Annotated in this window: 60 protein-coding genes (2 of these 60 cut by a window edge); 42 read left to right on the forward strand and 18 right to left on the reverse strand. The window is 32.5% G+C overall.

Translation table 11 applies throughout. From position 1 onward, the window contains the following. The 8 genes from rlmB to Q4Q40_RS03805 all read right to left on the reverse strand — a co-directional run. A protein-coding gene (gene rlmB, locus Q4Q40_RS03770; RefSeq protein WP_303300371.1) for a 23S rRNA (guanosine(2251)-2'-O)-methyltransferase RlmB crosses the window boundary here: on the reverse strand, positions 1 to 56 show its start. It extends 679 nt beyond the left edge of the window; 56 of the gene's 735 nt are visible here — the first part of the coding sequence; it begins with the start codon at positions 54 to 56; the stop codon falls past the left edge of the window. A gap of 66 nt (positions 57 to 122) precedes the next feature. Beyond that, positions 123 to 623: a lipid-binding protein gene (locus Q4Q40_RS03775; RefSeq protein ID WP_303300372.1), complete on the reverse strand. Its 501-nt coding sequence runs from the start codon at positions 621 to 623 to the stop codon at positions 123 to 125. Between the two features lie 11 nt (positions 624 to 634). Continuing rightward, positions 635 to 1,294: a BT_2262 family domain-containing protein gene (locus Q4Q40_RS03780; protein ID WP_303300373.1), complete on the reverse strand. Its 660-nt coding sequence runs from the start codon at positions 1,292 to 1,294 to the stop codon at positions 635 to 637. A 14-nt stretch (positions 1,295 to 1,308) separates the two neighbouring features. Next, positions 1,309 to 2,814 carry a SusD/RagB family nutrient-binding outer membrane lipoprotein gene (locus Q4Q40_RS03785; RefSeq protein ID WP_303300374.1) on the reverse strand — a complete coding sequence of 502 codons (1,506 nt, stop codon included), beginning with the start codon at positions 2,812 to 2,814 and terminating at the stop codon, positions 1,309 to 1,311. Positions 2,815 to 2,825: 11 nt separating this feature from the next. Further along, positions 2,826 to 6,023, reverse strand: coding sequence for a SusC/RagA family TonB-linked outer membrane protein (locus Q4Q40_RS03790; RefSeq protein ID WP_303300375.1), 3,198 nt, complete (start codon positions 6,021 to 6,023; stop codon positions 2,826 to 2,828). 449 nt (positions 6,024 to 6,472) lie between these two features. Then, complete coding sequence (locus Q4Q40_RS03795) at positions 6,473 to 7,903, reverse strand: SusD/RagB family nutrient-binding outer membrane lipoprotein (RefSeq protein WP_303300376.1); 1,431 nt, start codon at positions 7,901 to 7,903, stop codon at positions 6,473 to 6,475. An 11-nt stretch (positions 7,904 to 7,914) separates the two neighbouring features. Next, a complete protein-coding gene (locus Q4Q40_RS03800) occupies positions 7,915 to 11,175 on the reverse strand; it encodes a SusC/RagA family TonB-linked outer membrane protein (RefSeq protein WP_303300377.1) in 3,261 nt (1,086 codons plus the stop codon). 307 nt (positions 11,176 to 11,482) lie between these two features. Continuing rightward, positions 11,483 to 13,177 (reverse strand): BamA/TamA family outer membrane protein, encoded by a 1,695-nt coding sequence (locus Q4Q40_RS03805; protein WP_303300378.1) that lies wholly within the window; start codon positions 13,175 to 13,177, stop codon positions 11,483 to 11,485. Between the two features lie 331 nt (positions 13,178 to 13,508). Between Q4Q40_RS03805 and rpsL the strand changes: the two genes are divergently transcribed. The 37 genes from rpsL to ctlX all read left to right on the forward strand — a co-directional run bounded on the left by rpsL (position 13,509) and on the right by ctlX (position 36,968). After that, positions 13,509 to 13,883, forward strand: coding sequence for a 30S ribosomal protein S12 (rpsL, locus tag Q4Q40_RS03810; protein WP_102756994.1), 375 nt, complete (start codon positions 13,509 to 13,511; stop codon positions 13,881 to 13,883). Positions 13,884 to 13,905: 22 nt separating this feature from the next. Then, positions 13,906 to 14,382 carry a 30S ribosomal protein S7 gene (gene rpsG / locus Q4Q40_RS03815; RefSeq protein ID WP_303300379.1) on the forward strand — a complete coding sequence of 159 codons (477 nt, stop codon included), beginning with the start codon at positions 13,906 to 13,908 and terminating at the stop codon, positions 14,380 to 14,382. Positions 14,383 to 14,388: 6 nt separating this feature from the next. Next, on the forward strand, positions 14,389 to 16,515 hold the full coding sequence (fusA, locus tag Q4Q40_RS03820) for an elongation factor G (protein ID WP_303300380.1): 2,127 nt from the start codon (positions 14,389 to 14,391) through the stop codon (positions 16,513 to 16,515). 11 nt (positions 16,516 to 16,526) lie between these two features. After that, a complete protein-coding gene (gene rpsJ / locus Q4Q40_RS03825) occupies positions 16,527 to 16,832 on the forward strand; it encodes a 30S ribosomal protein S10 (RefSeq protein ID WP_007650482.1) in 306 nt (101 codons plus the stop codon). A 122-nt stretch (positions 16,833 to 16,954) separates the two neighbouring features. Then, positions 16,955 to 17,572 carry a 50S ribosomal protein L3 gene (gene rplC / locus Q4Q40_RS03830; protein WP_303300381.1) on the forward strand — a complete coding sequence of 206 codons (618 nt, stop codon included), beginning with the start codon at positions 16,955 to 16,957 and terminating at the stop codon, positions 17,570 to 17,572. Then, on the forward strand, positions 17,572 to 18,201 hold the full coding sequence (gene rplD / locus Q4Q40_RS03835; RefSeq protein WP_303300382.1) for a 50S ribosomal protein L4: 630 nt from the start codon (positions 17,572 to 17,574) through the stop codon (positions 18,199 to 18,201). The genes rplC and rplD overlap by 1 nt, the downstream gene beginning before the upstream one ends. 5 nt (positions 18,202 to 18,206) lie before the next feature. Beyond that, entirely contained in the window at positions 18,207 to 18,497 is a 291-nt protein-coding gene (rplW, locus tag Q4Q40_RS03840) for a 50S ribosomal protein L23 (RefSeq protein ID WP_303300383.1), read from the forward strand. 11 nt (positions 18,498 to 18,508) lie between these two features. Next, a complete protein-coding gene (rplB, locus tag Q4Q40_RS03845) occupies positions 18,509 to 19,336 on the forward strand; it encodes a 50S ribosomal protein L2 (protein ID WP_303300384.1) in 828 nt (275 codons plus the stop codon). Between the two features lie 3 nt (positions 19,337 to 19,339). After that, complete coding sequence (rpsS, locus tag Q4Q40_RS03850; protein WP_303300385.1) at positions 19,340 to 19,618, forward strand: 30S ribosomal protein S19; 279 nt, start codon at positions 19,340 to 19,342, stop codon at positions 19,616 to 19,618. 6 nt (positions 19,619 to 19,624) lie between these two features. Then, a complete protein-coding gene (gene rplV, locus Q4Q40_RS03855) occupies positions 19,625 to 20,032 on the forward strand; it encodes a 50S ribosomal protein L22 (RefSeq protein ID WP_303300386.1) in 408 nt (135 codons plus the stop codon). An 8-nt stretch (positions 20,033 to 20,040) separates the two neighbouring features. After that, on the forward strand, positions 20,041 to 20,769 hold the full coding sequence (rpsC, locus tag Q4Q40_RS03860; protein WP_067147346.1) for a 30S ribosomal protein S3: 729 nt from the start codon (positions 20,041 to 20,043) through the stop codon (positions 20,767 to 20,769). Positions 20,770 to 20,791: 22 nt separating this feature from the next. Beyond that, complete coding sequence (gene rplP, locus Q4Q40_RS03865; protein ID WP_303300387.1) at positions 20,792 to 21,211, forward strand: 50S ribosomal protein L16; 420 nt, start codon at positions 20,792 to 20,794, stop codon at positions 21,209 to 21,211. 13 nt (positions 21,212 to 21,224) lie between these two features. Beyond that, the gene (rpmC, locus tag Q4Q40_RS03870; RefSeq protein WP_135877598.1) at positions 21,225 to 21,416 is read left to right on the forward strand and encodes a 50S ribosomal protein L29; all 192 of its coding nucleotides are present in this window, start codon (positions 21,225 to 21,227) and stop codon (positions 21,414 to 21,416) included. A gap of 12 nt (positions 21,417 to 21,428) precedes the next feature. Beyond that, positions 21,429 to 21,686, forward strand: a complete 258-nt coding sequence (gene rpsQ / locus Q4Q40_RS03875; RefSeq protein ID WP_019386276.1) for a 30S ribosomal protein S17 — start codon at positions 21,429 to 21,431, stop codon at positions 21,684 to 21,686. 2 nt (positions 21,687 to 21,688) lie between these two features. Further along, positions 21,689 to 22,057 (forward strand): 50S ribosomal protein L14, encoded by a 369-nt coding sequence (gene rplN / locus Q4Q40_RS03880; RefSeq protein WP_069831953.1) that lies wholly within the window; start codon positions 21,689 to 21,691, stop codon positions 22,055 to 22,057. A gap of 14 nt (positions 22,058 to 22,071) precedes the next feature. Next, the gene (gene rplX / locus Q4Q40_RS03885) at positions 22,072 to 22,383 is read left to right on the forward strand and encodes a 50S ribosomal protein L24 (protein WP_303300389.1); all 312 of its coding nucleotides are present in this window, start codon (positions 22,072 to 22,074) and stop codon (positions 22,381 to 22,383) included. A 2-nt stretch (positions 22,384 to 22,385) separates the two neighbouring features. Further along, positions 22,386 to 22,937, forward strand: a complete 552-nt coding sequence (rplE, locus tag Q4Q40_RS03890) for a 50S ribosomal protein L5 (protein ID WP_303300390.1) — start codon at positions 22,386 to 22,388, stop codon at positions 22,935 to 22,937. Positions 22,938 to 22,940: 3 nt separating this feature from the next. Beyond that, on the forward strand, positions 22,941 to 23,210 hold the full coding sequence (gene rpsN, locus Q4Q40_RS03895; protein ID WP_298239217.1) for a 30S ribosomal protein S14: 270 nt from the start codon (positions 22,941 to 22,943) through the stop codon (positions 23,208 to 23,210). A 68-nt stretch (positions 23,211 to 23,278) separates the two neighbouring features. Then, on the forward strand, positions 23,279 to 23,677 hold the full coding sequence (gene rpsH, locus Q4Q40_RS03900; RefSeq protein WP_303300393.1) for a 30S ribosomal protein S8: 399 nt from the start codon (positions 23,279 to 23,281) through the stop codon (positions 23,675 to 23,677). An 18-nt stretch (positions 23,678 to 23,695) separates the two neighbouring features. Further along, positions 23,696 to 24,238: a 50S ribosomal protein L6 gene (gene rplF, locus Q4Q40_RS03905; RefSeq protein WP_303300394.1), complete on the forward strand. Its 543-nt coding sequence runs from the start codon at positions 23,696 to 23,698 to the stop codon at positions 24,236 to 24,238. A gap of 10 nt (positions 24,239 to 24,248) precedes the next feature. Then, on the forward strand, positions 24,249 to 24,605 hold the full coding sequence (rplR, locus tag Q4Q40_RS03910; protein ID WP_303300395.1) for a 50S ribosomal protein L18: 357 nt from the start codon (positions 24,249 to 24,251) through the stop codon (positions 24,603 to 24,605). Positions 24,606 to 24,611: 6 nt separating this feature from the next. Beyond that, the gene (gene rpsE / locus Q4Q40_RS03915; protein WP_303300397.1) at positions 24,612 to 25,136 is read left to right on the forward strand and encodes a 30S ribosomal protein S5; all 525 of its coding nucleotides are present in this window, start codon (positions 24,612 to 24,614) and stop codon (positions 25,134 to 25,136) included. A gap of 11 nt (positions 25,137 to 25,147) precedes the next feature. Next, positions 25,148 to 25,330, forward strand: a complete 183-nt coding sequence (gene rpmD, locus Q4Q40_RS03920; RefSeq protein WP_303300398.1) for a 50S ribosomal protein L30 — start codon at positions 25,148 to 25,150, stop codon at positions 25,328 to 25,330. Positions 25,331 to 25,343: 13 nt separating this feature from the next. After that, positions 25,344 to 25,796 (forward strand): 50S ribosomal protein L15, encoded by a 453-nt coding sequence (gene rplO, locus Q4Q40_RS03925; RefSeq protein WP_303300399.1) that lies wholly within the window; start codon positions 25,344 to 25,346, stop codon positions 25,794 to 25,796. 15 nt (positions 25,797 to 25,811) lie between these two features. Continuing rightward, the gene (gene secY / locus Q4Q40_RS03930) at positions 25,812 to 27,164 is read left to right on the forward strand and encodes a preprotein translocase subunit SecY (RefSeq protein WP_303300400.1); all 1,353 of its coding nucleotides are present in this window, start codon (positions 25,812 to 25,814) and stop codon (positions 27,162 to 27,164) included. 13 nt (positions 27,165 to 27,177) lie between these two features. Further along, entirely contained in the window at positions 27,178 to 27,393 is a 216-nt protein-coding gene (gene infA / locus Q4Q40_RS03935; RefSeq protein ID WP_007094967.1) for a translation initiation factor IF-1, read from the forward strand. A gap of 4 nt (positions 27,394 to 27,397) precedes the next feature. Further along, entirely contained in the window at positions 27,398 to 27,514 is a 117-nt protein-coding gene (ykgO, locus tag Q4Q40_RS03940; protein ID WP_010181906.1) for a type B 50S ribosomal protein L36, read from the forward strand. A gap of 2 nt (positions 27,515 to 27,516) precedes the next feature. Next, the gene (gene rpsM, locus Q4Q40_RS03945) at positions 27,517 to 27,891 is read left to right on the forward strand and encodes a 30S ribosomal protein S13 (protein ID WP_303300401.1); all 375 of its coding nucleotides are present in this window, start codon (positions 27,517 to 27,519) and stop codon (positions 27,889 to 27,891) included. A gap of 99 nt (positions 27,892 to 27,990) precedes the next feature. After that, the gene (gene rpsK, locus Q4Q40_RS03950) at positions 27,991 to 28,374 is read left to right on the forward strand and encodes a 30S ribosomal protein S11 (RefSeq protein ID WP_238675662.1); all 384 of its coding nucleotides are present in this window, start codon (positions 27,991 to 27,993) and stop codon (positions 28,372 to 28,374) included. 176 nt (positions 28,375 to 28,550) lie between these two features. Next, positions 28,551 to 29,156, forward strand: a complete 606-nt coding sequence (gene rpsD / locus Q4Q40_RS03955) for a 30S ribosomal protein S4 (protein WP_303300402.1) — start codon at positions 28,551 to 28,553, stop codon at positions 29,154 to 29,156. 95 nt (positions 29,157 to 29,251) lie between these two features. Then, positions 29,252 to 30,244: a DNA-directed RNA polymerase subunit alpha gene (locus Q4Q40_RS03960; RefSeq protein WP_135877611.1), complete on the forward strand. Its 993-nt coding sequence runs from the start codon at positions 29,252 to 29,254 to the stop codon at positions 30,242 to 30,244. Positions 30,245 to 30,303: 59 nt separating this feature from the next. After that, positions 30,304 to 30,780, forward strand: a complete 477-nt coding sequence (rplQ, locus tag Q4Q40_RS03965; protein WP_303300403.1) for a 50S ribosomal protein L17 — start codon at positions 30,304 to 30,306, stop codon at positions 30,778 to 30,780. An 84-nt stretch (positions 30,781 to 30,864) separates the two neighbouring features. Further along, a complete protein-coding gene (gene carA / locus Q4Q40_RS03970; protein ID WP_303300404.1) occupies positions 30,865 to 31,968 on the forward strand; it encodes a glutamine-hydrolyzing carbamoyl-phosphate synthase small subunit in 1,104 nt (367 codons plus the stop codon). 154 nt (positions 31,969 to 32,122) lie between these two features. Further along, entirely contained in the window at positions 32,123 to 33,415 is a 1,293-nt protein-coding gene (gene eno, locus Q4Q40_RS03975; RefSeq protein WP_303300405.1) for a phosphopyruvate hydratase, read from the forward strand. A 173-nt stretch (positions 33,416 to 33,588) separates the two neighbouring features. Beyond that, positions 33,589 to 34,875: a citrate synthase gene (locus Q4Q40_RS03980; protein ID WP_303300406.1), complete on the forward strand. Its 1,287-nt coding sequence runs from the start codon at positions 33,589 to 33,591 to the stop codon at positions 34,873 to 34,875. Positions 34,876 to 35,031: 156 nt separating this feature from the next. Then, complete coding sequence (locus Q4Q40_RS03985) at positions 35,032 to 35,946, forward strand: dimethylarginine dimethylaminohydrolase family protein (protein ID WP_303300407.1); 915 nt, start codon at positions 35,032 to 35,034, stop codon at positions 35,944 to 35,946. Between the two features lie 86 nt (positions 35,947 to 36,032). Beyond that, positions 36,033 to 36,968: a citrulline utilization hydrolase CtlX gene (gene ctlX / locus Q4Q40_RS03990; protein ID WP_303300408.1), complete on the forward strand. Its 936-nt coding sequence runs from the start codon at positions 36,033 to 36,035 to the stop codon at positions 36,966 to 36,968. Positions 36,969 to 37,126: 158 nt separating this feature from the next. On the opposite strand, the gene Q4Q40_RS03995 is transcribed toward ctlX, so the two are convergent. Further along, positions 37,127 to 39,199 carry a tetratricopeptide repeat-containing sensor histidine kinase gene (locus Q4Q40_RS03995; protein ID WP_303300409.1) on the reverse strand — a complete coding sequence of 691 codons (2,073 nt, stop codon included), beginning with the start codon at positions 39,197 to 39,199 and terminating at the stop codon, positions 37,127 to 37,129. A gap of 477 nt (positions 39,200 to 39,676) precedes the next feature. On the opposite strand from Q4Q40_RS03995, the gene argS reads away from it, so the two are divergent. Beyond that, positions 39,677 to 41,479, forward strand: coding sequence for an arginine--tRNA ligase (gene argS / locus Q4Q40_RS04000; RefSeq protein WP_303300410.1), 1,803 nt, complete (start codon positions 39,677 to 39,679; stop codon positions 41,477 to 41,479). Positions 41,480 to 41,702: 223 nt separating this feature from the next. Here argS and Q4Q40_RS04005 read toward each other — a convergent pair whose 3' ends face one another. From Q4Q40_RS04005 to Q4Q40_RS04035, 7 genes are all read right to left on the reverse strand, one after another. Further along, complete coding sequence (locus tag Q4Q40_RS04005) at positions 41,703 to 42,440, reverse strand: ATPase (RefSeq protein ID WP_303300411.1); 738 nt, start codon at positions 42,438 to 42,440, stop codon at positions 41,703 to 41,705. Positions 42,441 to 42,459: 19 nt separating this feature from the next. Continuing rightward, a complete protein-coding gene (locus Q4Q40_RS04010; RefSeq protein WP_303300412.1) occupies positions 42,460 to 42,759 on the reverse strand; it encodes a hypothetical protein in 300 nt (99 codons plus the stop codon). A 144-nt stretch (positions 42,760 to 42,903) separates the two neighbouring features. Beyond that, the gene (locus tag Q4Q40_RS04015; RefSeq protein WP_303300413.1) at positions 42,904 to 43,083 is read right to left on the reverse strand and encodes a hypothetical protein; all 180 of its coding nucleotides are present in this window, start codon (positions 43,081 to 43,083) and stop codon (positions 42,904 to 42,906) included. Positions 43,084 to 43,328: 245 nt separating this feature from the next. Next, positions 43,329 to 43,709, reverse strand: coding sequence for a hypothetical protein (locus Q4Q40_RS04020; protein WP_303300414.1), 381 nt, complete (start codon positions 43,707 to 43,709; stop codon positions 43,329 to 43,331). A gap of 17 nt (positions 43,710 to 43,726) precedes the next feature. Then, positions 43,727 to 46,075, reverse strand: a complete 2,349-nt coding sequence (locus Q4Q40_RS04025) for a TonB-dependent receptor plug domain-containing protein (RefSeq protein ID WP_303300415.1) — start codon at positions 46,073 to 46,075, stop codon at positions 43,727 to 43,729. Next, positions 46,068 to 46,964, reverse strand: coding sequence for a FecR family protein (locus Q4Q40_RS04030; RefSeq protein WP_303300416.1), 897 nt, complete (start codon positions 46,962 to 46,964; stop codon positions 46,068 to 46,070). Before Q4Q40_RS04030 ends, Q4Q40_RS04025 begins: the two co-directional genes overlap by 8 nt. A gap of 228 nt (positions 46,965 to 47,192) precedes the next feature. Continuing rightward, a complete protein-coding gene (locus Q4Q40_RS04035) occupies positions 47,193 to 47,708 on the reverse strand; it encodes an RNA polymerase sigma factor (protein WP_303300417.1) in 516 nt (171 codons plus the stop codon). Between the two features lie 115 nt (positions 47,709 to 47,823). On the opposite strand from Q4Q40_RS04035, the gene Q4Q40_RS04040 reads away from it, so the two are divergent. The 4 genes from Q4Q40_RS04040 (at position 47,824) to Q4Q40_RS04055 (ending at position 54,556) form a co-directional block, all read left to right on the forward strand. Further along, positions 47,824 to 49,602, forward strand: coding sequence for a hypothetical protein (locus Q4Q40_RS04040; protein ID WP_303300418.1), 1,779 nt, complete (start codon positions 47,824 to 47,826; stop codon positions 49,600 to 49,602). Between the two features lie 196 nt (positions 49,603 to 49,798). Next, positions 49,799 to 51,127, forward strand: coding sequence for a signal recognition particle protein (gene ffh, locus Q4Q40_RS04045; protein ID WP_303300419.1), 1,329 nt, complete (start codon positions 49,799 to 49,801; stop codon positions 51,125 to 51,127). A 126-nt stretch (positions 51,128 to 51,253) separates the two neighbouring features. Continuing rightward, positions 51,254 to 52,135, forward strand: a complete 882-nt coding sequence (locus Q4Q40_RS04050) for a bifunctional 5,10-methylenetetrahydrofolate dehydrogenase/5,10-methenyltetrahydrofolate cyclohydrolase (RefSeq protein ID WP_303300420.1) — start codon at positions 51,254 to 51,256, stop codon at positions 52,133 to 52,135. Between the two features lie 561 nt (positions 52,136 to 52,696). Next, positions 52,697 to 54,556 carry a glycoside hydrolase family 130 protein gene (locus Q4Q40_RS04055; RefSeq protein ID WP_303300422.1) on the forward strand — a complete coding sequence of 620 codons (1,860 nt, stop codon included), beginning with the start codon at positions 52,697 to 52,699 and terminating at the stop codon, positions 54,554 to 54,556. Between the two features lie 105 nt (positions 54,557 to 54,661). On the opposite strand, the gene Q4Q40_RS04060 is transcribed toward Q4Q40_RS04055, so the two are convergent. Both Q4Q40_RS04060 and rluF read right to left on the reverse strand, forming a co-directional pair. Continuing rightward, a complete protein-coding gene (locus tag Q4Q40_RS04060) occupies positions 54,662 to 56,908 on the reverse strand; it encodes a glycosyltransferase family 4 protein (RefSeq protein ID WP_303300423.1) in 2,247 nt (748 codons plus the stop codon). A gap of 506 nt (positions 56,909 to 57,414) precedes the next feature. Beyond that, positions 57,415 to 57,671 carry the 3' end of a 23S rRNA pseudouridine(2604) synthase RluF gene (gene rluF, locus Q4Q40_RS04065; RefSeq protein ID WP_303300424.1) on the reverse strand. It continues 523 nt past the right edge of the window, so 257 of the gene's 780 nt are visible here — the last part of the coding sequence; the start codon falls outside the window, past its right edge; it ends in the stop codon at positions 57,415 to 57,417.

The following is a 57,671-nucleotide window of genomic DNA, read 5'->3' on the forward strand; positions in this document are numbered from 1 at the left end:
GCGTTTATTGCTTCAATAATAGCTCTAATTCCAAAAATCTGTGTTTGTTCTTGCATGGGGTAAAGGTATAAAAAAACCACCTCAACAGAGGTGGTTTTTAGTACTAGTTAAAATTATCGTAATTAGTGTTCGTCTTCTAACAAACCAGTTCTTTTATAACCTCCTATTAAATATATGTTACCAGGGTCATTTTGTAAGGTAACTTTAAAAGCAATACTATCTACTACATTACCTCCTGTAGATGTTGTTGCTTTCTCCAATACCTTACCTTCAGTAACAGTAGCGATTCCAGCTGCATCAAAAAGATTTTCGGCATCAGAAATTGAAAAAGTCATAGTACTTAGATCAACGGATACTTTAGACTTTAATGGAAAAATACTTTCGTGATCATCTAGCCATAAGCTATTGTTATTATCACTGGTATTGTATGTGGAAAATAAACTAAAACCTGTTAATGCATTAGTACCACTTTCATCATAAGCTTTAACATACCAGTCACCTGCCATTTCAACAACTAGAGTTGAGCCTGGATCTGGTTCTCCTCCCTCATCGCAGGAATTAATTCCTACTATAAGGAATGTTCCCAATATTAACTTTACTATTATATTTCTTAATGTAATCATTTTAACTAATTTTAAGGTGTTGTTTTAATTAATTCACAGTCGTATCCAAAACTAAAAGCAGGGATTGTGATTGTCCAAGTCATGGTCTTTTCATCACCTGATATAGCACCAGAAGTTAAATTCCATGTTCCAAAAGCATTATCTGCACTTGTATCAGCAATAGAGGAGCCAGTTACAGCCAATTGACCAGGTGATGCATATGCTCTACCAAGTGCTCTGTCAAACTCATAATGCCCAGCAGTTAAGTCAGAACAATTAAACACACTAGGATCTGATGTTGATGACACCAAAATTGGTCCACCACTTCTTCCTATTCTTTTACCATCCCATACACCTGCAAGCGTACCATTATTTTCGTATACAAAAACAGTTCTGAATGCCTGAGCAGCGAAACCATCTTCATTTATTACTTGATAAGTTAAATCATATATCCCAGGTGTATTAGTATCTAAAGTGCCTAATGTTTCAAAAGGAACATCAGCACCAGATATTGTTGCGCTTACTCCAGGTTCTACAAATGTATTACCTACTTCTACGAGTACAATTGCATCACCTAATGCCTCTACAACTGCAAAATTTGTAACGGTAGAAACACCTTCTGTACTTTCTACATCACATGCAGTAAAAGCAAAACCACACATGATTAAAGTATATATTATTATTTTTTTCATATTTCTTTATTTTTTTAATTATTCCACCAAACTGGAACTGTTATTTCTACAATATCTGGAGCATTTGAATTTCTTGATAATTCAGTGTTAGGATATACCAAACGCTGAGGGAAAACTCCTCCGGTTACACCATTAACAGAATAAGCAAACTCTCCTGGCACATAACTTAAACTTGTTTGAGGAACGGCAGAAACAGCAGGGATTCCTGTTCTATGTTGCTCAAAAAATGATTCATAACCTTGATCAGGGTAATTAGATATCCATTTTTGAGTTATAATGGCAGAAAGCTTATCATCTAAAGTCCCGGCTTCCGGATATTCATACACGCCGCCAGCCTCTATAAATGGGGTATGGTCATATGGTGTTTGGAACACCCAATTTTGATTTGCCTCAGATTTTGTGTCATCAAAAAAGTTTGGACTTTTTTCAAATGCAGCAGCAACACCAGCATCGTACAAAGCTTTTGCTCCTGTACCTCCATTGTATCGTTCCATAGCTTCAGCTTGCATAAAGTAACTTTGTGCAGCACTAATAAAGAATACTGGAGATAGGGGGCTAATATCTGCAATCGATACAGAATTAGGAGCCGCATCACTGTTGTAGTCTCCTTGGTCTAAAGGGTTTCCTAACCCATAAAAAGCTTCAAGTCTTGGATCTGAATTAGCGTCTAAATAAGACCACATAGTTCTACTTGCTCTTAGATTAGAGTTCGTGTTCAGTTGTCTTCTATCGTTTTCATATAAAGGACTACTAGCGTTTGCCTCATCTTTAAAAACACTAGAAGGAATAGCTGCGTCTACAGTTAGAAAAGCAGCATTAGCATTGATCATGGCTGTAATACCAGCTTGTGCTACAGAAGATCTCGCCTCTGTTTGCCTTAAATAAATTTTAAGTTTCAAAGTATTAGCAAATTCTACCCATCTTGCCATAACGCCACTAAACATGAAGTCATCTGCACCTGGTGCTGGTAATGACGAATTTGCTAAATCTCTACCTAGCGCATCATCCAAATCTTCGATCATAAAATCATAGATTTCTTGGCCAGTATTAAAGTTTGGTTGAAGATTATCAATACCTAAATTAGCTTCTTTATAAGGAATATCATTATAAAAGTCAGTCATTATTTGAGATGCATATACATCTAAGCAAGATGCTATCAAATAATAGTTCCAATTCTCTTGCTCAAATGCTAATTTTTTAGCGTTTTTAATATCAGATAACGCATCATACATGTTACTCCATCCTCCAGTATAATCATTTGTACCAATACTATAGTCATCTATAGCTCTGTACTGACTGGCTGCTAAACTTTGAGACCATTGCTGTGCCCAAATTCCTCCTATAAAAGCATAGTAAAAATTTTGAGTAGCTCCAATTCCCATCATTCCAGCCGCGATTTCAGATGATAATGCTGCATTATCTTGAGATAACAAATCAGGATCTCTGTTTATGTCTAATTGGTCTTCACATGACGATAATAAGAAACTAATCGCCAATAAACTATATATTATTTTTTTCATTTTCTTTTTTTTTAAAATGATACTTTAAGAGAAACACCGTATGTTCTTTGTGAAGGATTGGTTGAAAACTCACCAAATTCACTCGCTAAATCACTACCAAATGTCGATATTTCAGGATCTACATATGGGTTATCATCAGGTGTCCACAAAAATAAATTTTTACCGTAAGCAGTAATAGAAGCTCTTGAAATTCCTAATTGATCTACGAGAGAAGAAGGTATTCTATATGATAGAGACAAATCTCTTAATCTTATGAAGCTTCTATCAACTACATGATTCACCTCTGTAGAGCCATTATTAGAGCTACTATAGAAACCTGTTACATTTTCAAAAGTAATAGGCGTAGTATTTTCAGAGTATGTATCATCTCCATTATCTACAACAGTATTAGGAACTATAAAGGGATTTCTATCATTGTAAGTTGTTAATATAGAATTACCAGTGAATCCAAGTAATCTACCGGTGTATGTATACATTTTACCACCTTCTTTCCAGTCAAAATTAAAAGATAAGCTTAAGTTTTTATAGGTTAATGTATTCTTTAATCCCATTATGAAATCTCTTTGTGAATTTCCTATATCTACTTCATCAGTAGTTTGGGTTGGAATCCCCGTTGTAGGATTAACTATTACCTGACCTGCATCATTAGTTAAAGGAACACGAGTTTTAAATACCCCAAGAGGTTTACCTTTTTCTGCATAAAAGTTAACAGCAAATGCGCTGTTTATTAAAATTTCATCTAAACCTTCAGCTATACCTGTCACTTCATTTTCGTTTTTTGTAAATGTATAACCTACTTCCCAAGTGAAATTATTTCCTTTTACAGGGTAACCACTAACAGCAAGTTCTACACCTTTATTGTTTAAATCGATAAAGTTTCCAGTTAAACTTGCATAACCTGTAGACCTAGGTAGTGGGCGGCTTATAATAACGCCTTCAGTATCTTTGTTATAGTAAGCAAAGTCAATATTAACTCTACTGTTAAATAAACTTATTTCTGTACCGAATTCATATTCATCAGTAATTTCAGGTTTTAAGTTTGGATTTCCGATAATACCACTTAATTCAAAAGCATTTTGCCCTCCAATAGGGAATAATATCTGCCCAAAACCACCACTATTAACGGCAGGAATAAGTGCATTTTCAGTATTATATGGACCTGTATCTTTAGCAACTCTTGCAACTGCAGCTCTTAGCTTTACACTATGTTGACTATTGTCTATAACAATAGCACTTAAACCAGCAGAAGGGTAAAAGAAAGAATTGTTTTCTACAGGTAATGTAGACGACCAGTCATTTCTACCTGTTAGAGTTAAAAAGAATCTGTTTTTATAGCCTACAGTAGCAGAGCCAAAAACACCATAAGTTCTTCTTAGAGAATTATTTTGAGTTACTATTGGTCTTCCAGCGGTATTAGATAACTCATAAAAATTAGGAACACTTAAATCAGTAATCTGGACTCTTGAAAAATCAGTAGAACGCTCATTGTAGTTTAAACCTAAAGAAGCATCAACAGTTAAGTCCTCAGTTATACTATTATCGTAGTCCAAGGTGAAAAATGTATCGTATTCTTTTCTAAGTGTTTTTGATTCAGTAACACCACCAGCATTTGTTGTTGCTCCTAAAAGAGCATTTGGAGAATCCGGAGAATAATTAATTATAGCTCCAAAACTTTTGTTACTAGTATTGGTTATATCTCCACCAAATTGAACAGTAGCACTTAAGTTTTCTACTATTGAATAATTTAGATTAACATTTCCATAGAAACGATTACTTTTTAAATTATTACCATTTTCATTGATAGTCCAATAAGGGTTTCTTGAATATGGCGTGTAAAAATTATCATTACTATTAAATATGTTATTGTTATAATCAGCTAAATCAACTAAACTAACATCTCTAGGGATTTGAATTATTTCTTGTATCAATACTTCACCTTCACCAGCGTTATCTCCTTGACCTGTATTAACAACATTTTGATCTCTTTCAACATAATTTGCTGAAACATTTAATCTAAACTTTTCAGAAGAAAGACCTCCTGATGCGTTTATAACACGTCTACTGAATGCATCTGCATCAGTTGGAATGATACCGTCACTATCTGTATTGGTAAAACCAAGACTAAACATTGTATTACTTCCTCCTCCTGATAATCTTATAGAATTTGTATAAACAGATCCAATATCATAAAAGTCTTTGATGTTATCTTTTAAAGCGAGATAAGGTTTAATTTGTTGAGAATTATTAATAATATGCCCAAAAGTTCTTACTTGACCATCGAAAGGAGCTCCCCATGAACCATTTTCATTACTTGCCCCTTGGCCACCACTTGGTAATGATGAATAGCTTTGACCGTTCCATCCTTGACCAAAGTCATTTTGAAGATGTGGTACTCTAGCTACTTCTAATAAATCAATTGAACTAACAATATCTACTTTTAACCCCTGATTATTACGTCCTCTTTTAGTAGTAATGATAATAGCTCCATTTGATGCTCTAGAACCATAAAGAGCTGCTGCTGCTGCACCTTTAAGGACACTTATTGTCTCAATGTTATTAGGGTCTAAGTCATTTAAACCGCTACCTCCATCAAATGTACGACTAACAGCTGTGTCTCCAGCTGCAGAAACTAATTGATTTTGCGTATTATTAATAGGAGAACCATCAATTATATAAAGAGGTTGATTACTACCTAGCGAGCTAAAACCTCTAATAATAACTTTAGATGTAGCACCAACTTGTGCTGGAGTAGATAGATCTACCCCTGAAATTTTTCCAGAAAGAGACTCTAAAGGGTTTATGTTAGTTACATTAGTTAATTCTGCATTGTCAATAATGGAAACTGAAGAACTAACTTCTCTTTTGGCTTTAGTCTTACCAAAAGCAGTTACAACAACCTCTTCTAAAGATTCTGCATCTTCTTCTAATGTCACATTAACTGTATTGGAACTGCCAACAGCAGCCTCAATAGTAGTATACCCAACAAAACTAAATGTAAGGATCGCTCCCTCACTAGCCCTAATCGAATATCTACCATCGAAATCTGAAGATGTACCCGAACTGGTACCTTTAACTAAGACAGTAGCTCCAGGGAGAGGTAATCCCGAATCATCCGAAACGGTACCTGAAATTGTCTTTTCTTGTGCAAAAGATAATTGCACTACTAGCGCTAACAATAGCGTTAGTATTCCACTAAACTTTGTTTTCATTTTATAATTATTTGAATTAGTCAATGCCAAAAATCATAATAAAAAGTTAATAAAACAATAAATAATGGTTAAAATTTACCTTTTAACGAAAATTTCGATAAAAAAATGAAATAATACAAGGGATTTAATATGGTTTTTTTAAAAGATTTGTATTTAGCTCTATTCTAGAGTTATATTAATATTTGTCTATGAATGATGTAATATAAAAAGCCTATAAGATAATTGTCTCATAGGCTTTTTTAACATAATAAATATAAGTGTTATGTATTAATTAATTTTAGCTTCACCAAATTCAATAGCTACTTCTTACGTCGAATTCAGGTTATTAGCACCCAAGATAGTATTAGTTATAGCCCTATCATCTTCACTACATGAAGTAAGAATATATAGAGATGAAATAAAGAATATTTTAAGTTTTTTCATAATTTTCATTTTTATGATTTTTTTAATTAAAATGTATCAAAAAATAGCTTTGTTTCTAACTCATCTCCACCAATACTAGTACTAGCGGCGTTTAAGTTATCTTCATTTAAGGTAAGTTCAACAGTTGGGTATGTTAATCTGTAAGGAGGTTGCCCATTAGTTGTCTTGGCGCCTGCTGGTGCAGATAGAGAAGGGAAGTCTAAACGTCTCCATTCAGTCCAGGATTCAAACCCTCTATTGTAAAGAGCTAGCCATTTTTGAGTTCCTATTTTTTGTTTGTAATTACCTGTTGTACTACTGTAAGCTACACTGGTTTGTCCTAGGTAGGTGTTAACTTCAGCATCTGTACCTCCCCAATATTTTATGGAAGCAGCAATGGCATTATTATAATGTGTTTCAGCAGTTCCTGTAATAAATCCTCTTTCAACAGCTTCAGCTAACAAAAATTCAACTTCATAATACGTCATTAAAGGCGCTTCTAGTTCTGGGTCATTACCAATTTTATCAGAAACATGAGAAAACTGCCCAAAAGAATTTAGTTCACCAGAAATCCCTCCTTTATAAGCGCCTTCATATAGTGTGAAATAGTCATCTCTTCGAGGGTCATTTAATGTATTCATCATATCAACAATAGTATTTGTTGGAATAAAGTCGTCACGCCCAGATAATACTAATGCTGCATAAACAGGGTTTGTGTAAGGTGCTGCACTTTCAAAAGCTATTTTCATGTTATCGTCTGCCGAAGTAAAGACACCACTCGTTATTGCTGTATTTACAACTGTTTCTGCTTTTGTAGGGTTTACATCAGCTATAAGCATACCCATTTGAAGTTTTAAAGAATTTGCAAATTTTTTCCATTTTGCAATATCACCACCATAAATAATATCTTCTGATGCAGAAAAACCAACTTCATCTGTTATGAATTTTGAAATAACATTGTTATCAAGTCTATCAAGTAAATCATAAAATATAGTTTCTTCTTGTTTATCAAAAACAGGATTTAAAATATCTATGTCTAGTGCTTCTGTATAAGGAATGTCTCCAAATGAAGTTACCAGAACATAATATGTATAAATCTCATAAAGTTCTATAGTCGCTATTTTATTTGTTTGAACATCTGGTAAACCCGAAACTAAGCTTTTAGATTCTTTAAAATTCTTTAAAACACCTCTGTATAAAACTTCCCAGTGAAACTCGTCTATATTTCTGGTTTTTAGGTCGTAATTAGCTTCATCCGTATAAGTTGTTTCTGTCCAATTTTGTACAATAAGCCTGAATATATTCTCGTTTACGCTTGTTTCAGTTATTTGATTAAATAATTTATACTGTGCACTTGTAAAAAGAGAGGCATCAGTTGTTGTTGCAAAATCTTTTTTATTTACGTTAAGTTCTTCTAAGTCCTTAGTACAGGATAGTGCAATTAATGCTAAAAGAACTATAGTTATATATTTTTTCATTTTTCTATGTATTAAAATTGAAGTTTCACATTAAGTGCATAATTCTTTGTAGTTGGTAAAGAACCAGAAGAAATACCTTGTATATTGCCAGAACCAAAACCTGTTTCTGGATCGGCGTCTGGTATGTTTTTGTGGATAATCCATAGGTTAGAACCTACAAGGCTTAGAGATAAGTTGTCTAGTAATAATTTTGAAGCAATCTCTTTAGGAAAATTGTAAGACAAGCTAGCCTCACGTAATTTAACAAAAGAGGCATCATAAACAAATTCACTTCTAGGTAATGTTTGATATCCTGTGCTTCCAAAACCACTAGCATCAAGTCTTGTTGTATTAGGAGTCCCATCTGCTAGTACCCCTTCATAGATAAAACCACCACCGTTTGCTAATGAGTTTCTTACAGGGTTTCCTAAGTCGTTTATATAAGAAGTACTTGCTAAAACCCCTGTAGCTTGCCCATAACGTTGGTCTAAGGAGTACATGTCACCACCAGATCTAATATCTATAAAGAAACTAAAAGTTATATTTTTATAGGAAAATGTATTTCTAATACCTGCTAACCAATCAGGATTACCATTACCAATAATTTGATCTGCACTACTAGCTACAGGAACGCCATCTTCTCCTATTATTCTTTGACCGTTTTCATTATAAGTGTAATCATCTCCTTTTAAAGACCCATAAGCTTCTGCTTCTCTGGCAACTACCTGAATTCCAAAAGATCCTAATAATAATTCATCCAAACCTTCAGCTAAAGAAATCACCTCGTTTTCGTTTTTAGACCAGTTAACATTCAATCTCCATTTTAAATCGCTAGTTATATTAAATTCAGAAAAAGCAGATAGCTCTATCCCTTTATTTTCTAATTCTCCTGCATTAATAACTTTATTAACATACCCTGTAGTTTCACTTACAGAAACTGGCACTATTTGATCTGTTGTATTTGTTTTATAGTAAGCAATATCAAAACCTAAGTTTGCATTTTCTAAAAACTTCATTTCTAAACCTACTTCATATGATCTTGATATCTCTGGTTTTAAGTCAGGGTTTTTCTTTGAATCAGTAACAGCTGCAGAGGCATTTCCTTGAAAAGACTGTAAACTTGTATAAGTATCATTTATTTGATCAAAACTAGTATCGTTTCCAATTTGTGCCCAGTTAGCTCTTAATTTACCAAATTTGATAAAAGGCACATTTAAGTTTTTGGAAAATATATAAGACCCTGAGACAGCAGGATAATAATATGAATTATTTGCAGTAGGTAAAGTAGAGGTCTTGTCCCGACGTAAAGTGCTTTCTAAAAACAGGTAATCTTTATATCCAAAAGTGGCACCTGCAAAAAAGCTTTGAACTTCTATCGTTTCATCTCTTTCCTTAGGATTAGGCAGGGCATCCGTTGTATTTTGAAGCGAATATACACCAGGAACTTTAAGTCCACCATTTGTAGCGGCTGTTACCATATTTAAAGTGTTTTTTCTAATATTGCTACCTAAAAATGCGCTAAAACTTAAATCATCAGTAAAGTCCTTAGAGTAGTTTAACAATGCATCTAAGTTTGTTTCTCTGGAATTTATATTTCTTCTTAAATATCCAGATCCTTGGTCGCTTCTATTATAACTACCATCAGGACCTTCATTAATACCAAAAGCCGTAGCCACAGAGCCTACTGCTCTTCGTTCTTCTTGTATTTCACTATATTGATCTACGGAGGCTTTTCCACTAATACTAAGGTTGTCTATAATTTTATATTTTAGTTCGGCATACCCCGTAAACCTATTTCTACCATCACTTTGATAGTTTTCATAACGCGTCCAATAAGGGTTGTCCCAATATATAGGAGTTAAATCTGTAGGAGATTTAGGATTCCATGTAATGTTTTCACCTGTTAAAAAGTAGGCGTCTTTTTGTCTTTTAAAATCGAGATTATTTTGCCCCCATTGACGCATGAAACCCACAATATTATCGTTATATCCTGTAGAGTTTCTCCCAACAGTTTCTGTGTTTATATAAGTTGCATAACCAGTAGCTTCAAGTCTGTCTGTTAGTTTAGCAGTTGCAGCTAGAGAAAAAGTGTTTTTGTTTTGTGAGCTGTTAGGTAATATGCCAGTAGCATCATAGTTAGAGTATGAAAGTCTAAAAGAACCACTACCGTCGTCAAAGCTTTTTGCTACTGAAACTGAATTTGTAAAAGACGTTGGGGTTTCAAAAAAAGTTATAGGCCCATTTTTAGAAGCTTCCCAAGGTCTTGCTACACCATAAGTGTCTGGTAATTGTAGATATAATGCATCCCATTGTAATAAATATAAATCAGAATCAAATTTAGGACCAAAAGAGGCATCATCATTTACGTTAGCATAGCTATCAATTGTTCCATCTCCATTAAAATCTGAAGGAAGAAAGTTATAATAGTCTCCACCATAACCAGCTCCATATTCTTGTTGGAATTTAGGAAAGGTACTTTTGTCAATACTTCCAATACTGGCGTTAGAAGATATGGTTATAGAATAATTTTTAGAATCAGACCCTTTACCTTTTTTAGTGGTAATTACTATAACACCATTTGAAGCTCTTGAGCCATATAACGCAGTTGCGGCAGACCCTTTTAGAACATTCATGGATTCAATATCATCTGGGTTAAGATCTGAAACGGGATTTCCGTAATCATACCCAGTAGCACCTTGTGATTGAGTCTCGGTATTGGTGTTTCTGTTTGAAATTGGTACACCATCGATAACAAATAACGCTTGATTGGAGCCTGTTAATGATGTTTGCCCTCTAATTACAACATTGGTAGAGCCTCCAAGATTGTTTGTTCTTTGAACAGCAAGACCAGCAACTTTACCAGAAAGCTGATTAAGAACATTTGATTCTTTTATAGTTGAAATCTCTTTGTTGCTAATTTCTTGTGTTGCGTATCCTAAAGATTTTTTACTTCTTTTAATACCAAGAGCCGTTACAACGACCTCGTCTAAAGACTCGGCATCTTCGCTTAAGGTTATATTAATCAAGTTAGAAGCTTCTATTAAAACCTCTTTTGTAGTATATCCAACAAAGCTAAAAACAAGCGTAGCACCTTGATTAGCATTAATTGAATACTTTCCATCGAAATCTGATGATGTTCCAGAATTTGTGCCTTTAACTAAGACGGTTGCTCCAGGTAAGGGTAGGCCAGAAGCATCTGAGACTACACCTGAAATTATCTTTTCTTGTGCAAATGTTATTTGCACAACCAACGCTAGTAATAGCGTTAGAATTCCACTAAACTTTCTTTTCATTTTATAATTATTTTGAATTAGTCAACTCAAAAATGAGGTTTAAAATTTACCTCAAAAGGATAATAAATTACACAAGAGGGATTAGTTTATGTTTGTTAGATTGTTGTGAATAGAGGGTTTTTGTATTAAAAACACTGATTGATAATGTGTTGTAATGAGTAAGGGAGCTGAAGTTTAAATTTTTAAAATATTAGCCTGTTATGTATCTTGAGAGAAATTTGTCAATTGACACTTAGTTTATCAAAATAAATCAAAGTGAGTAACGTTAATTTAATATAAAAGGAGAAAGGGAAAATTAAAAAGAATATTAAAAGTTAGCTATCAAACTTAAGTGTATTTTAGAATTGGAGAGTTTAAATTTTTGATTTTCACTTTTGCCATTTGCATAGTTAAATTTAAATAACCCAGCTTGTGTAAGAATTCCAAAGCCAAAACCATATCCGAAAAGTTTTTCTTTGGTGTTTAAGATTTTATTTTCAAAATATGCAGCATCTATAATAGAGTGAATATAAATTGAATTATTGAGTTGGTACCTGTACTCAGTATTAATTAGGCTAAATAAAGAAGAAAATAAACTGTTTTCTTCAAATCCTCTAATAGAATTTATACCACCAAATCTTAGTAATTCATTTTCAAAATATGTGTTAGAGTTTAAGTAGGCGCTATTTAATCTTAAAAAAATACTGTTTTTTCTGTTTAAGTTAAATATTTTAAATGCGTCAATAGAGAAAAGAGATTGTTTTTCTTGTGTATTGAGCGCTTTTCTTTCTCCAAAATTTGTCTCTAGATATAGTTTAGAATTTATTAAAAAAAGGGGATTGTATGATTGTGGTTTTATAAACTCGTATGCAAATGAATAATATTGTGTTTTATAATCTGAAATTGTTAGTGAAGTATTTTCTGTTAATAAATTATTTGACTCAGTAGAAAGAAGACCAGCATAAATTTTATGCTTCGAGTTTATTTGGTAATGTAGTTTTAACGATTGATTCACCGTTGTAAAAGATGAGTCCTTCTTGAAAATTCGTAAAAGTAAATCAATACCTATTGGCGATTTAAATACATAAGGTAAAGTTAAATCGGTTTGAAATGTTTTTTGATCGTTTTCATCACTTTTATATAGTAGTTTAAATGACTCTCCAAAGTTTAAATTATTGGTTAAGTTTAAATTTAAATAGCCATCAAATTCTAATTTACTTGTTTCTTCGTTAGTTCCAAAGCCCAAAAAGCCATCAAAAGAATTGCTCTTTGCCTTTTCAAGATATAAATATAAAATTGTTGAGTCTTTAGAAAATAAAACCTCTGGAGGTTTTGCCTCGTTAGCAAATTTTAAATTGTTTAGTTGATTCGTCTTGTTTTTAATCTTGGTTAAATCAAAAACCTGAGAGGATTTAATCTTTAAATAATGTTTTAGATAGGAACGCGGAAATTTTTCATAGCCTTTAATTAGTATATTACTAATAACTCTTTTCTGTTCCTTTGATTCTATTACCAAATTTGCAGATAAATTAGATGTATCCCTAACTTTAATGTTAAACAAGCGTAGTTTAGAGAAAGGTAATCCTTCGTCAGAAATTTTAGAATTAATAAAATTTAAGACAGTTTCAATTTTGCTAAATTCTAATTCAAAATAATCATCGAAAATGTTTTCTGAAATGGTTTCTAAAAAACGACGCTTAATTGTTGTTTTATCATAGTATATAAATATGTTACTAAATTTCTTTTTTAAATGGATTTGAGTTTTAAAAGACGAATCATTTATTTTAATGATTTCGTTTAATCTATTTTCAATATAGCCCATTTTAAAAAGCCTTTTTTGAACAGAGTCTACCTCATGTTTAATAGAACTATAATCTTTATGGTTTTTTAAGTAGTTTAAAGCGTCTATGGTGCTGGTTTCAAATTCAGTATTACCGTCAATTTTAAGGTGTAAATTTTGGCAGAACAGTCCTGAAGAAAGAACTATATATATGGTAAGGAATAAAAAAGAAGCTTTTTGCACTTTATAACCAACTGTTTTAGTGTGTAAATCTAACGGAAAACGTAGACTTATAATATAGGTGTTTAAATAATTTTTAAATTCTATTGAAATCGTTTTTGATATTTTTACGAAAAAAAGACGATTAGTCTTATCGATTTTAAAGATAGAATTAAATGAATGCTTATATAAATAAGGAGGCTAAGACTTGTATAATGGGAAGTTAGAGAGTGCCCAGAAAAATAAATATTCATTACGATGTGAAAATTAATGTTTTAGGGTTTGAATTAATAATTTTAATTTCTACCTTTGCAGCCCTCTTAGAAGAGGATTTTAAAATTTATATATAATATATATGCCAACAATTTCACAATTAGTAAGAACAGGAAGAGCCAAAATAACCAAGAAGAGTAAATCGGCTGCTTTAGATTCTTGTCCGCAAAGACGTGGTGTGTGTACTCGTGTTTACACGACGACTCCTAAAAAACCAAACTCAGCAATGCGTAAGGTAGCAAGGGTTCGTTTAACAAACGGTAACGAGGTTAATGCATACATTGGTGGAGAGGGACACAATCTACAGGAGCACTCGATAGTATTGGTTAGAGGTGGAAGGGTAAAAGATTTGCCAGGAGTTAGATATCACATCGTTCGTGGTGCTTTAGACACAGCAGGTGTTTCAGGTAGAACACAACGTAGATCTAAGTATGGTGCAAAACGCCCTAAGAAGTAATTTAAAACTTTAAGAAGAAGACATGAGAAAAAGAGCAGCAAAAAAGAGACCGCTTTTACCAGATCCGCGTTTTAGCGACCAGTTAGTAACTCGTTTCGTTAACATGATGATGTGGGATGGAAAGAAGTCTGTCGCTTTTAAAGTATTCTACGATGCAATTGATATTGTAGATTCAAAAAAAACTGACGAAGAAAAAACAGCTTTAGAAACTTGGAAAGATGCTTTGTCAAATGTGATGCCTCACGTAGAAGTGCGTAGTCGTCGTGTTGGTGGTGCAACATTCCAAATTCCAATGCAAATTCGTCCAGATCGTAAAGTTTCTACGGCAATGAAATGGCTAATTAGCTATGCTCGTAAAAGAAACGAAAAATCTATGGCACAACGTTTAGCTTCAGAAATCTTAGCTGCGGCTAAAGAAGAAGGAGCGGCTGTTAAGAAAAGAGTTGATACTCATAAAATGGCGGAAGCAAACAAAGCATTCTCTCACTTTAGATTTTAATAGGATATGGCAAGAGATTTAAAATTTACTAGAAATATAGGTATTGCTGCACATATTGATGCAGGGAAAACTACAACTACAGAACGTATTCTTTATTATACAGGTGTATCTCATAAAATTGGAGAAGTACATGATGGTGCTGCTACAATGGACTGGATGGAGCAAGAGCAAGAAAGAGGTATTACAATTACTTCTGCTGCGACAACTTGTGAGTGGGAATTTCCAATTGAGAATGGAAACCCAACGCCAGATACTAAAGGGTATCATTTTAATATAATTGACACACCGGGTCACGTTGATTTTACTGTTGAAGTAAATCGTTCATTACGTGTACTTGATGGGTTGGTATTCTTGTTTAGTGCAGTTGATGGTGTTGAACCACAATCTGAAACTAACTGGAGGCTTGCAGATAATTATAAAGTGCCTAGAATTGGTTTCGTTAATAAAATGGACCGTCAGGGATCTAACTTTTTAGGTGTTTGTCAGCAAGTAAAAGATATGTTGAAATCTAATGCAGTGCCAATCGTTTTAAACATTGGTGACGAAATAGATTTTAAAGGTATTATAGATTTAGTTAAAAATAGAGCCATTGTTTGGCATGATGAAACTCAAGGAGCAACTTTTGATGTTGTTGAGATTCCAGATGAATTGAAAGAAGAAGCTCGTAAATACCGTGCACTACTTATTGAAGAAGTTGCTGGTTATGATGAGAATCTTTTAGAGAAATTCATGGAAGATGAAGATTCTATTACAGAAGAAGAAGTACATGCTGCACTTAGAGCTGCTGTGATGGATATGGCTATCATTCCAATGATTTGTGGTTCTGCATTTAAAAATAAAGGTGTTCAGTTCTTATTAGATGCTGTATGTCGTTATTTACCTTCTCCAACAGATAAAGAAGGAATTATAGGTACAGACCCAGATTCTGGAGAAGAAATTCTACGTAAGCCTGATGTAAAGGAGCCATTTGCTGCTTTAGCATTTAAGATTGCTACTGATCCTTTTGTGGGACGTTTAGCATTTTTTAGAGCATATTCAGGGCGTTTAGATGCTGGTTCTTACGTTTTAAATAATCGTTCAGGTAAAAAAGAACGTATTTCTCGTATTTATCAAATGCACGCTAACAAGCAAAATGCAATTGATTATATAGAAGCTGGAGATATTGGAGCTGCTGTTGGGTTTAAATCTATCAAAACAGGAGATACATTATCTGCAGAAAAGCATCCTATTATTTTAGAATCTATGGACTTCCCTGATCCAGTAATTGGTATTGCGGTAGAACCTAAGACTAAAGCAGATGTTGATAAATTAGGTATTGGTTTAGCTAAGTTAGCTGAAGAAGATCCTACATTTACTGTACGTTCAGATGAATCTTCAGGACAGACTATTATTTCTGGAATGGGTGAGCTTCACTTGGATGTAATTGTTGATCGTTTAAAACGAGAATTCAAAGTTGAAGTTAATCAAGGTCAGCCACAGGTTGAATACAAAGAAGCTATTACACAAGCAGCAGATCATAGAGAAGTTTATAAGAAGCAATCTGGTGGTCGTGGTAAATTTGCCGATATCGTATTTACGGTAGAGCCAGCTGAAGAAGGTAAAAGTGGTCTTGAATTTATTTCAATAATTAAAGGTGGTAATGTTCCTAAAGAATTTATCCCTTCAATTGAAAAAGGATTCAAAATGGCAATGGTTAATGGACCATTAGCAGGATATGAAATTGACGCTATGAAAGTAACGTTGAAAGATGGATCTTACCATGATGTAGATTCGGATCAACTATCTTTCGAATTAGCTGCAAAGATTGGATTTAAAAATGCTGCAAAGGCTGCAAAAGCAGTTGTAATGGAGCCTATTATGAAACTTGAGGTTATTACTCCTGAAGAAAATATGGGTGATATTGTAGGTGATTTAAATAGAAGAAGAGGGCAAGTAAGTGATATGGGTGATAGAGCTGGTGCAAAAACTGTAAAAGCTACTGTGCCATTATCTGAAATGTTTGGTTATGTAACAACATTAAGAACATTGTCATCAGGTCGTGCAACATCAACAATGGAATTTTCACACTATGCTGAAACACCTTCAAATATATCTGAAGAAGTTATTAAGGCAGCAAAAGGAGAACAATCTTAAAAGTTAAGAAAATGAGTCAAAAAATCAGAATAAAATTAAAGTCTTACGATCATAACTTAGTAGATAAGTCTGCTGATAAGATTGTAAAAACAGTAAAAAGTACTGGTGCTGTAGTAACTGGACCAATTCCATTACCAACGCACAAGAAAATTTTCACTGTATTACGTTCTCCGCACGTAAACAAGAAATCAAGAGAACAATTTCAATTAAGCTCTTATAAGAGATTATTAGATATCTACTCTTCGTCATCAAAAACAATTGATGCGTTAATGAAACTTGAGTTGCCAAGTGGTGTTGAAGTAGAGATCAAGGTATAAGTAAGATTAAGACATGTCCTTAACGATGGTTAGGGAAAAACGGTAAAAATACAATTCAAAGGCTGAAACGTATTTTCAGCCTTTAATTTTTAATAAATAGTAATAACAAATAAATAATAATTATGTCTGGGTTAATTGGAAAAAAAATCGGTATGACCAGCATCTTTGATGAAAACGGGAAGAATGTTCCTTGTACAGTAATCGAAGCTGGACCATGTATCGTTACCCAAGTCAGAACCGAAGAAGTAGATGGCTATAAAGCTGTTCAACTTGGTTTCGATGACGCGACAGAAAAAAGTGCTACCAAAGCTGATTTAGGTCATGCAAAGAAAGCAGGAACTTCTGTAAAACGCAAAATCGTTGAATTTAAAGGTTTTGATGAGGAGTACAAATTAGGAGATGCTATCACTGTAGAACATTTTAACGAAGGAGAATTCGTTGATATAGCAGGAACATCTAAAGGAAAAGGTTTTCAAGGTGTTGTAAAACGTCATGGTTTTGGTGGTGTAGGTCAAGCTACTCACGGTCAGCATAACCGTTTAAGAGCACCAGGATCTATTGGAGCTGCTTCATATCCTGCGAGAGTTTTCAAAGGAATGAAAATGGCAGGAAGAATGGGTGGAGACACAGTAAAAGTTCAAAATTTAAGAGTTTTAAAAGTAGTTACTGAAAAGAATCTACTTGTTGTTAAAGGTTGTGTGCCTGGACATAAAAACGCTTATGTAATTATTAGAAAATAATGAAAGTAGCAGTTTTAGATATAAACGGAAAAGACACAGGAAGAAAGGCAGACCTTTCTAAAGATGTGTTCGCTATTGAGCCTAATAATCATGCTGTATATTTAGATGTTAAGCAATATTTAGCAAACCAACGTCAAGGAACTCACAAGTCGAAAGAAAGAGGAGAGATTTCTGGAAGTACACGTAAGATTAAAAAGCAAAAAGGAACTGGTACAGCAAGAGCAGGTAGTATTAAGTCTGGTATATTTAAAGGGGGAGGACGTATGTTCGGACCAAGACCTAGAAATTATAGCTTTAAACTTAATAAAAATGTTAAACGCTTAGCACGTAAATCTGCATTAAGTATCAAAGCGGGAGAGAAATCAATTGTTGTGTTAGAAGACTTTAACTTTGACACTGTAAAAACTAAAAACTTTACAGCAGTTTTAAAGGCTTTAAACCTAGAAAACAAAAAGTCTCTCTTTGTGTTGGGTGGCGCAAATAATAATGTATATTTGTCATCGCGCAATTTAAAAAGCTCTGAAGTTATAATGTCCTCAGAAATAAGTACTTATAAGATTTTAAATGCAAATCAAGTAGTGCTTTTAGAAGGAGCTTTAGCAGGAATTGAAACAAATTTAAGTAAATAGAAACCATGAGTATCTTAATTAAACCTATAATCACAGAAAAAGCGACTGCAGATAGCGAGTTAAGAAATTGCTATACTTTCGCAGTGAAAACTAAGGCGAACAAGGTAGAAATCAAAAAAGCAGTGGAAGCTGCTTATGGTGTTTCTGTTGAAAAAGTTCGTACTATAAATGTCCGTCCAGATAGAAGAACACGTCACACAAAGACTGGGATTCAACATGGTAAAACAAATGCTGTTAAAAAAGCAATTGTACAACTGGCGGAAGGTGAAATGATTGATTTATACAGTAACATGTAATTAGACAAGCAATGTCAGTAAGAAAATTAAAACCAATCACACCAGGACAGCGATTTAGAGTAGTAAATGGATTTGACGCCATAACTACTGATAAGCCGGAAAAGAGTTTACTCGTTCCGAATAAAAGGTCTGGTGGTAGAAACAGTCAAGGAAAAATGACCATGCGCTATATAGGTGGAGGTCATAAAAGAAAGTATCGTATTATCGATTTTAAACGTAACAAAACTGGAGTTCCAGCAGAAGTTAAGTCTATCGAATACGATCCAAACAGAACCGCTTTTATCGCATTATTGAATTATCAAGATGGCGAAAAAAGATATATTATTGCTCAAAATGGTTTACAAGTTGGGCAAAATGTGGTATCTGGTTTAGAAGGTGTTGCTCCAGAAATTGGAAATTCAATGCCATTAAGTGAAATTCCATTAGGAACTATTATTTCTTGTGTAGAATTACGTCCAGGACAAGGAGCTATTATGGCTCGTAGTGCTGGTGCTTTTGCACAGTTAATGGCAAGAGATGGTAAATTTGCTACTATTAAATTACCTTCAGGGGAAACAAGATTAATTCTTGTTAACTGTATGGCTACTATAGGAGTTGTTTCTAACTCAGATCATCAATTATTAGTTGGTGGTAAAGCAGGTAGAACAAGATGGTTAGGTAGAAGACCTCGTACTAGACCAGTAGTTATGAATCCAGTCGATCACCCAATGGGTGGTGGTGAAGGTAAATCTTCAGGAGGACACCCACGTTCAAGAAACGGTATTCCAGCTAAAGGATATAGAACACGTTCTAAGACGAAAGCAAGTAATAAGTATATTGTAGAACGTAGAAAGAAATAAGACATGGCAAGATCATTAAAAAAAGGACCTTACGTTCATTATAAATTAGAGAAAAAAGTCGCTGTTAATGTTGAATCTAACAAGAAAGCAGTAATCAAAACCTGGTCAAGAGCCAGTATGATTACTCCAGATTTTGTAGGGCAAACAATTGCAGTACACAATGGCCGTCAATTTGTACCTGTTTACGTAACAGAAAACATGGTAGGTCATAAGTTAGGAGAATTTTCACCAACACGTTCATTCCGTGGACATGCAGGTGCTAAAAATAAAGGTAAAAAGTAGTAAGCTATGGGAAGTCGTAAAAAACAAATGGCAGACGCTATTAAGGAAGGGAAAAAGCAAGTTGCTTTTGCTAAACTTAATAATTGTCCTACATCACCAAGAAAAATGCGTTTAGTAGCCGATTTAGTAAGAGGTGAAAAAGTAGAACATGCACTTAATATCTTAAAATTCAACCAAAAAGAAGCATCTGGTCGTTTAGAAAAATTGTTATTGTCTGCAATTGCAAACTGGCAATCTAAAAATGAAGAAGCTAATATTGAAGAGGCTGAATTAATTGTAAAAGAGATTAGAGTTGATAGCGGATCTATGTTAAAAAGATTACGTCCAGCACCTCAAGGTCGTGCACACAGAATTAGAAAACGTTCTAACCACGTTACATTAGTGGTTGGAGCTAACAATAACACACAAAGCTAAGATAGACAATGGGACAAAAAACAAATCCAATCGGAAATCGCTTAGGTATTATCAGAGGATGGGAATCTAACTGGTACGGAGGTAATGACTATGGAGATAAGCTTGCCGAAGACGATAAAATTAGAAAATACGTTCATGCGCGTTTATCTAAAGCTAGTGTTAGTAGAGTAATTATTGAAAGAACTTTAAAACTTGTAACCGTTACTATCACTACTGCTAGACCTGGTATCATTATCGGAAAAGGTGGCCAAGAGGTAGACAAGTTAAAAGAAGAGCTTAAGAAAATTACTGGAAAAGAAGTTCAGATTAATATTTTTGAAATTAAAAGACCTGAACTTGATGCATTTTTAGTAGGATCTAGTATTGCTCGTCAAATTGAAAATAGAATTTCATACAGACGTGCAATAAAGATGGCTATTGCTGCTACAATGCGTATGAATGCTGAAGGAATTAAAATCCAAATTAGTGGACGTTTAAATGGTGCTGAAATGGCACGTTCAGAACACTACAAAGAAGGACGTATTCCTTTATCAACCTTTAGAGCCGATATTGATTATGCTTTAGTTGAGGCACACACTACTTATGGTAGATTGGGTGTAAAAGTATGGATCATGAAAGGTGAAGTATATGGTAAAAGAGAGCTTTCTCCGCTAGTTGGTTTATCCAAAAAGCAAGGAAAAGGTGGAGCCGGAGGACGTGGAGGAAACAGAGACAACAAACCTCGTCGTAGAAAGTAATTTTTTATAAAGTAAAGAAAAAATGTTACAGCCTAAAAGAACAAAATTTCGTAAGCAACAGAAAGGACGTATGAAAGGTCTTTCTCAAAGAGGAAATCAACTTTCAAACGGAACTTTTGGAATAAAAGCGCTAGATTCTAAGTTTATAACATCACGTCAAATAGAAGCTGCACGTATTGCTGCTACTCGTTACATGAAAAGAGAAGGGCAACTTTGGATTAAAATATTTCCAGACAAGCCAATTACAAAAAAGCCTCTTGAAGTACGTATGGGTAAAGGTAAAGGTGCTGTAGAATATTGGGTTGCTGTTGTAAAACCAGGACGTGTTTTATTTGAAATTGGTGGAGTGCCGTTAGATATTGCTAAAGAAGCATTACGCTTAGCAGCACAGAAATTACCAATAAAAACTAAGTTTTTAATTGCTCGCGATTACGAAGCATAATTTATTTGATATTATGAAACAATCAGAAATTAAAGAATTATCTACAGCTGAGTTACAAGAGAAACTTGGTGAGACTAAAAAAAGTTATTCAGACCTAAAAATGGCTCATGCAATATCTCCTTTAGAAAATCCAATTCAGTTACGTGGCATAAGACGTACCGTAGCTAGAATTGCGACAGAGTTAACTAAAAGAGAATTACAATAATTCTGCTGAAAGATGGAAACAAGAAATTTAAGAAAAGAACGTATAGGAGTTGTTACTAGTAACAAAATGCAAAAATCAATAGTTGTTGCAGAGGTTAAAAAAGTAAAACACCCTATGTATGGTAAGTTCGTGTTAAAAACAAAGAAATACGTTGCACACGACGAAACAAACGATTGTAACATTGGGGATACTGTAAAGATCATGGAAACAAGACCTTTAAGTAAATCTAAATGTTGGAGATTAGTAGAAATCCTAGAAAGAGCTAAATAATTATGTTACAACAAGAATCAAGAATAAAAGTAGCAGATAATACTGGAGCAAAAGAAGTTTTAGTTATTCGTGTTTTAGGAGGAACTAAAAGAAGATATGCTTCTGTAGGAGACAAAATTGTTGTTTCTGTTAAAGATGCAACTCCTAATGGAAACATTAAGAAAAAAGCAGTTTCTACGGCAGTTGTTGTACGTACTAAAAAAGAAGTAAGAAGACCAGACGGATCTTATATTAGATTCGATGATAATGCTTGTGTCTTATTAAACCCAACGGGTGAAATGAGAGGAACACGTGTATTTGGTCCAGTTGCTAGAGAACTTCGTGATAAACAATTCATGAAAATTGTATCATTAGCACCAGAGGTGCTTTAATACATTAATTTAAGATGACAAAGCTTAAAATAAAAACTGGAGATACTGTAAAAGTAATTGCTGGAGATCATAAAGGATCTGAAGGTAAAGTACAAAAAGTATTGATAGAAAAGAACAAGGCGATCGTTGAGGGTGTAAACATGGTTAAGAAACATACGAAACCTAGTGCTCAAAATCCTCAAGGAGGAATCGTAGAAAAAGAAGCTGCTATTCATATTTCAAACTTATCGTTGTTAACTTCAAAAGGTGAAACAACTAGAGTTGGTTATAGAATGGAAGCTGATAAAAAAGTAAGATTTTCAACAAAATCTAATGAAGTAATATAGTTATGGCATATTCACCTAGACTTAAAGAAGAGTATAAAAGCAGAATAATTGCAGCTCTTACAGACGAATTTGGTTATAAAAATGTAATGCAGGTACCTAAACTTACTAAGATCGTAGTGTCTAAGGGAGTTGGTGCAGCAGTAGCTGATAAAAAACTTATTGACTATGCAGTTGAGGAGTTGGCTACTATAACTGGACAAAAAGCTATAGCGACATTATCTAAAAAAGATGTTGCATCTTTTAAATTACGTAAAGGAATGCCTATTGGCGCTAAAGTTACTTTGCGTGGTGAAAAAATGTATGAGTTTTTAGACCGTTTAGTTACTTCAGCCTTACCACGTGTAAGAGATTTTAACGGAATTAAGGCTACAGGATTCGACGGAAGAGGTAACTACAATTTAGGGGTTACTGAGCAAATTATATTCCCAGAAATCAATATCGATAAGGTAAATAAGATTTCAGGTATGGATATTACATTTGTAACTTCTGCTGATACTGATAAAGAAGCAAAATCATTATTAACCGAATTAGGATTACCTTTTCAAAAGAACTAAGATATGGCTAAAGAATCAATGAAAGCCCGTGAGGTAAAAAGAGCAAAAACAGTAGCTAAGTATGCTGAAAAACGTAAAGCTTTAAAAGAAGCTGGAGATTATGAAGCATTACAAAAGTTACCAAAAAATGCATCTCCTATTCGTATGCATAATAGATGTAAATTAACAGGAAGACCAAAAGGATACATGAGAACTTTTGGAATTTCTCGTGTAACTTTTAGAGAGATGGCCAATCAAGGTCTTATTCCTGGAGTTAGAAAAGCAAGTTGGTAATATTATTTAAATAATCAGATTTAAGGTTCAACATTGGTTGAAAACCAAAATCACAAAATCAATTCATTATGTACTCAGATCCAATAGCGGATTATTTGACAAGAATTAGAAACGCAGTGCGTGCAAACCACAGAGTGGTAGAAATTCCTGCTTCTAATTTAAAAAAAGACATCACCAAAATATTATTCGAACAAGGATATATTTTAAGTTACAAGTTTGATGATTCTTCAGTACAAGGAACAATTAAAATTGCTCTTAAGTACAATAAAGAAACTAAAGAACCTGTAATTAAGAAGTTACAAAGAATTAGTAAACCAGGTTTACGTTTGTATGCTGGCTCTAAAAAACTACCTAGAATTCTTAATGGTCTTGGAATTGCCATAGTATCTACTTCTCACGGAGTAATGACTGGTAAACAAGCCAAAAGAGATAATGTAGGTGGCGAAGTATTATGTTACGTTTACTAATCTAAAAAGAAGAAAGAAATGTCAAGAATAGGTAATAACCCAGTAGTAATTCCAGAAGGAGTTACGGTTGATATAAAGGACGGAATAGTTACAGTAAAAGGAAAATTGGGTGAGTTAACTCAAAATTTCGATTCTGTAGATATTAAAGTTGAAGATGCAAATGTTTTAGTAACACGTTCTTCTGACTCTAAAGATCAAAAAGCAAAGCATGGTTTATATAGATCATTAATGCACAATATGATTGAAGGTGTATCAAAAGGATGGTCTAAAGAATTAGAATTAGTTGGTGTAGGATATAGAGCATCTAACCAAGGACAAAAATTGGATCTAGCTTTAGGTTTTTCTCATAATATTGTTTTAAATATTGCTCCAGAAGTAAAAGTTGAGACAGTTTCAGAAAAAGGAAAGAATCCAATAATAAAGTTAACATCATTCGATAAACAACTTGTTGGTCAAGTAGCTGCGAAAATTCGTGGATTCAGAAGACCAGAGCCTTACAAAGGAAAAGGAATTAAGTTTGTTGGTGAAGTAATAAGAAGAAAAGCAGGTAAATCAGCTTAATAATTAAGTTATGGCATTGACAAAGAACGAAAGAAGACTAAGAATAAAAAGCAGAATCCGTAAGGTTGTTTCTGGTACAGAAACAAGACCTAGATTAGCTGTTTTTAGAAGTAATAAAGAAATTTATGCTCAAATTGTAGACGACGTTACTGGTAATACTATCAGTGCTGCATCTTCAAGAGATAAAGATATTAGCTCTGCTAAGGCAACTAAATCAGAGGTAGCTAAATTAGTAGGTAAAGCACTTGCTGAAAAAGCTTTAAAAGCTGGTGTAGAAACAATCGCTTTTGATAGAGGTGGTTATTTATATCATGGAAGAGTAAAATCATTAGCTGAAGGAGCTAGAGAAGCAGGACTTAAATTCTAAGAAATTATGTTTCAAAAATATAAAAGTGCAGAGTTAGTAAAACCAGGTGGATTAGATCTTAAAGATCGTTTAGTTGGTGTACAAAGAGTTACAAAAGTAACTAAAGGTGGTAGAGCATTTGGTTTTTCAGCAATTGTTGTAGTTGGTGATGAAGCTGGTGTTGTAGGACAAGGTTTAGGGAAATCTAAAGATGTTGCTAGTGCGATAGCAAAAGCAGTTGAAGATGCTAAGAAAAACCTAGTTAGAATTCCTATTATAAAAGGAACTTTACCACACGAACAAAAAGGTAAATATGGTGGAGCAAGAGTAAATATTATTCCTGCTGCTCCTGGTACAGGAGTTATTGCTGGTGGAGCTGTAAGAACTGTTCTTGAGGCTGTAGGAATACATGATGTATTATCAAAATCTCAAGGATCTTCTAACCCTCATAATGTAGTAAAAGCAACTTTTGATGCTTTACTACAGTTAAGAGATGCCAATGCAATTGCTAGAGATAGAGGTATTTCACTTGAACAAGTTTTTAACGCTTAATAAGGACAGAGATGGCAAAAATTAAAGTAAAAAAAGTTAAAAGCGCAATCAATCGTACGCTAAGACAAAAAAGAACTTTAGAAGCTCTTGGTCTTAAAAAGATTGGTCAGGTAAAAGAGCACGAAGCTACACCAAATATTCTTGGTATGGTTGCTAAAGTTTCACATTTAGTTTCTGTTGAAGAAGCAAAATAATATAAAACTGAAAATGGATTTAAGTAATTTAAAACCTGCAGAAGGTTCAGTAAAAAATCAAGGAAAAAGAATAGGTAGAGGGCAAGGTTCTGGGAAAGGTGGTACTGCTACACGTGGTCACAAAGGAGCTAAATCTCGTTCTGGTTATTCTAAGAAACTAGGATTTGAAGGAGGGCAAATGCCACTTCAAAGACGTGTTCCTAAATTTGGTTTTACTAACATTAACCGTGTTGAGTATCAAGGTATCAATATAGATACTTTGCAACAATTGGTTGATGATAAAAAAATAAAGGATACAGTAGATTTTGAAACTTTATTCTCAAACCGTTTAGCTGGAAAAAATGATCTGGTTAAGATTTTGGGTAGAGGAGAATTAAAGGCAAAATTAAAAGTATCTGCACATAAATTTACAGCTTCAGCAAAAGCAGCTATTGAAGCAGCTGGAGGAGAAGCAATAACATTATAAGACCATATTATAAGTATGAAGTTTATAGAATCGTTAAAAAATGTTTGGAAAATTGAGGAACTAAGAAACAGGATCATAGTAACACTAGGTCTGTTATTAGTATACCGTTTTGGTACTCAAGTCACATTGCCAGGTATTGATGCTGCGCAATTAGCAGGCTTAGGAGATAGCACCAGTACAGGTTTATTAGGATTACTTAGCCAGTTTACTGGAGGAGCATTTTCTAGAGCATCTGTGTTTGCCTTAGGTATTATGCCTTACATTTCTGCTTCTATTGTTGTACAATTAATGGGGATAGCCATTCCTTATTTGCAGAAATTGCAAAAAGAAGGTGCTAGTGGACAAAAGAAAGTTAATCAGATTACACGTTGGTTAACAATTGCTATTTGTTTATTACAAGCGCCTGGTTATTTGGCAAGTTTACCTAGTTTAGGTGTGCCGCAAAGTGCCTTTTTATTAGGAACAGGACCTTTATTCTATTTCTCGTCTGTAAGTATTTTAGTTACGGGGTGTATTTTTGCCATGTGGTTAGGTGAAAAAATTACAGATAAAGGTATAGGAAATGGTATTTCATTATTAATAATGGTTGGTATTATTGCAACATTGCCTCAGTCTTTTATTCAAAATGCAGCAACTAGATTAGAAGGTAACAATGTTATGCTTATTCTTTTTGAATTGGTTATTTGGTTTGTTATTATTTTAGTTACTATTATGCTTGTAATGGCAGTTAGAAAAATAGCAGTGCAATATGCAAGAAGAACAGCTTCTGGCGGTTATGAGAAAAGTGCTATGGCTGGTTCAAGACAATATATCCCTTTAAAGCTGAATGCTTCTGGAGTAATGCCTATTATATTTGCTCAAGCTATTATGTTTGTACCTGGTATGATTGGAGGTACAGATTTATTGAAAGATTCAGCGGTAGGAGCATGGTTAGTAACTAACCTTGGTCCTGCAAGTATGTTTGGTTTTTGGTATAATGTAGTTTTCGCTTTATTAATAATCGTATTTACGTATTTCTATACAGCGATTACAGTACCAACAAATAAAATGGCAGATGATTTAAAACGCAGTGGTGGTTTTATCCCTGGTATTCGTCCAGGTTCTGAAACTTCAGAATATCTTGATAAAATTATGTCTCAAATAACCTTACCAGGATCTATATTTTTAGCACTTATAGCTGTGTTCCCAGCATTTATTGTTAAGCTTATGGATGTACAACAAGGATGGGCATTATTTTTCGGAGGAACCTCATTATTAATTATGGTTGGAGTTGCAATTGACACTATGCAACAAGTAAATTCATACTTGTTAAATAGACATTATGATGGCTTGATGAAAACTGGTAAAAATAGAAAAGCTAGCGCTTAACTTAATATATACTATGGCAAAACAAGCAGCAATAGAACAAGACGGAACAATAATAGAAGCATTATCTAATGCTATGTTTCGTGTTGAATTAGAAAATGGTCACATTGTGACGGCACATATTTCTGGTAAAATGCGTATGCATTACATTAAATTATTACCAGGAGATAAAGTAAAATTAGAAATGAGTCCTTACGATTTAACAAAGGCTCGAATAACTTATAGATACTAATACGATGAAAGTAAGAGCATCACTTAAAAAGCGAAGTGCGGATTGTAAAATCGTACGAAGAAAAGGCAGACTTTACGTTATAAACAAAAAGAATCCTAGATTTAAACAAAGACAAGGGTAATTATGGCAAGAATTGCAGGTGTAGACATACCAAAAAACAAAAGAGGAGTAATCTCTTTAACTTATATCTATGGAATAGGTAGAAGTAGAGCAAAAGAAATTTTAGCAGTGGCTAAGGTTGATGAAAGTATTAAAGTTCAAGATTGGAGCGATGACCAGATTAGTGGTATTCGTGAAGCTGTTGGAACTTTCACAATCGAAGGTGAATTACGTTCTGAAACACAATTAAACATTAAGCGATTAATGGATATTGGATGTTACAGAGGTATTCGTCATAGATCTGGTCTTCCTTTAAGAGGACAACGTACTAAAAACAACTCAAGAACTAGAAAAGGTAGAAGAAAAACGGTTGCTAACAAGAAAAAAGCAACTAAATAATTAATAGTCATTAGTATTTAGTAGTTAGATGGAATCTGTCTGAAATGTGAAAGTTTAGGATTCTAACACTAACAACTAACAACTAGAAACTAAAAAAATATGGCAAAGACAAGTACAAAAAAACGTAAAGTTATTGTAGACTCTGTTGGAGAAGCACACGTTACAGCTTCCTTCAATAACATTATTATTTCGCTTACCAACAAAAAAGGAGATGTTATTTCATGGTCTTCTGCTGGTAAAATGGGATTTAGAGGTTCTAAGAAAAACACGCCTTACGCTGCCCAATTAGCTGCTGAAGATGCTGCTGGTGTAGCTCAAGAAGCTGGCTTAAAAAAAGTGAAGGTTTATGTTAAAGGACCAGGAAATGGTAGAGAATCTGCTATTCGTTCTATTCATAATGCAGGTATTGAAGTAACAGAAATTATTGATGTTACACCATTACCACATAATGGATGTCGCCCTCCAAAACGAAGAAGAGTATAATTTATATATTTTATAAGAATTAATATCAACTGTTTTAACAGTTGATATTAATTTTTTATACGTAAATTTGCAAACTGAAAAAAAATAATTAACAAGTATCAACGAGAGATAAAAAAGATTATCGAAGGATAAGATTAAGACCTTAATTCATAATCACTCTCATAAACAAATTTAAAATGGCAAGATATACTGGTCCTAAAACTAAAATAGCTCGTAAATTTGGCGAAGCTATTTTTGGAGACGATAAGTCTTTTGAAAAAAGAAATTACCCTCCAGGTCAACATGGAAACAACAGAAGACGTGGAAAAAAATCTGAATACGCAATCCAGTTAATGGAAAAACAAAAAGCTAAATATACTTACGGTATTTTAGAGCGTCAATTTAGAGGTTTATTTAAAAAAGCTAGAGCTGCACAAGGTATTACTGGTGAAGTTTTATTACAATTATGTGAGTCTAGATTAGACAACGTAGTATATAGAATGGGAATTTCTCCTTCTAGAAGTGGTGCAAGACAATTAGTATCTCACAGACACATTACTGTAAACGGAGAGTTGGTAAATATACCTTCATATTCTTTAAAAGCAGGTGATGTTGTTGCAGTAAGAGAAAAATCAAAATCACTTGAGGCAATTGATAGATCTTTATCAAACTCAAGTCACGTTTACGAATGGATTACTTGGAACGATGATACGAAGCAAGGAACTTATGTTTCTATTCCTGCTAGAATTCAAATTCCAGAAAACATAAACGAACAATTCATCGTTGAATTATATTCTAAATAATAAATTAATCATATTGGTATTTAGCCAAAGGATTTATTAGTCTTCTTCAAACTTTTAGATCGCGCAACTAAATAACAATTAAAACGAAGAAAAATATGGCAGTATTTAATTTTCAAAAGCCCGATAAAGTAATCATGATTGATTCTACTGATTTCGAAGGTAAATTCGAATTCAGACCGTTAGAACCAGGTTACGGATTAACAGTAGGTAATGCATTAAGAAGAGTTTTACTTTCTTCATTAGAAGGATTTGCAATTACATCGGTTAGAATTGAAGGTGTAGATCATGAGTTTTCAGCAATTGCTGGAGTCGTTGAAGATGTTACAGAAATCATTTTAAATTTAAAGCAAGCACGTTTTAAAAGACAAATTGATGATATTGATAATGAATCAATTTCAATCTCAATCTCTGGTCAAGATAGAATCACCGCTGGAGATTTTCAAAAATTCATTTCAGGATTTCAAGTATTAAATACAGAATTAGTTATCTGTAACTTAGATCCTAAAGTTAATTTTAACTTGGAAATTACTATTGAAAAAGGAAGAGGTTATGTTCCTGCAGAAGAAAATAAGAAAGCTGCTGCACCAATAGGAACGATTTTTACAGATTCAATTTATACGCCAATAAAAAATGTTAAGTATAGTATTGAAAACTATCGTGTAGAGCAAAAAACCGATTACGAAAAATTAGTTTTTGAAATTATTACAGATGGTTCAATTACGCCACAAGATGCTTTAACAGAAGCTGCTAAAACGTTAATTCACCACTTCATGTTATTCTCTGATGAGCGTATCACTTTAGAAGCTGATGAAATAGCACAAACTGAAACATATGATGAAGAATCATTACATATGAGACAGTTGCTTAAAACTAAGTTAATCGATATGGATTTATCTGTACGTGCACTTAATTGTTTAAAAGCTGCAGAAGTAGATACTTTAGGTGACTTGGTATCATTCAATAAAAACGATTTAATGAAATTCAGAAACTTCGGTAAGAAGTCTTTAACAGAGCTTGAAGAGCTTGTAAATGTTAAAGGGTTAAATTTCGGAATGGATTTAAGTAAATATAAATTAGACAAAGATTAAGCAATCATATTTTGCTCCTCGATACACGAGTTTAGTAGCAAGATGATAAAACAAAGGTCATGAGACACGGAAAAAAAATAAATCATTTAGGTAGAAAAACTGCTCATAGAAAATCAATGTTAGCTAATATGGCTTGTTCTTTAATAGAACATAAGCGTATTAACACAACAGTTGCTAAAGCCAAAGCGTTAAAGCAATTTGTTGAACCAATGATTACAAAATCTAAAGAAGATACTACGCACAACAGACGTATTGTGATGGCTCGTCTTAGACAAAAAGGAGCAGTAGCCGAATTATTTAGAGATGTTGCGGCTAAAGTTGCTGATCGTCCAGGAGGTTACACAAGAATTATTAAGCTTGGTAATCGTTTAGGTGATAATGCTGATATGGCTATGATAGAGCTTGTAGATTATAATGAGATTTACAATGCTGGAAAGAAAGCTAAGAAAACAACAAGAAGAAGTAGAAGAGGTGGTGCAAAACCAGCTGCTGCTCCTGTTGTAGAAACAAAAGCAACAAACGAAGAAGAAGAATAAATGTTAATAAGCATTTAAATATAAAGGATAAACTATTTTAGTTTATCCTTTTTTTTATGCAATTTTGTAAAACTTTTTTAAAATATGAAATATCAAAAGAGACAAAAAGCCATCATTCTTCTAGCAGATGGCACTATTTTTTACGGTAAGGCAGTAGGTAATAAACAGGGAACGTCTTTTGGCGAGGTTTGTTTTAATACGGGTATGACTGGTTACCAAGAGATTTTTACAGATCCATCTTACTTTGGACAATTGATGGTAACCACAAATGCACATATTGGTAATTATGGAACAAATGCAGATGAAGTAGAATCTGATTCTATTAAAATAGCTGGATTAATTTGTAAAAACTTCAGTTATGTATATTCTCGAGTTGATTCTGAAGGTTCTTTAGAAGCGTTTTTAGATAAAAATAACTTATTGGCTATTTCTGATGTTGATACTCGAGCCTTAGTAAGCTATATTAGAGATCATGGTGCAATGAATGCCGTTATTTCTACAGAGGTTGATAATATTGAAGGTTTAAAGAAGCAATTAGCAGAAGTTCCAAATATGGAAGGTTTAGAATTAGCATCAAAAGTGTCTACTAAAGAACCTTATTATTTTGGAGATGAGAATGCAACTTATAAAGTGGCAGCTTTAGATATTGGAATAAAGAAAAATATTTTACGAAATATAGCAAGTAGAGATGCTTATATAAAAGTATTTCCATACAATTCTAAGTTTGAAGATTTAGAAGCATTTAAACCAGATGGTTACTTTTTATCAAACGGACCAGGAGATCCTGAACCTTTGGTAGAAGCACAGGATTTGGCAAAAGAAGTTATAAAAAGAGATTTACCTTTGTTTGGTATTTGTTTAGGACACCAAGTTATTGCAAGAGCCAACGGTGTATCTACTTATAAAATGCACAATGGACACAGAGGGATCAACCATCCTGTAAAAAACCTGGAAACAGGAAAAGGAGAAATTACGTCTCAAAACCATGGATTTGCCGTAAATAGAGAAGAGTCTGAAGCAAATCCAGAGTTGCAGATAACACATGTTCATTTAAATGATCATACCGTTGCAGGTTTGGCTATGAAAAACAAAAATTGTTTTTCAGTACAATACCATCCTGAAGCAAGTCCAGGACCTCATGATTCGTCATATCTTTTCGATCAATTCATTGAAAATATCAAAAAATAAATTGAAAAATAAGCCTCAAAAAGCACATTTTTTTGAGGCTTATTTTTACTAAAACGTTGTAGATGTGGTTTTGAGTATTTCTTCAAAAACATCTTAAAATAAACAAGATTTAGCCGTAAATTTGAAGTATTATAAAGATTAAAAATAACCAATTATGAGTATTATAATTAATATCCACGCAAGACAAATTCTAGATTCAAGAGGAAATCCTACAGTTGAAGTAGATGTAGTAACTGAGAATGATGTATTAGGAAGAGCTGCTGTACCATCTGGTGCATCAACTGGAGAACATGAAGCTGTTGAATTACGTGATGGAGGTAGTGCCTATATGGGAAAGGGTGTCACTAAAGCTGTAGATAATGTAAATTCTATTATTGCTAAAGAATTATTAGGAGTTTCTGTATTCGAACAAAATTTAATTGATCGAATAATGATCGATTTAGATGGAACACCTAACAAGTCAAAATTAGGAGCTAATGCCATTTTAGGAGTTTCTTTAGCTGTAGCAAAAGCTGCTGCTGGTGAGCTAGGTTTACCGTTATATCGTTACGTAGGTGGTGTTTCTGCTAATACATTACCATTACCAATGATGAATATCATTAATGGAGGATCTCATAGTGATGCGCCTATTGCATTTCAAGAGTTTATGATTATGCCTGTAAAAGCTAAAAACTTTACACATGCTATGCAAATGGGAACAGAAATTTTTCATAACCTTAAAAAAGTTTTACACGATAGAAATTTAAGTACTGCAGTTGGAGATGAAGGTGGATTTGCACCAAATCTAGCAGGAGGAACAGAAGATGCTCTAGAAACTATAGCAAAAGCAGTTGAGAATGCTGGATATAAATTTGGTGATGAAGTTAAAATTGCTTTAGATTGTGCTTCAGCAGAGTTCTATGAAAATGGACAATACGATTACAAAAAATTTGAAGGCGATGCTGGTGTTGTAAGAACAAGTAAAGAACAAGCAGATTATTTAGCAGAATTAGTGGCTAAATATCCTATTATTTCTATTGAGGATGGTATGGATGAGAATGATTGGGAAGGTTGGAAATACTTAACAGAATTAGTTGGAGATAAAGTGCAGTTAGTTGGGGATGATTTATTTGTAACTAATGTAGAACGTTTATCTCGAGGTATTGAAAATGGCATCGCAAATTCAATCCTTATTAAAGTAAACCAAATAGGTACATTAACCGAAACTATTGCCGCTGTAAATATGGCACATAATGCAGGTTATACGTCTGTAATGTCTCACCGCTCTGGAGAAACAGAAGATAACACCATTGCAGATTTAGCAGTGGCCTTAAATACAGGACAAATTAAAACAGGTTCTGCATCTCGTAGTGATCGTATGGCTAAATACAATCAATTACTTCGTATCGAAGAAGAATTAGGAGACGTTGCTTATTTTCCTCAAGAAAAAGCCTTCAAAATAAAATAGAAATTATAGAATTTATAAAAAAGCGGTTATTATTTTTTAATAATCGCTTTTTTTATTGCCATCAAATTTATTTATACGATAATTGACTTAAATCATTAGCTAGAAGCTTTAAAAATCCTGATAGATTTCGTAATTTAGCATTCCGCTAAACAAAATTAATTTACTACATATATATGGCTAATATTGCTACCTTAGAAATAAACGGAGAAAAATATGAATTTCCTTTAATAGAAGGAACAGAAAAGGAAGTTGCAATTGATATAAAAAACCTTAGAAGTACTACAGGAGGTGTTACTACCATAGACCCTGGTTATAAGAATACGGGTTCATGTGAAAGCAGTATTACCTTTTTAGATGGCGAAAAAGGAATTTTAAGTTATAGAGGTTATAGTATTGAAGAACTTGCTGAAAAAGCAGATTTTTTGGAGGTTGCTTATTTACTGATTTTTGGTGAATTACCGACTAAAGAACAAAACGATAAATTCCATGAAGATATCAAAGCAGAATCTTTGGTTGATGATGATATTAGAAAAATTGTAGATGCTTTTCCTAAGTCTGCACATCCAATGGGTGTATTGTCCTCACTAACAAGTGCTTTAACAGCATTTAATCCATCTTCGGTAAATGTAGATTCTGAAGAGGATATGTATAAGTCTGTAGTAAGAATACTAGGGAAATTCCCAGTATTAGTGGCTTGGACGCTTCGTAAAAAACAAGGATTGCCTTTAGATTATGGTGATAAGAATTTAGGTTATGTAGAAAACGTCTTGAAAATGATGTTTAAGAAACCTAATGAGGAATATGTTCAGAATAAAATTGTAGTCGATGCTTTAGATAAACTTTTAATTCTGCATGCAGATCATGAGCAAAACTGTTCAACGTCTACAGTTAGAATAGTAGGTTCTTCTCATGCTGGATTATTTGCATCACTTTCTGCTGGTATTTCTGCTCTTTGGGGACCACTTCATGGAGGAGCGAATCAAGCCGTATTGGAAATGCTTGAAGCTATCAAAGAAGATGGAGGAGATACTAAGAAGTATATGGCTAAAGCTAAAGACAAAGAAGATCCATTCCGTTTAATGGGATTTGGTCACCGTGTTTATAAAAACTTTGATCCACGTGCTAAAATAATAAAAGTAGCAGCAGATGAAGTCCTTGCAGATTTAGGTGTTGAAGACCCTATTTTAGAAATAGCAAAAGGCTTGGAGCAAGAAGCGCTAAATGATGATTATTTTGTGAAACGTAAACTGTATCCAAATGTAGATTTCTATTCTGGAATTATATACAGAGGTATGGGAATCCCAACAGATATGTTTACAGTAATGTTTGCTCTAGGACGATTACCTGGATGGATAGCACAATGGCGTGAAATGCGTTTACGTAAAGAACCAATTGGTAGGCCAAGACAGTTGTATATTGGTGAAACAAAAAGACCCTTTGTACCGATTAATAAAAGATAAATTTTAATACGTTTTTGTATTATTACTAAGCTTCATAATCTTTTTATGAAGCTTTTGTTTTTTTTGAGCAATATATTTTAGAATAATTCAAAAAGTGTTTTATTATTATTAGTTTTGCCCCCTCAATAATAAAATGCCTTTTTTAGGATTATAAGTATGTTAAAATTAAATATTAAAAACGAAACATCAAGATTAAGAGCTGTTGTTTTGGGTACGGCTCAAAGTAATGGTCCTATCCCTAAAGTTGAAGCATGTTATGATCCTAAAAGTATTGAGCATGTACTAGCTGGAACCTACCCGAAAGAGGAAGACATGATTTTAGAAATGGAAGCAGCAGCAGCAGTTTTTAAAAAATATGATGTTAAAGTATACAGACCAGAAATTATTAAAGATTGCAATCAGATATTTTCTAGAGATATCGCTTTTGTAATTGAAGATAAGATTATTCGAGCTAATATTTTACCAAATAGAGAAGAAGAGGTAAAAGCCATAAAATATATTTGGGATCAAGTAGATAAAGAAAACAGGATTATATTACCAGAAGCATGTCATGTTGAAGGAGGCGATGTGATGGTATGGAATGATTATATTTTTATAGGAACCTATTCAGGTGAAGATTATCCAGATATAATTACAGCGCGCACAAATATGGATGCGGTTATAGCCATTCAAGAACTATTCCCTAATAAAATTGTTAAATCGTTCGAACTTAGAAAATCTAACACAATTGCTAAAGACAATGCATTACATTTAGATTGTTGTTTTCAACCTATAGGAAAAGATAAAGCGATTCTTCATAAAAATGGTTTTTTGGTTGAGCGTGAGTATGAATGGTTGGTCGATTTCTTTGGAAAAGAAAACATTTTCGAAATAACTAAAGACGAGATGTATGAAATGAATAGTAACGTATTTTCCATTTCAGAAGAAGTTATTATTTCAGAAAAAAACTTTACGCGTTTAAACTCCTGGTTAGCTGATCAAGGTTTTACAGTTGAAGAAGTTCCTTATGCTGAAATTGCTAAGCAAGAAGGGTTATTACGTTGTTCTACAATGCCTTTAATCAGGGATTAGTCTTTTATAAACTAAGATTGTTTTTATTGTAGATAACAATCATTTCCATTTTTTAAGTTATAAATTTAGAGTTTAAATTGAATAACATGCAACAAATAACAAACACTATTTTAATGATTCGCCCTATAAATTTTAGGATGAATGAGCAAACAGCTGTAAACAATTATTATCAAAAAGTAATTGATAACTTATTGCCAGAAACAGTTAATGCTAAAGCACAGCAAGAATTTGACGGATATGTTGAAAAGCTAAGAGCAATAGGTGTGAATGTTATAGTTGTTAACGACACGGACGTAGCTGATACACCAGATGCAATTTTTCCAAATAATTGGGTGTCATTTCATGAAAATGGAAATGTAGGTATATATCCTATGTTTGCAAATAACAGACGTTTAGAGCGTCGTGAAGATATTTTAGATACTTTAGAGGCGAATGGGTTCCTAATAAATAATATTGTCGATTACACGAGTGCTGAAGAAGAGGAGGTATTTCTTGAAGGAACTGGAAGTTTATTGTTAGATCGTATCAATAGAAAAGCATATTGTGCATTGTCTCCAAGAGCAGATGAAGATTTATTTATTGAATTTTGTGAGGATTTTGAATATACACCAGTAATATTTACCTCCTACCAAACAGTGAACGAAACTCGCAAAGCCATTTATCATACTAATGTTATGATGTGTTTGGGAGAAACCTTTGCCGTTATTTGTTTAAGTAGTATTGATGATAAAAAAGAACGCAAAAATGTTATCGGTCATTTAAAAGAAAATAACAAAGAAATTATTGATATTACCGAAGCTCAGGTTAGTAATTTCGCAGGCAATATGTTACAAGTAAAAGGAGCTGACGATGTGCGTTATTTAATTATGAGTCAAGCCGCTTATGATTCTTTAACAAAATCTCAGATTGAGAAATTAGAAAAACATACCAAAATAGTGTCTAGTTCTTTAAATACTATTGAAGCTTGTGGTGGTGGTAGCGCTCGTTGTATGATGGCAGAAGTATTTTTACCTAAAGCTTAGAAACTGTTTGAATTTTATCCTTTAGTTTATTTTGTCGTCTTAAGCCCCATTCTGTAACAAAATATCTTTAAATAGCGATGTTATTCGCATTTATTTTTACTTGACTAAGAACTTAATCCACCCAACTAATAATTCAAAAACAAAGCTTAAACAGTTTCTTAATCTCCATTAGGTCTAGATTTAGGCAGTTGAAGATAGAATGTACTACCTACTCCTTGGGTGCTTTCAACCCAAATTTTCCCGTTATTCAATTCTATTAGCTCTTTACAAATAGAAAGTCCTAAACCAGTACCTTTTTCATTATTAGTACCAACGGTAGTAAACGAATTGTTTTTGAATAGCTTCTCTAAATTTTGTTTAGAAATGCCAATACCTGTATCTGCAATACTTACAATACAACTTCCGTTGCTAATATGGTTCGAAATAGTAATGGTATCGCCGTTTTTACAGAATTTTAAAGCATTTGCGAGTAAGTTTTGAACAACAATTTCAAACATACTTCTATCTGCGTAAGCAAAGTCACGTAAAGAATGGTCGACTAAAGTAATGCCTTTATTCTCCATACGCTGATCAACAAGTTTAACCTTATCTTCAAAAACTTCTTGAATATCAAATAAGCTAGGCTTTGGCTCTAACGACTGCATTTGAGATTTAGACCAATTTAATAAATTAAATAATAATAATGATGCGTTGTTCGCGTTTTCACTCAATTCTGGAATTAAATTATCGAACTCTTCTCTAGATAAAGAACCGTCTTTAAGTAAGTCTATAAAACCATTAATAGAAGATAGAGAATCTTTTAAATCGTGAGAAACAATAGAGAATAGTTTATCTTTTACATTATTAACATTTTCAAGATGTTTGGTTTGTTCTTGAAACGCTTCGTTTTGTAATTCAATTTTAATATTTTTCTCTTCTAATTCTTGAGTGTACTTTATATTGTTATTACGTTTTAGGTAAATTAAAACTAAAAAGGTAGATACAATAGCGAGTGCTGCTAACAACGCGTAAAAAATTAGCTTAAACCTGTCAAAACGCTCTTTAGTTTGGGTTATCTCAACAGTTGTTGGACTAGTAACTACTTTTGTTTCTTCAACTGGTTTGTCAAAATCTGGATTTAGTTCTAATTCTAGAGGTTCGTTTGTATTCGAATCAATTGCTATTTCATTTTTATCAAGCGTATTTTTTAAATCGTAATATTGACGTTGCCAAATAAAAGCTCTGTCAAATCGTTTTTTTATAGAATCTAACGATTTCATCAAGCTGTAATGCTTGAGTAATTCTTCTTTATTATCTATTTTTTTAGCTATAGCACCTGCTTCAAGTAATTGTCGTTCAGCCAAGATTAAGCGCCCTTGTTGTAAATTTAAATTACCAAGATTATTTAAAGCAGTTAATAAACCTTCATTATATCTACCACGTCTATTAATGCCTAAACCTTTTACTAAGTATTGTGCCGCTTTTTCATAATCATTAAACTGTAAATATTCACCACCTAATTTAGGGAAAATGCGTCCACGTATAGAATCGTTGCTAGTTTCTTTATTGGCTAATACTTTTTCGTAATATTCTATCGCTTTTCTATGTTCCTTTTTGTAAGAGTATAAATCAGCTAATTGACTGTTTGATCGATTGATGCCTTTAACATCGTTTAATTGTTCTTGAATATTTAAAGCTTTTAAATAAAATGCCATTGCTTTATCGAAAGCATTAATGTTAAAATAAGCATCAGCTAAGTTGCTATAAGCCAATCGTAGGTCGTTTGTTAAGTGCCTTTTCTCTAATTCTTTAATAGCAGCAAGCGAGAATTGTAATCCTTTAGTGTAATTTCCTCTCTTAATTTCAATTAAACCAATACTGTTATTTACTTTAGCGACTCCAAGTGTATCGTTTAATTTATTAAATAAATCTTTAGATTTTTCATAACCACTAACGGCATTTATATAGTCGTCTTTTTTAGCATAGATTAATGCTTTATAATAGGTAACTTCTGCAATGCCCTTATCGTATTGTAAATTGTTAGAGAGTTTTTCACTTTCAATAATATATTTTAATGCTCTATCATAATCGTTTAAATTATAAAGCGATTTAATAAGCTTTAAAGACGTTTCTATTTTTAAAGTATCTTGATTTTGAAAGGCTAATTCTATAGCAAGGCTATCTACATCATTGGTTTGAGAGAACCCCATGAACATAGATAAAAATATACTTAAAGTAATTATTTTCCTCATACAATATTTATACAATTATAAACAAAGCAATAATTAAAAGCATCTTAAGTTTGAGGGAAAATAAGATTGCTTTATTAAACAGTAACGTATTTGTTAGTGTTAAAATTTCCAATAAATGGATTTACTAATAGCTTTACTGAACAAAAGTTGGAAAAAGCCTTGTTAAAATCTAATTTCTGGGTTTTAATGCGAATAAATTAGACGAAAGGATGAAGAAAAATTAACAGAAAAATCGACTAATAGATGAACGGTAAAAATCATAGAAAAAGAGCACTTTTGTCGATGAAATGCATAATTTTTTAAGATGTTTTTTTAGGTCATGTCCAACCTCTTGTCGATGAGTAATTTATTTGTTTTTTGTATTTAATGATATGTAGTTTTTTCATTTTAAGAACCTTCTGTTTTATTAAGATCAATTTTGGGGGTGATGCTTTGATAAAAGTTTTATCTTTGCTCTCTTAAAAAAATGACCATATAATGAGCCTTCAAGAGACTTTATCTAATCAAGTAAAGCAAGCTGTAAAATCTAGTTTTAATATAGAATTAGAAACGGTAGAATTTCAAGCAACCAGAAAAGAGTTTGCTGGAGATATTACTGTTGTTATTTTTCCTATGTTACGTTTTGTGAAAGGTAACCCTGTACAAATAGGGGAAACTATTGGTAATTACCTAGTGGAACATGTAGCAGATGTTAAGGCTTTTAATGTGGTGAAAGGATTTTTAAATGTTGAGATAAGTGATTCCTATTATATCAATTTTTTTAATGGCATAAAAAATAATGATACTTATGGTTTTGTTACGCCTGCGGCGGAAGGAAAAGCGGTTATGGTAGAATACTCTTCGCCAAATACTAACAAACCATTGCATTTAGGGCATGTACGAAATAATCTTTTAGGTTATAGTGTTGCCGAAATTTTAAAAGCAGCAGGAACGAAAGTTTACAAAACTCAAATTATTAACGATAGAGGTATTCATATTTGTAAAAGTATGCTGGCCTGGAAACGTTTTGGAAATGAGGAAACTCCAGAAAGCACAGGTTTAAAAGGAGATAAATTGGTTGGGAACTATTATGTAAAGTTCGATCAAGAGTACAAAAAAGAAATTCAAAGTTTAATACATTCGGGTGAAACAGAGGAAGCAGCTAAAAAGAAGGCGCCAATTTTATTAGAAGCCCAAGACATGCTTTTAAAATGGGAAGCTGGAGATGAAGAAGTGGTTGCGCTTTGGAAGAAAATGAACAGCTGGGTATATGATGGTTTTGACATCACCTATAAAAATTTAGGTGTTGATTTTGATACTTTATATTATGAAAGTAATACCTATTTATTAGGAAAAGAATTTGTTACTGAGGGATTAAAATCGGGGGTTTTTATTAAAGAAGAAGATGGTTCGGTTTGGTGTGATTTAGCCGAAGACGGATTAGATAAAAAAATAGTACAACGTGCGGATGGTACTGCGGTTTATATGACTCAGGATATTGGTACTGCTATACAACGTATTAAAGATTTTCCTGATGTTAGTGGTATGGTTTATACTGTTGGTAATGAGCAGGATTATCATTTTCAGGTATTGTTTTTAATTTTAAAGAAACTTGGTTTCGAATGGGCTAAAAATTTATATCATTTAAGTTATGGTATGGTAGATTTGCCTAGCGGAAAGATGAAGAGCAGGGAAGGTACCGTCGTTGATGCCGACGATTTAATTGATGATATGGCTAAAACCGCTGGTGAGATTTCTGAAGAATTAGGGAAACTTGATGGCTATTCTGATGATGAAAAGCAGGCGCTTTATAAAACCATTGGTTTGGGAGCTTTAAAATATTATGTTTTAAAAGTAGATCCTAAAAAACGTATTTTATTCGATCCTAAAGAATCTATCGATTTTCAAGGGAATACAGGCCCTTTTATTCAGTATACCTATGCAAGAATTCAATCTATATTAAGAAAGGCTAATTTAGATGCTTCTGTCACACTGAGTGCTTCGAATTCGCTTAACTTCGACGAAGTGTCTTTACACGCAAAAGAAAAAGAACTTCTTAAACAAGTTCAATTATTCCCAGAAGTTATACAAAATGCAGCAGCGCAACATAGTCCCGCTTTAATTGCTAATTATACTTACGATCTGGTTAAGGAATTCAATTCCTTCTATCAAAATGTATCCATCTTAGGTGCGGATAATGATAATGAGAAATCGTTTAGAGTACAGCTTTCAAATACAGTTGCTAATACTATTAAAAATGGATTTGGACTGTTAGGGATTTATGTTCCTGAACGGATGTGATATTTGTTTATTTAACAATTAGTTTATGAAAACGTCAGTAATGAGAAAATACGAGTGTTTTTTGCTAGCTTAATTAGTTTAGTAAAAGTGAAAATCTTTTATCTAAAATTTTGCTGTTATTCGTTTGTTGCAATTTTCTATTCAACTTCTAAAAATTTTTGATACGAATTTTACGAATTCAGTTTTACCACGTTATTCTTTTGTTTCAGTATTTCACGCAGACTTAGTTATTCTCAAATAAATACTTATCTACCCATTTAGGAATTCTATCGCTTCGATATGTTACTGTTTTAGCTTTATGGATGTCAAGAATTAATCTAGATTTGCTTTCACTATTATCAAATATGAAAGTTCTGTAAGTTGACTTTATTGCATCTTGTAACATTTCTAAACTTCTATAATATCTTTCTTGTATTTTATTTGCTGGAACTGGATGACCACCATTCATAACTCTTTCTATTACACGCGATTTATTGATTTCAACACTTTCGGTAGATATAAAATATAAATAGTTTTTATAGTTATTCCCTTTTGAGAATTTTAAAGTTTCTATTTTAGAAGGATGAGACATTACTGTTTCGAAAGAGAGTTTTTGTCCAGACTTAATTAGCTCCTGCCTCAAAAAATCGGTCAAAATTGATGCTTCATAAGAATGAGTTTGAGAATTAGGGTTTAAAATTAAACCATCTTTAAAAATTAAGTCAATTTTATATCCATCATTTGTAGCTTTTTTAAATAGGGAATGAGAAGAAATGAAATCATTAAATTTTGCTCCAATTTCAATCGAAAGATTATAATCTGAAATTTCAATTGAGTTTTCTTTTTTGAGTTTTTTTTCTATTTCATCTGCGTTTAAATAAATACCTAAATCTAAATCGTAGTCTGTTTTAATTTCATTAAATACAGTGCTTTTACCTGAACCATTTGGTCCAGCAAACATTCTCAATCTTTTATTTGACATTTATTTCTATTCTAAATAGTTAAAGAGAAGTCGTTTTTCCAATTTTAACTCGTCTCTCTTCTAATTTAGAAATAACTTGATTAGGCTTACCAGGTCTTTTTCGGATAAGTTTTCCATTTTGAACAATGATGATTTCGTGAGCAACTTTTTTAGCTCTTTCGAATCCTTTTTTTGTACCCTCAGCAGCAATCCTTCCTAATAAAGATAAGTCTTTTCTGTCCTCAACAATTCTAAGTTCGACTGCAGCTTTTTCAGATTGAGATTTATCTTTTTTAGATAAATACTTTTTATTGATATTTTCTAATCTAACTTTTTCCATTGACTTTAGAAGGATACATTTATGTTAAAAATACAAATAATGTGCCAATCTGCCAAATAGCAGACAATAAGTTAATATAAAATCGTCTCAATGTTTTATATTTAATGTTAATCAAATTTATATGTTTTTTCTGATAAATTAAAATCACAAAATCTCTTTTACATCTTCGTTTTCTGCATCATCATCTTTCTTTTCAATAAGTTCAATAGTATACTTGGGAGCATTGTCTTTTTTGTAATAAGTAATTGGTACAGGTAATGCTGCTGCTAAGGCAACCATGAATATTAAGGCGAATAACCTTAGTGTCTTTTTTAAAGTCTTCATTATGGTAATAGTAAAGAGGCTGTCTAAAAAGTGTGATTCTGAATATTACCGAGAAACAAAACATATTTTGTTTCGAAGAAAGCAGCAAAGCAGTGAAGAATCTCTATAAATTTTAATGTTTTGATTTTTAGATAAAAAAGATTCTTCGCTTTGCTCTGGATGGCAAAGTTTATCACCTTCAGGCAGCCTTGATTAAAAAATAAATTGAAATAGTGCCTGAGTATAGGCAATTAGGTATCGTTAATTTATTCTATGAAGATACTTTTGGAATCGATTGTTTGGGTTTGAGCAATAAGATTTTGCTCTAGAAGATTATTATAGTCTTCGAATTGTAAAATGATTTCCTTTTGAGATTTAAAACTAATATTAAAGTCAAAAGCATGACTATTTAACAGCGATTTAAAACTAAAAACAATATACTGATTGTTTGTTACTTTTTGAGCTTGTTTAGCTAAAGGCTTGTATTGTTTAACTGTTGAGTGTCTGCTTTTGTTTTTATTAACAAAAAGCTCGGTTTGAGGTTTTTCATGATTATAAGAAACATTTGTAAAGCCTGAAAACGATACTAAAGTAATTAGTAAAACAAGGAAGCTAAATATATGTTGTACGCTTCTTAAAAAGATCATGTTACAAAATTAAGGATTTAAAAATGAATTCTTAAACTAACATTAGGAGTGATGCCAAGGGATTCATTTTCAATTTTGTTGACCATATTAGTATCATCCAAAGTGTAATAGGTGTTTATAATATTTTTTTTATTTAAAACATTCCAAACGGATGCTCCAATAGTTGCTCGTGTGGTATTAGAAATATTAAAATCATACGAGGCAGAACAATCTGCACGTAAATAATCTTCTAAATTAGTACTATTAGGAGAAGCGTATGTGATATCTCTATTATCTGGGGCATCCTCTGTGTCTGGGAGCGTTGTGGGTTTCCCAGAATGCCAATTAAGCCCCATTGCTAGTTTAATGCCGTTTTGTGTATAGGTTCCAGCAAAAGAAAATGTATGTCTAATGTCTGAATTATTAGGGAATTTTTCACCGTTATTTAACGACGGAAACAGATAATTGTTCTTGTTATAAGAATAAGATACCCAGCTGCTTATAGTATTACCAAATTGTTTGTTCAATAAGAGGTCTATTCCTTTAATGTCATAGCTACCAATACTGTTTACGAATTGATATTGGTTTTGAAAGCCTTGACTTCTTGTGGTAATACCATCTACTTTTTTTAGATATCCTTCAGCGCTAATTAGCAATTTGTTTTTGTTATAATGAATACCTGCCGATATTTGTTTGCTTTTTATAACAGGAACAGGATAGATGGTTTTGCTATTAATAATTATATTATCACTGTTATTGTTAGCTAATACCCACCTGCGCTTTTCAATACCCAAAAAATCATTTTGTAAATCGATTATTTGAGTCGTAGTTTGATGTTTAAATTCTCCTAATATTTCGAACCTGAAATTATTAAAAAAACGTTGACTAAATCTTAATCTGGGTTCTGCTAAAAGGAGTTTAAACTTGTTTATATAATTTAATCGCGTTCCTACTGTTACATTTGTTTTGATATTATTAGATAAAAGTGATGTTTCTGCATAAATAGCGTGGCTTCTAATAACATTTTTAATATAGCTTCTAAATAAGGGGTTATTAATGTCTTCTAAATTACTAATACCAACTTCAGTGAATTGGTAGCCACCATTTATTTTCAATCGGGGATTATGCTCGTAATTAATATCAAATTTAGAAGAACCATCATATACCTCGTTTTCTTGAATGAGACGTTGGTCGTTAAAAATATCAAAATTCGTAGCATCCAGATCATAATTAGAAACATAGATTTGGTATGTTGTTGAAAGTCTATGAGTCCAATCTCTGGTATAGGTAATTCCAATTGCAGAATTTTGTTGAGATAGTTTACTGTTTAAAGCTTCATCTCTATTATTAATAGTCGATCGTTCATCATAATTTAATCTGTTATTCACATTTAAAAGATGAAACCTAAGTTTATCTTTTTTAGAAATGTCATACAAGAACTTTGCAGTTATATCATAAAAGTAAAAGGTCTCATTTTGAGAAACGGAATTGTTACTATAATTACTAAAATCTGAATCTTGAAAAACACGTTTAAAATATTGATCGTAAGTAGGTGTAACTACTAGGTCGGTAACAGAACGTCGTGTAGATAATTGTAATTCTGTTTTTTTTGATAATGGAATTTTAGCATACCCATCGACATTAATTAAGTTAAAACCAAGCCCTCCTTTAAATTCGTTATCAATATCGTCTGATAATTCGATGTCTATAATACTCGAAATACCATCACCATATTTAGCACTGGTACCATTTTTATATACATTAACACGTTTGGTTGTATATGGGTTGAAGGCAGAAATAAGTCCGAAGAAATGCCCAGATTGATACATTTTTATACCATCCCATAACAGTAAATTTTGATCGTGAGTGCCACCTCTTACATTTATATTGGATACTGTTTCGTCTACACTCAAAACACCAGGAAGCGCTTGAATTGTTTGTAAAACATCAGGTTCTATTAAACCAGGAAGGATGCCAAAAGACTCTGGTTTTATAGTGATAGACCCATCATTTAATTTTGTAATACCGTTAGTAAGGTAGTTAGTAACAACAACCTCTTCAAGTTTCTGTACTCTGAAATCGTTTTTTTCTTTTTTTAAAAGCTTAATGACTACAAAGCGACTATCCAATAATTTGAAATCTAGTTTGGTCTCATTTTTAAGAAAAGCTATAAGAGCTTCTAAAGTTAAGTCTTCATTAGGTAAGATGATTTCTTTATTTTTAATCGTTTCGTCTGCATAAGAAAAACTAATGTTGTACCGCTTTTCAAGACTATTTAAAATAGACGAAAGGGGGTACTTTTCTTTTTGAATGGTTTGGGCTTTTAGGTTTGCAATATTCAAAAAAAGTAAAAACAAAAAAATAGAAAGTGTATATTTTCTACTCACGTTTTAGTATTATAGTATTGTTTACTTTACTATAAGTTACGTGTAAAGGTAGGGTAATTGCTTTTATTGCCACATCTATATTATCATGAGCAAAACTACCTGAGAATAGTTGTCTGGAATCAATATTTATTAATGTAATATCAACATCGTATTGTCTTTCAAATTCTGCAATAACTCTACTATAAGGTAAACTTTTAAAAGTACTTTCGTTATTTAACCACGAAGGCGATGTGCGATTTTCTTTTTCTTTAACAATTATTTTCCCGTCGATAATTAAAAAACTGTTACCAGGTTTTAACTTTGTTTCTTGAGAATTGTAAGTGACGCCAACCAAACCTTCGTAGCAAATAACCTCAAAATAATTGTTCCATTGTTTAACATTAAATTGAGTTCCGTAAACAGTTACAAGCCCTGTTTTTGTTTTTACCTTAAATGATGATCCTTTTGCAACTTTAAAAAAAGCCTCACCATTAAGTTCTACTTCTCTATTATTTTTCCAATCCTTTTTATTGAATGTTAATAATGATTTTGCATTTAACGACACACTAGAAGCATCTGGTAATTCTATGGTTGTTTTTTGAGCAAACTCAGTAGTTATAGTAGTATCTAAAGTAGTTGTGTAATAATATAGACTAAAACAAATAGCAAGTATAGCTGCAACACGCATGAATGGTTTAAACCAATGTGTTGATTGTTTTTTATTACTTTTAATAGTGTTTAAAACAGCATCCAATTCTTTAGAAGTGTTATAATCATCTACTTTAAAAGCTTGTAAGCCTTGGTTTAATTTTACTAAATCATCATAATCTTCAAGTGTTTTAAACGCTTCAAGTTCTTGATCATTCAGATCGTTATTTAACCATTTCGATATTAAAATGTCTCGTTTCATAATCTTATTACAACTATATAACAGTTAACTTTTATTTTTCCCTACCCTGATTTTAATTTTTTTTCAAAAAGTTTAAATTTCAGTGTTCAGTGTTCAGTGTTCAGTGTTCAGTGTTCAGTTGGTTTTGTGTCTTTTTGAGAAATAAAGGATACAAAACCTAAAAGTCAGATTCCAAAAGTTTAATTTTCAAACTTCAAACTTCAAACTTCAAACTTCAAACTTCAAACTTCATAACTCCTTAATATCCTTCCGTAGCTTAGTTAAAGCACCATAAATACGTTTTTCAACTGCTTTAGTAGAAATACCTAAAAGTCCTGCGATTTCTTTAAAACGTTTTCCTTCAACGCGATTCATCATAAAAGCAGTACGTTGCGCTTCTGTTAAATTAGCTAAGGCTTTTTGTAATTTATCCATATACTCGTTCTCCTGCATTATAAATTCAGGACTTTCATTAGTATACATCTTAGGTTTGGTTTGTTGATGCTTTAAAACAACTTTTTGGTGTGCCGTTTCATTTAACATTAAATTATTGGCAGTAGTAAATAAAAAACTTTTCGCCTTATCTGGAGATATATTTTTACAGTTTTCCCAAAGTTTAACAAAAGCTTCTTGTACTTTATCTTTTGGGTTTAGTAATTCTCCAAACTTATAATATAAAAAATTGTGTAGATCTTTAGAGAGTTTGTTAAATATGGAAGAAAACATACGCTCTTCGCAAATATTCTCATGTAGCTTTTTTTCCATGTATAGTTGGTAGTTGAAGGCACTAAATTAAAAAAAAAGGAAAGACGGGGTAGGAATTTTTAAAGTAATCCTGTTTTATATTCAAAAAGCTATGTTTAACCCAAAATTAAATATCATGAAAACTAAAATGAGAACATTATTATTAATGCCTTTTTTTGCCCTTTTATTCTTTACTTCTTGTCAGGAGGAAAAAGTTGAGATTACACCACCTGCAGAAAGTGAGGCTCTTGTTGCCACTTCAGAGCTAACAAGTTTTATTAGCGCCACGTCTGCCAAGGATGGATCTATAGATAATATTATTGATAAAGCAAGTTGTTTATCTATAGAGTTACCAGTAACAGTTGTTGTTAATGGTCTTGAAATTATTGTTGACTCAATAGAAGATTATAAGGTCATTGAGACGATCTTTAATAAGTTTGAGGATGATGACGATAATCTTGAAATAGTATTTCCTATCACAATTATTTTGTCAGACTATACGGAGATTTCACTTAGTAGTCGTGAAGATTTAGAAGCATTCATTGATGAGTGTGGCGAAGAAAACGAAGAAGATGAAGATATAGAATGTATCGATTTTCAATACCCATTATCTTTTTCGATTTACGATACGTCATTTCAAGTTATAGACGTTATTACCGTTGAAAATGATAGAGATTTATTCTTTTTTATTAAACGTGTAAAAAATGAGGAAGGCTTACTTGCCAGTCTTAATTTTCCTGTAACTATGGTTTATGCTGATGGAACAACAACCGTTGTAAATAATAATGAAGCATTAGAAAGAACTATTGAAGAAGCAAAAGATACTTGTGATGAAGATGATGATAATGATTATGGAGATGACGATTTTACCAAAGAACGTTTAGATAATTTATTAAAAATCTGTCCTTGGGTTGTTCATGAATTTCAAAGAAACGAAGAAGATTTATACAATCAATACAGTGAGTATGCAATTGTTTTTAAAGAAGATAATGTTACTCAAGTACGTACTAGAGATGGTGATATATTAACAGGAACTTGGACAACACGTGTAACAGATAACGGTGCTTTAATAAAGCTAGAATTTGATACGTTGGTAGACTTCACATTAGAATGGTTTGTTTATGAAATAGAATATGGGAAAATAAAATTATACCAAGCAGGAGGTAATAAAATTATCTTAGAAAAAAACTGTGATGTTGTTATTGATTTTACTCAAGAAAGAATAAAAAGCTATTTACAAGAGTGTTTATGGAGAGTATCACGTTTAAGTGTTGACGGTGTCGATAACGAAAAAGATTATATAGGAACCCCTTTAAGTTTCTTTGAAAACAACGTTGTTAAACTTAGAGTTAAAGGTGAATTGGTTGAAGGAACTTATAGCATATCTGAAGACAATGCAAATGGCTTTATCCTTCAAATAGCTTTAGAAAACAGACCTGATTTACAATTAGAATGGTTAATAACTTTTCTTGAGCCAGATTTAATAAAACTGGAGTCGTTAGGTAATAGAGACAATAAAATGATGTTGAAAAGACACTGTGCAGATGAAGATGTAAACTATATTGATAGTGTCGTTACTAATGGTCAATGGGAAGTTGCTTCATACATAGATGAAGATGTCGATAAAACTGATGAATTATCTGATCATACAATAATATTCCTTGAAAGTGGCTATGTAGATGTTATTGCTCCTGGAGGAGGTCTTGATTTTATAGGTGGTTCTTGGTTAGCGTATAGAAATGAAGGTTTATTCCTTGGTTTGCAGTTTGAAGCTAAAGACCAGTTTGCACCGTTTTATGAGCTTAACCATAGATGGGAAATAAAAGAAATTTCGCAAGATAGAATCGAATTAAAAGATTTAGATGCTAATGGAGGCATTGAAAGAATATTAGTTCTTGAGTGGATAGAATGGTAATTAATTGCTATTATTTTAAAAAAGGAAAACTTGTCTTTTCGATTTGGTAGGTTAATTAGTTAAGTAAGTCTCCTTTATATAGACTGTCAGATCATATGATCTGACAGTCTTTTTTTATTCCATTTTTTATAATAAGGCACTTCTTTAGTACGCTTCAAATCATTAACTTTGCTACTCTTAAAATTAAAAGTAAATTATGTTTAATAATTTAAGCGATAAATTAGATAAAGCCTTACATGTTTTAAAAGGACATGGAAGCATCACGGAAGTTAATGTTGCAGAAACTTTAAAAGAAGTTCGTCGTGCATTACTTGATGCCGATGTTAATTTTAAAATAGCCAAAGAGTTTACAAATAAAGTTAAGGAAAAAGCGCTTGGTCAAAATGTTTTAACAACATTACAACCAGGTCAGTTAATGGTTAAAATCGTAAAAGATGAGTTGACCGAACTTATGGGAGGCGATGCCGAAGGCATTAACCTTTCTGGTACTCCAAGCATTATATTAATGTCTGGTTTACAGGGTTCTGGTAAAACCACCTTTTCTGGTAAACTTGCTAATTATCTTAAAAATAAAAAAACTAAAAAACCATTATTGGTGGCCTGTGATGTGTATCGTCCAGCAGCGATCGACCAATTACATGTAGTTGGAGATCAAATAGGCGTTGAGGTTTTTAGTGATAGAGGAAATACAGATCCAGTAGCCATTTCTAAAGCTGGTATTGCTCACGCAAAAGCAAATGGACATAATGTCGTTATTATTGATACCGCGGGACGTTTAGCTGTCGATGAGGTGATGATGACCGAAATATCAAATATTCACAAGGCTATCCAGCCACAAGAAACATTGTTTGTTGTCGATTCTATGACTGGTCAGGATGCGGTTAATACAGCAAAGACCTTTAATGATGTATTGAATTTTGATGGTGTTATACTAACCAAATTAGATGGTGATACTCGAGGTGGTGCGGCAATCTCGATAAAATCTGTAGTAAACAAGCCAATTAAGTTTATTGGTACAGGTGAAAAAATGGAAGCGATTGATGTGTTCTATCCATCACGTATGGCAGATCGTATTCTTGGGATGGGTGATGTTGTTTCTTTAGTTGAAAGAGCTCAAGAGCAATTTGATGAAGAAGAAGCACGTAAGCTTCAAAAGAAAATAGCTAAAAACCAATTTGGTTTTGACGATTTCTTAAAGCAAATCCAGCAGATTAAAAAGATGGGAAACATGAAAGACCTTATGGGTATGATTCCTGGTGTTGGAAAAATGATGAAAGATGTTGATATTGATGATGATGCTTTTAAAGGTATTGAGGCTATTATTCATTCCATGACACCTAATGAAAGAAGCAATCCGTCTATTATAAATTCAAGTAGAAAAATACGTATAGGAAAAGGCTCAGGAACTTCTGTACAACAAGTAAACCAACTGTTAAAGCAATTTACTCAAATGAGTAAAATGATGAAAATGATGCAAGGTGGCGGAGGCAAAAAGGTGATGCAAATGATGAAAGGCATGAACTAAATTAGTATTCGGCGAGCAGTTTCAGTGAACAGTTGTTAGTAATTAAAAAAATAAGAAAATAATTTAGTGCCTTTACGTCTTAGCGATAAAATATTCGTGAATTCGAGGCAAGTAAACTTTTAAAGGATGGTAATACTTGACGGAAAAAAAGTAAGCAATGATATTAAAAATGAAATTGCAGTTGAAGTTCAGAAAATAAAAGATAAAGGAGAAAAGGTGCCTCATTTAGCAGCAATTATTGTTGGTAATGATGGAGCAAGTTTAACCTATGTTGGTAGTAAAGTGAAAGCTTGTGAGCGCGTTGGTTTTGAATCTACTTTGGTTCAAATGTCTAATACAACAAGTGAAATTGAGTTATTAGAAAAAATAAAAGAACTTAATGAAAATGCTGATATTGATGGTTTTATAGTGCAATTACCATTGCCTCCACAAATTAATGAACAAAAAGTATTATTAGCTGTAAATCCAGATAAAGATGTAGATGGTTTTCATCCTACAAATTTTGGTAAAATGGCTTTAGATATGTCGACCTTTATTCCCGCAACACCATTTGGGATTTTGGAATTATTAGACCGTTATGGTGTAGAAACTAAAGGGAAACACACAGTTGTTATTGGGCGTTCTCATATTGTTGGTAGACCTATGAGTATTTTAATGGGACGTAAAGGGTTTCCTGGAAACTCTACGGTAACTTTAACACATAGCCATACCAAAAATATCACTCAAATTACATCGCAAGCAGATATTATTATTTCGGCATTGGGAGTTCCTAATTTCTTAAAAGCAGAAATGATTAAAGACGATGCTGTTATTGTAGATGTTGGGATTACGCGTGTTACAGACGAGACGAGACCAAGAGGTTATAAAATCGTAGGTGATGTGGATTTTGCTAATGTTAGTAAAAAAGCAAGTTACATTACACCTGTTCCTGGTGGTGTAGGTCCTATGACCATTGCTATGTTGCTTAAAAACACATTACTTGCTCGAGAGAGACATAACAATATATAAACAAATAGTATATTATTAACTTATATAAAAAACGCGTTATAAATTTTTTAGTTTGTAACGCGTTTTTATTGGACTCAACTATAGTTGTAAAGGGGTACTTCGTTTTTAGCTCCTAAAAATTTTTGACGCGATTCATACGAATTCAGTTTTGCCTGTTTATTCTTTTATTTCGGTATGACACGAAGTAGATTTTCAGTTTGCCAAAACAAACCTATGGACTTCCAGTCTTAAGTTACAGTTATATATTTTTATAAGCAGACTTACTCTACTCAGTTTAACAAATAATTGTCTTAAATCCTTAGAATATTTAAACTCCAAAACATTTCTTGAAGAATCTTTAAAAAGTATGACCGCTTGTTTTTAATATGTAAAGTAATTTGATTTCTAAATAAGTATGTGTTTAAAAACTGAAACTACTTTTTATTACTGATACCTTAATTTAACCGAGAATAACAAAAAAAAATTTTGTTATTAAGTTAGCTTAATAGATGTAAACGAATCATCATTAAAATAATTATTGTTATATTGCCTTACGCGCTATGCGTAAATACTTATAAATTTATGGCGATAAAAATCAATAGGCTTAAAGTTTTTTTTAATCCAGACCCTAAAAGAGTAATAATCCGCTTTTTTATGCCTGGAGGAGAAGAAAGAGCAAAAAAAATTATAAAAAGAGTTATAGCAATGCCTAAGGGAGTTGCTTCACAAGTATTGAACCAGACACTAAGAGATTTTAGCAATCGGCATCGAAATATAACTCGCATACTTTTAAATCATTATAAAAAAGTAACTTTTTTATTTTCAGAATTAGGGATAGATTCGTCCAGTATTTCTAAAGAAATAAAATTATTAATTGGTGCTTATTTTACCCATGAATATTCTATAGAATCAGCTGCATTTTTTAATCCTTCAATGGTGGAAGACCCAGATCAATCACACTTAGAAGAAGGGCAGAAAAGAGTAATTGTTAGTTTTAGGGCGACTGGAGAAGGACATGTGTCATCGATAGTTTTTAGGGGGGCGATCTTAGATAAAAGTAATCAATTAGAGTTTGGTTCGGTGAGTAAATTAGTCGATATCGCTGAAACGATACAGTTACATGAATATAAAAAAACAGACTTTATACTCAAGTTAAAAGACATGAAGTTTGATGATAAAGAAGTCGTAGAAAAAATATTAGGTAATTTAAATGAGACGTTCCTCTTTAGAGAGTTAATTCATAATATAAATCAGTTTGAAAATAATCATGAAATAACAGTAGAAAATAATAAAGTACTTCATGCTATTAAATTTATAGCGAATGCTCAATATCAAATTAGTTTTTCTTTAGATACAGCTATAAGTGAGAGGGTTATTTTTCCTGTAACGGATGCTGAGAGTAATGGATTAGAAGATGCTAGATTTGTGAAATTTACAGAAGATAATGGGGATGTGAAATATTATGCAACATATACTGCTTATAATGGTTTCGTTATAATGCCTCAACTTATAGAAACAACAGATTTTTATACGTTTACTGTGATGCCTATTTATGGGAAACAAGCACAAAATAAAGGGATGGCTATGTTTCCTAGAAAAATAAACGGGCAATATGCTATGTTATCAAGGCAAGACGGAGAAAATAATTTCATCATGTATAGTGATCAAGTAAATAATTGGGACAATGACCCAATATTACTTCAAGAGCCCAGATACCCTTGGGAGTTTGTACAATTAGGAAATTCTGGTTCACCTATAGAAACAAGTAAGGGGTGGCTTGTTATTACGCATGGTGTAGGAGCTATGCGCAGATATGTTTTAGGCGCTATTTTATTAGATTTAAATAATCCTAGTATCGTATTGGCTCAACTTGATAACCCTTTATTAATTGCTAATGAAAAGGAAAGAGAGGGCTATGTACCTAATGTAGTTTATTCTTGTGGTTCTATAATAAATGATGATAGTATTATTATTCCTTATGCGATGAGTGATACTAGCAGTGGTTTTGCTTATGTTTCTTTACAAGAGGTGTTTGATAATATGGTATATAGCAACAGAAGAAAAAAAGGCACTCCGTTACATGATGCTAAGCGAATATTATTGGTAGATGATGATAAAACTAATCTGGCTATGGTAAGCCAAATGCTTGTTGGGGATGGGTATTTAGTTGATGAGGTCACAGATGGCGTTCAGGCTTTAGTTGCTATTGGAAAAAGTACGTACGATTTAATACTCTCTGATATTGAAATGCCGAACTTTAATGGCTATCAATTATTGGAATTCATAAAAAGTGAATCTATAAAAATACCAGTTGTATTTCTTAGTTCTCATAATAGTGAAGCTGATGAAATTAAGGGATTACAATTAGGTGCCGCCGAATATTTACCCAAACCTGTACAAAAAGATTTATTAAGGTTGCGTTTAAAAAATATTTTTAGATAAAGTAGTATCTGATAAATTGGGTAAATAGAAAATCAGATAGGTGTTATAAAGCTTGTATCTAAATACTTGTTTTGTGTTTTTTGTAGTTGTAATTTGTTTGCTTATTTAAGTTGTAAATAGGCTGTTTTTTGCTAATGAATTTTGAGAAGCTTTTATTACTTTTTGTTGACTACTCCATACGGTTAAATATGATAATAAATAAGAAATAGTACTTTCGGCTCCTTGATTTCTATTTACACAATGTGCCTCTAAACCATCGCAACAACCTTTCGATTCATCATCATATAAAGGAATAAACAAATCGTTATTACCCATAAACCAACTAAATGCTATAAGCATTTTTTGATGATATTCCTTTTCTTTAGTAATTTCAAAAGCTTTGTTATACATCATTATCATAGCCATTGCATTAATAGGTTGCTGCCCTTGTGCGGGTCTTTTTTCACCTTTATAATACCAAGTGTTTCCTATTAAAGTAATTCTGTTATTTCTGTAAGTTTCTTTATCTAGAAAATTGGTGCTTTCAATTGCTACAGTATAAATTTCTTTATCTTTTATTAGGTCGTATGCATGCCACAATGCTAAAGGTATTATAGCATTATCATAACATAAAATAGGTTCGAACCATTTCCATTCACTATCACTTTCATCTTTGTATTGATGTAATAATTTATAAGTTAGTAAATTCATTAAATGTATAATGCTTTCATTATCTGGATAACGCTTTAAAAAATGACAAAGCCCAATTATTATATTCGCTATGGCTCTTATTGATGTGATTTTTTCAAAATGATGGTAAGACTTAAAGAAAATATCTTTCGCAAATTGGAAATGGCTATCATTTGGAGCCAATCTAATTAAGTAACCCATAGCCCATATGGTTCTTCCAAAGGAATCTTCTGAGCCTTTTTCGTCTAAAAACTTTTTTTCATAACTCATATCGTTATGAAAAAAGCCATCTTCCATTTGCATTAGTTTTATATACTTTAAATATACATCAGCAAGACCTATTGAGCTTTTGTCAACGTCTAGTTCATAAGCCATTAAAACAAGCAATAAGGCTCGAGCGTTATCGTCAAGGCAATATCCTTCTTTATAATCTGGGACAGAATAATTGGCATGTTCTAATATACCCATATCATCTGTTAATCGTTTAATATGATCCATATTAAACTTGGGTAGTGATAGTAATTTTTCATCAAGAGTAATTAATGGGGTATTACTAATTTCATCAAGCATTTTAATATATTGTAAGCCAATTTTATTCCAATACATTTTTTTACCATAATTGAAAGCGGCGTCTTTTATATTGGCAATCTTATCTGGGTTATCTAGTAAATTACATAGGGTTTTTGCCAGATCATCACTATTATTAAAAGCAAATGTATTTCCTCTGTCATCAGCGAGTAATTCTTTAGCATGCCAAAAAGGAGTTGAAACAATGCATGCTCCAGCACCAATTGCATAGCAAATTGTACCACTAGTTATTTGTGCTTCATTTAAGTATGGTGTTATGTATATATCAGATTCTATTAGAAATGCTTTTATATCTTCTTCTTTAAAAAAACCATCTTCGAAAATAACATTGTCAGCTACATTATTTGTTTTTGCTAAATTTTTAAGATAATCACGATACTCTTCATTAGAATGCTTTTTTACATTTGGATGTGTTTGTCCCAATACAATATAAATAACATCAGGATGTTTGTCTATTACTTCTGGTAGTGCATTAATAACTGTTTCTATACCTTTACTACGTCCTAAAAAACCAAATGTGCCTAATACTTTTTTTTCTGGATAATTAAATTCTGTACCAGTGTTTTCTATTTCAGAAAAATCAGGAACACCGTGATGAATAAATGCGATTTTTTGTAGAGGTATTTCGTATATAGTAGTTAGGAAATCAATAGCCAGATTACTCATTACTACCAATTTTTGTGATAAGCAGCCTATTTTTTTAAGAATATGTTTTTCGTGATAATTAGGGGTTTGTAATATGGTATGTAATGTGGTAACAATTGGTATTTTTAATTGCTTTAGCAGGCTTAATATAAATACACCGCTTTCTCCTCCAAAAATTCCAAATTCATGCTGGAAAATACAAATATCTGGATTACTATCATTTATAAAATGAGCTGCTATAGTGTAATCTTTTGGCTCTTGTTGTCTTATAGTATGTTTAACTATTTCAGGATATTCATATTCCTGATTGCAGTCGTTCATTGCAACTACAAGCACTTCATTGTTCGTTTCTTTGCAGTTTGCAGCTAGAATAGAATTAGCTAAGTTGGTAGTAAACGTTGCTATACCGCAACGTCTGGGCATATAATTGCCAAGAATAATAATCCTCATTTTTTTCTTTTTAAAGGTTAAAAGAAAGATTTATGTAAATAATAAAAACACTGTAAGTTAATTCTTTATGGTAAGATAATACAACATATTAGTAGTTATTTTCTATCATTTTTATTAACAGGATCGTTTTATAAATTTGGCAGTATGATTTTTATTGTATAAATGATAAGGTAACATTTATACATTTGCAGACAAAAGAACATCAAAAGGAGACACTATTATTTCTGTTTTAGGTGTATCAAATTTCGTAAGACCTTAGTTAATTGTAAAGATGGTTTTTATTAAAAACAGGAAGTACTTTATAAGTATAATACTTATTTGTATTATTAATTATTATGACGGATTTAAGTCGTTTTATTTAGCAAATGACTATCATATAACAAACTTACGTCGAACTCAGGTTAAAAAGATGTGGGTACACCGTAGCTTTGCCACTCAGGCTAATCCCGATTTTTAGCAGGATCTAGGTTAATACCTAGCCCCTTGGGTCTATTTCTATTTAGGGTTTAAGGCTTGCTCTGAGGTTTAATACCTTTTATTTTGTTTGTCGATTCTTGATGTTCTTTAGTTGAATTGCTAATTAAATTATTCAACTCACTAAATTCTTCTTTTGTTAGCTCCCTATATTCACCAATAGGCATATCCATTTTAATATTCATTATTCTAACACGTTTAAGTGTTTCTACCTCATAATTTAGATATTCACACATACGACGAATTTGCCTGTTCAAACCTTGAGTTAAAATAATTTTGAATTGGTAGG

It is taken from the genome of Flavivirga jejuensis, from assembly GCF_030540765.1.
Lineage (GTDB): Bacteria > Bacteroidota > Bacteroidia > Flavobacteriales > Flavobacteriaceae > Flavivirga > Flavivirga jejuensis.

Excerpts from the sequence above, each read along its gene's own strand:
- Q4Q40_RS03775 (WP_303300372.1), bottom strand. The coding sequence starts at position 623 with ATGATTACATTAAGAAATATAATAGTAAAGTTAATATTGGGAACATTC.
- Q4Q40_RS03780 (WP_303300373.1), bottom strand. The coding sequence starts at position 1,294 with ATGAAAAAAATAATAATATATACTTTAATCATGTGTGGTTTTGCTTTT.
- Q4Q40_RS03785 (WP_303300374.1), bottom strand. The coding sequence starts at position 2,814 with ATGAAAAAAATAATATATAGTTTATTGGCGATTAGTTTCTTATTATCG.
- Q4Q40_RS03790 (WP_303300375.1), bottom strand. The coding sequence starts at position 6,023 with ATGAAAACAAAGTTTAGTGGAATACTAACGCTATTGTTAGCGCTAGTA.
- Q4Q40_RS03795 (WP_303300376.1), bottom strand. The coding sequence starts at position 7,903 with ATGAAAAAATATATAACTATAGTTCTTTTAGCATTAATTGCACTATCC.
- Q4Q40_RS03800 (WP_303300377.1), bottom strand. The coding sequence starts at position 11,175 with ATGAAAAGAAAGTTTAGTGGAATTCTAACGCTATTACTAGCGTTGGTT.
- rpsL (WP_102756994.1), top strand. The coding sequence starts at position 13,509 with ATGCCAACAATTTCACAATTAGTAAGAACAGGAAGAGCCAAAATAACC.
- rpsG (WP_303300379.1), top strand. The coding sequence starts at position 13,906 with ATGAGAAAAAGAGCAGCAAAAAAGAGACCGCTTTTACCAGATCCGCGT.
- fusA (WP_303300380.1), top strand. The coding sequence starts at position 14,389 with ATGGCAAGAGATTTAAAATTTACTAGAAATATAGGTATTGCTGCACAT.
- rpsJ (WP_007650482.1), top strand. The coding sequence starts at position 16,527 with ATGAGTCAAAAAATCAGAATAAAATTAAAGTCTTACGATCATAACTTA.
- rplC (WP_303300381.1), top strand. The coding sequence starts at position 16,955 with ATGTCTGGGTTAATTGGAAAAAAAATCGGTATGACCAGCATCTTTGAT.
- rplD (WP_303300382.1), top strand. The coding sequence starts at position 17,572 with ATGAAAGTAGCAGTTTTAGATATAAACGGAAAAGACACAGGAAGAAAG.
- rplW (WP_303300383.1), top strand. The coding sequence starts at position 18,207 with ATGAGTATCTTAATTAAACCTATAATCACAGAAAAAGCGACTGCAGAT.
- rplB (WP_303300384.1), top strand. The coding sequence starts at position 18,509 with ATGTCAGTAAGAAAATTAAAACCAATCACACCAGGACAGCGATTTAGA.
- rpsS (WP_303300385.1), top strand. The coding sequence starts at position 19,340 with ATGGCAAGATCATTAAAAAAAGGACCTTACGTTCATTATAAATTAGAG.
- rplV (WP_303300386.1), top strand. The coding sequence starts at position 19,625 with ATGGGAAGTCGTAAAAAACAAATGGCAGACGCTATTAAGGAAGGGAAA.
- rpsC (WP_067147346.1), top strand. The coding sequence starts at position 20,041 with ATGGGACAAAAAACAAATCCAATCGGAAATCGCTTAGGTATTATCAGA.
- rplP (WP_303300387.1), top strand. The coding sequence starts at position 20,792 with ATGTTACAGCCTAAAAGAACAAAATTTCGTAAGCAACAGAAAGGACGT.
- rpmC (WP_135877598.1), top strand. The coding sequence starts at position 21,225 with ATGAAACAATCAGAAATTAAAGAATTATCTACAGCTGAGTTACAAGAG.
- rpsQ (WP_019386276.1), top strand. The coding sequence starts at position 21,429 with ATGGAAACAAGAAATTTAAGAAAAGAACGTATAGGAGTTGTTACTAGT.
- rplN (WP_069831953.1), top strand. The coding sequence starts at position 21,689 with ATGTTACAACAAGAATCAAGAATAAAAGTAGCAGATAATACTGGAGCA.
- rplX (WP_303300389.1), top strand. The coding sequence starts at position 22,072 with ATGACAAAGCTTAAAATAAAAACTGGAGATACTGTAAAAGTAATTGCT.
- rplE (WP_303300390.1), top strand. The coding sequence starts at position 22,386 with ATGGCATATTCACCTAGACTTAAAGAAGAGTATAAAAGCAGAATAATT.
- rpsN (WP_298239217.1), top strand. The coding sequence starts at position 22,941 with ATGGCTAAAGAATCAATGAAAGCCCGTGAGGTAAAAAGAGCAAAAACA.
- rpsH (WP_303300393.1), top strand. The coding sequence starts at position 23,279 with ATGTACTCAGATCCAATAGCGGATTATTTGACAAGAATTAGAAACGCA.
- rplF (WP_303300394.1), top strand. The coding sequence starts at position 23,696 with ATGTCAAGAATAGGTAATAACCCAGTAGTAATTCCAGAAGGAGTTACG.
- rplR (WP_303300395.1), top strand. The coding sequence starts at position 24,249 with ATGGCATTGACAAAGAACGAAAGAAGACTAAGAATAAAAAGCAGAATC.
- rpsE (WP_303300397.1), top strand. The coding sequence starts at position 24,612 with ATGTTTCAAAAATATAAAAGTGCAGAGTTAGTAAAACCAGGTGGATTA.
- rpmD (WP_303300398.1), top strand. The coding sequence starts at position 25,148 with ATGGCAAAAATTAAAGTAAAAAAAGTTAAAAGCGCAATCAATCGTACG.
- rplO (WP_303300399.1), top strand. The coding sequence starts at position 25,344 with ATGGATTTAAGTAATTTAAAACCTGCAGAAGGTTCAGTAAAAAATCAA.
- secY (WP_303300400.1), top strand. The coding sequence starts at position 25,812 with ATGAAGTTTATAGAATCGTTAAAAAATGTTTGGAAAATTGAGGAACTA.
- infA (WP_007094967.1), top strand. The coding sequence starts at position 27,178 with ATGGCAAAACAAGCAGCAATAGAACAAGACGGAACAATAATAGAAGCA.
- ykgO (WP_010181906.1), top strand. The coding sequence starts at position 27,398 with ATGAAAGTAAGAGCATCACTTAAAAAGCGAAGTGCGGATTGTAAAATC.
- rpsM (WP_303300401.1), top strand. The coding sequence starts at position 27,517 with ATGGCAAGAATTGCAGGTGTAGACATACCAAAAAACAAAAGAGGAGTA.
- rpsK (WP_238675662.1), top strand. The coding sequence starts at position 27,991 with ATGGCAAAGACAAGTACAAAAAAACGTAAAGTTATTGTAGACTCTGTT.
- rpsD (WP_303300402.1), top strand. The coding sequence starts at position 28,551 with ATGGCAAGATATACTGGTCCTAAAACTAAAATAGCTCGTAAATTTGGC.
- Q4Q40_RS03960 (WP_135877611.1), top strand. The coding sequence starts at position 29,252 with ATGGCAGTATTTAATTTTCAAAAGCCCGATAAAGTAATCATGATTGAT.
- rplQ (WP_303300403.1), top strand. The coding sequence starts at position 30,304 with ATGAGACACGGAAAAAAAATAAATCATTTAGGTAGAAAAACTGCTCAT.
- carA (WP_303300404.1), top strand. The coding sequence starts at position 30,865 with ATGAAATATCAAAAGAGACAAAAAGCCATCATTCTTCTAGCAGATGGC.
- eno (WP_303300405.1), top strand. The coding sequence starts at position 32,123 with ATGAGTATTATAATTAATATCCACGCAAGACAAATTCTAGATTCAAGA.
- Q4Q40_RS03980 (WP_303300406.1), top strand. The coding sequence starts at position 33,589 with ATGGCTAATATTGCTACCTTAGAAATAAACGGAGAAAAATATGAATTT.
- Q4Q40_RS03985 (WP_303300407.1), top strand. The coding sequence starts at position 35,032 with ATGTTAAAATTAAATATTAAAAACGAAACATCAAGATTAAGAGCTGTT.
- ctlX (WP_303300408.1), top strand. The coding sequence starts at position 36,033 with ATGCAACAAATAACAAACACTATTTTAATGATTCGCCCTATAAATTTT.
- Q4Q40_RS03995 (WP_303300409.1), bottom strand. The coding sequence starts at position 39,199 with ATGAGGAAAATAATTACTTTAAGTATATTTTTATCTATGTTCATGGGG.
- argS (WP_303300410.1), top strand. The coding sequence starts at position 39,677 with ATGAGCCTTCAAGAGACTTTATCTAATCAAGTAAAGCAAGCTGTAAAA.
- Q4Q40_RS04005 (WP_303300411.1), bottom strand. The coding sequence starts at position 42,440 with ATGTCAAATAAAAGATTGAGAATGTTTGCTGGACCAAATGGTTCAGGT.
- Q4Q40_RS04010 (WP_303300412.1), bottom strand. The coding sequence starts at position 42,759 with ATGGAAAAAGTTAGATTAGAAAATATCAATAAAAAGTATTTATCTAAA.
- Q4Q40_RS04015 (WP_303300413.1), bottom strand. The coding sequence starts at position 43,083 with ATGAAGACTTTAAAAAAGACACTAAGGTTATTCGCCTTAATATTCATG.
- Q4Q40_RS04020 (WP_303300414.1), bottom strand. The coding sequence starts at position 43,709 with ATGATCTTTTTAAGAAGCGTACAACATATATTTAGCTTCCTTGTTTTA.
- Q4Q40_RS04030 (WP_303300416.1), bottom strand. The coding sequence starts at position 46,964 with ATGAAACGAGACATTTTAATATCGAAATGGTTAAATAACGATCTGAAT.
- Q4Q40_RS04035 (WP_303300417.1), bottom strand. The coding sequence starts at position 47,708 with ATGGAAAAAAAGCTACATGAGAATATTTGCGAAGAGCGTATGTTTTCT.
- Q4Q40_RS04040 (WP_303300418.1), top strand. The coding sequence starts at position 47,824 with ATGAAAACTAAAATGAGAACATTATTATTAATGCCTTTTTTTGCCCTT.
- ffh (WP_303300419.1), top strand. The coding sequence starts at position 49,799 with ATGTTTAATAATTTAAGCGATAAATTAGATAAAGCCTTACATGTTTTA.
- Q4Q40_RS04050 (WP_303300420.1), top strand. The coding sequence starts at position 51,254 with ATGGTAATACTTGACGGAAAAAAAGTAAGCAATGATATTAAAAATGAA.
- Q4Q40_RS04055 (WP_303300422.1), top strand. The coding sequence starts at position 52,697 with ATGGCGATAAAAATCAATAGGCTTAAAGTTTTTTTTAATCCAGACCCT.
- Q4Q40_RS04060 (WP_303300423.1), bottom strand. The coding sequence starts at position 56,908 with ATGAGGATTATTATTCTTGGCAATTATATGCCCAGACGTTGCGGTATA.